The organism is Aurantimonas sp. 22II-16-19i (assembly GCF_002088275.1).
Lineage (GTDB): Bacteria > Pseudomonadota > Alphaproteobacteria > Rhizobiales > Rhizobiaceae > Jiella.
In genome coordinates, this window is the sequence record NZ_AQQS01000044.1 from 1 (window position 1) to 44,735 (window position 44,735).

Annotated in this window: 48 protein-coding genes; 10 read left to right on the plus strand and 38 right to left on the minus strand. The window is 64.7% G+C overall.

Annotation, left to right across the window (positions count from 1 at the left end; genetic code table 11):
* Nucleotides 1-669 (plus strand): Hint domain-containing protein (locus tag ATO4_RS23735; protein ID WP_210191134.1); only part of this gene is annotated, 669 nt, incomplete at its 5' end.
* Here ATO4_RS23735 and ATO4_RS23740 read toward each other — a convergent pair.
* The 16 genes from ATO4_RS23740 to ATO4_RS23815 all read right to left on the minus strand — a co-directional run bounded on the left by ATO4_RS23740 (nt 670) and on the right by ATO4_RS23815 (nt 18,036).
* The gene (locus ATO4_RS23740) at nt 670-1,089 is read right to left on the minus strand and encodes a hypothetical protein (protein WP_083594258.1); all 420 of its coding nucleotides are present in this window, start codon (nt 1,087-1,089) and stop codon (nt 670-672) included.
* 117 nt (nt 1,090-1,206) lie between these two features.
* A complete protein-coding gene (locus ATO4_RS23745; RefSeq protein ID WP_083594259.1) occupies nt 1,207-1,605 on the minus strand; it encodes a hypothetical protein in 399 nt (132 codons plus the stop codon).
* A gap of 3 nt (nt 1,606-1,608) precedes the next feature.
* Entirely contained in the window at nt 1,609-2,340 is a 732-nt protein-coding gene (locus ATO4_RS23750; protein ID WP_083594260.1) for a peptidoglycan-binding protein, read from the minus strand.
* 98 nt (nt 2,341-2,438) lie between these two features.
* Nucleotides 2,439-2,822 (minus strand): hypothetical protein, encoded by a 384-nt coding sequence (locus tag ATO4_RS23755; RefSeq protein ID WP_083594261.1) that lies wholly within the window; start codon nt 2,820-2,822, stop codon nt 2,439-2,441.
* Between the two features lie 14 nt (nt 2,823-2,836).
* The gene (locus ATO4_RS23760) at nt 2,837-3,919 is read right to left on the minus strand and encodes a hypothetical protein (protein WP_083594262.1); all 1,083 of its coding nucleotides are present in this window, start codon (nt 3,917-3,919) and stop codon (nt 2,837-2,839) included.
* Nucleotides 3,909-4,124, minus strand: coding sequence for a hypothetical protein (locus ATO4_RS23765; RefSeq protein WP_083594263.1), 216 nt, complete (start codon nt 4,122-4,124; stop codon nt 3,909-3,911). The genes ATO4_RS23760 and ATO4_RS23765 overlap by 11 nt, the downstream gene beginning before the upstream one ends.
* The gene (locus ATO4_RS23770; protein ID WP_083594264.1) at nt 4,121-4,492 is read right to left on the minus strand and encodes a hypothetical protein; all 372 of its coding nucleotides are present in this window, start codon (nt 4,490-4,492) and stop codon (nt 4,121-4,123) included. The genes ATO4_RS23765 and ATO4_RS23770 overlap by 4 nt, the downstream gene beginning before the upstream one ends.
* On the minus strand, nt 4,489-4,920 hold the full coding sequence (locus tag ATO4_RS23775; RefSeq protein WP_083594265.1) for a hypothetical protein: 432 nt from the start codon (nt 4,918-4,920) through the stop codon (nt 4,489-4,491). Before ATO4_RS23775 ends, ATO4_RS23770 begins: the two co-directional genes overlap by 4 nt.
* On the minus strand, nt 4,920-5,288 hold the full coding sequence (locus ATO4_RS28155) for a hypothetical protein (RefSeq protein ID WP_083594266.1): 369 nt from the start codon (nt 5,286-5,288) through the stop codon (nt 4,920-4,922). The genes ATO4_RS23775 and ATO4_RS28155 overlap by 1 nt, the downstream gene beginning before the upstream one ends.
* A gap of 3 nt (nt 5,289-5,291) precedes the next feature.
* A complete protein-coding gene (locus tag ATO4_RS27435) occupies nt 5,292-5,759 on the minus strand; it encodes a hypothetical protein (RefSeq protein WP_139802655.1) in 468 nt (155 codons plus the stop codon).
* Nucleotides 5,756-6,157, minus strand: a complete 402-nt coding sequence (locus tag ATO4_RS23790; RefSeq protein WP_139802656.1) for a hypothetical protein — start codon at nt 6,155-6,157, stop codon at nt 5,756-5,758. The genes ATO4_RS27435 and ATO4_RS23790 overlap by 4 nt, the downstream gene beginning before the upstream one ends.
* 25 nt (nt 6,158-6,182) lie before the next feature.
* Nucleotides 6,183-12,863 (minus strand): DUF1983 domain-containing protein, encoded by a 6,681-nt coding sequence (locus ATO4_RS23795; RefSeq protein WP_083594269.1) that lies wholly within the window; start codon nt 12,861-12,863, stop codon nt 6,183-6,185.
* Between the two features lie 2 nt (nt 12,864-12,865).
* On the minus strand, nt 12,866-13,282 hold the full coding sequence (locus ATO4_RS23800; protein WP_083594270.1) for a hypothetical protein: 417 nt from the start codon (nt 13,280-13,282) through the stop codon (nt 12,866-12,868).
* Nucleotides 13,282-13,917 carry a hypothetical protein gene (locus ATO4_RS23805; RefSeq protein ID WP_083594271.1) on the minus strand — a complete coding sequence of 212 codons (636 nt, stop codon included), beginning with the start codon at nt 13,915-13,917 and terminating at the stop codon, nt 13,282-13,284. The genes ATO4_RS23800 and ATO4_RS23805 overlap by 1 nt, the downstream gene beginning before the upstream one ends.
* A gap of 1 nt (nt 13,918) precedes the next feature.
* Nucleotides 13,919-14,563: a hypothetical protein gene (locus ATO4_RS23810; protein ID WP_083594272.1), complete on the minus strand. Its 645-nt coding sequence runs from the start codon at nt 14,561-14,563 to the stop codon at nt 13,919-13,921.
* The gene (locus ATO4_RS23815; protein ID WP_176223138.1) at nt 14,563-18,036 is read right to left on the minus strand and encodes a tape measure protein; all 3,474 of its coding nucleotides are present in this window, start codon (nt 18,034-18,036) and stop codon (nt 14,563-14,565) included. Before ATO4_RS23815 ends, ATO4_RS23810 begins: the two co-directional genes overlap by 1 nt.
* A 53-nt stretch (nt 18,037-18,089) precedes the next feature.
* On the opposite strand from ATO4_RS23815, the gene ATO4_RS23820 reads away from it, so the two are divergent.
* Complete coding sequence (locus tag ATO4_RS23820) at nt 18,090-18,500, plus strand: hypothetical protein (protein WP_139802657.1); 411 nt, start codon at nt 18,090-18,092, stop codon at nt 18,498-18,500.
* A gap of 46 nt (nt 18,501-18,546) precedes the next feature.
* Here the strand turns inward: ATO4_RS23820 and ATO4_RS27905 are convergent, their stop codons facing one another.
* The 18 genes from ATO4_RS27905 to ATO4_RS23905 all read right to left on the minus strand — a co-directional run bounded on the left by ATO4_RS27905 (nt 18,547) and on the right by ATO4_RS23905 (nt 32,466).
* Complete coding sequence (locus ATO4_RS27905; RefSeq protein WP_176223139.1) at nt 18,547-18,684, minus strand: hypothetical protein; 138 nt, start codon at nt 18,682-18,684, stop codon at nt 18,547-18,549.
* Between the two features lie 29 nt (nt 18,685-18,713).
* Complete coding sequence (locus ATO4_RS23825; RefSeq protein ID WP_083594275.1) at nt 18,714-19,124, minus strand: gene transfer agent family protein; 411 nt, start codon at nt 19,122-19,124, stop codon at nt 18,714-18,716.
* A complete protein-coding gene (locus ATO4_RS23830) occupies nt 19,121-19,561 on the minus strand; it encodes a phage tail tube protein (protein WP_083594276.1) in 441 nt (146 codons plus the stop codon). The genes ATO4_RS23825 and ATO4_RS23830 overlap by 4 nt, the downstream gene beginning before the upstream one ends.
* A 94-nt stretch (nt 19,562-19,655) precedes the next feature.
* Nucleotides 19,656-19,856, minus strand: a complete 201-nt coding sequence (locus ATO4_RS23835; RefSeq protein ID WP_083594277.1) for a hypothetical protein — start codon at nt 19,854-19,856, stop codon at nt 19,656-19,658.
* A gap of 25 nt (nt 19,857-19,881) precedes the next feature.
* Nucleotides 19,882-20,280 (minus strand): DUF3168 domain-containing protein, encoded by a 399-nt coding sequence (locus ATO4_RS23840; protein WP_176223140.1) that lies wholly within the window; start codon nt 20,278-20,280, stop codon nt 19,882-19,884.
* Entirely contained in the window at nt 20,277-20,672 is a 396-nt protein-coding gene (locus tag ATO4_RS23845; protein WP_083594279.1) for an HK97 gp10 family phage protein, read from the minus strand. The genes ATO4_RS23840 and ATO4_RS23845 overlap by 4 nt, the downstream gene beginning before the upstream one ends.
* Nucleotides 20,673-20,683: 11 nt before the next feature.
* Complete coding sequence (locus ATO4_RS23850; RefSeq protein WP_139802658.1) at nt 20,684-21,013, minus strand: hypothetical protein; 330 nt, start codon at nt 21,011-21,013, stop codon at nt 20,684-20,686.
* 4 nt (nt 21,014-21,017) lie between these two features.
* Complete coding sequence (locus tag ATO4_RS23855) at nt 21,018-21,293, minus strand: hypothetical protein (RefSeq protein WP_083594281.1); 276 nt, start codon at nt 21,291-21,293, stop codon at nt 21,018-21,020.
* A complete protein-coding gene (locus ATO4_RS23860; RefSeq protein WP_083594282.1) occupies nt 21,293-21,592 on the minus strand; it encodes a hypothetical protein in 300 nt (99 codons plus the stop codon). The genes ATO4_RS23855 and ATO4_RS23860 overlap by 1 nt, the downstream gene beginning before the upstream one ends.
* Entirely contained in the window at nt 21,592-22,650 is a 1,059-nt protein-coding gene (locus tag ATO4_RS23865) for a major capsid protein (protein WP_083594283.1), read from the minus strand. Before ATO4_RS23865 ends, ATO4_RS23860 begins: the two co-directional genes overlap by 1 nt.
* Nucleotides 22,651-22,662: 12 nt before the next feature.
* Nucleotides 22,663-23,025 carry a hypothetical protein gene (locus tag ATO4_RS23870; protein ID WP_083594284.1) on the minus strand — a complete coding sequence of 121 codons (363 nt, stop codon included), beginning with the start codon at nt 23,023-23,025 and terminating at the stop codon, nt 22,663-22,665.
* Between the two features lie 12 nt (nt 23,026-23,037).
* A complete protein-coding gene (locus tag ATO4_RS23875; RefSeq protein ID WP_083594285.1) occupies nt 23,038-24,345 on the minus strand; it encodes a S49 family peptidase in 1,308 nt (435 codons plus the stop codon).
* A complete protein-coding gene (locus tag ATO4_RS23880; RefSeq protein ID WP_176223141.1) occupies nt 24,342-25,823 on the minus strand; it encodes a phage portal protein in 1,482 nt (493 codons plus the stop codon). The genes ATO4_RS23875 and ATO4_RS23880 overlap by 4 nt, the downstream gene beginning before the upstream one ends.
* A 122-nt stretch (nt 25,824-25,945) precedes the next feature.
* Nucleotides 25,946-28,033, minus strand: a complete 2,088-nt coding sequence (locus ATO4_RS23885) for a terminase gpA endonuclease subunit (protein ID WP_083594287.1) — start codon at nt 28,031-28,033, stop codon at nt 25,946-25,948.
* Nucleotides 28,034-28,039: 6 nt separating this feature from the next.
* A complete protein-coding gene (locus ATO4_RS23890; protein WP_083594288.1) occupies nt 28,040-28,693 on the minus strand; it encodes a hypothetical protein in 654 nt (217 codons plus the stop codon).
* Between the two features lie 385 nt (nt 28,694-29,078).
* Complete coding sequence (locus ATO4_RS23895) at nt 29,079-29,630, minus strand: transcription termination/antitermination NusG family protein (RefSeq protein ID WP_176223142.1); 552 nt, start codon at nt 29,628-29,630, stop codon at nt 29,079-29,081.
* A gap of 458 nt (nt 29,631-30,088) precedes the next feature.
* Nucleotides 30,089-31,855: a phage/plasmid primase, P4 family gene (locus tag ATO4_RS23900; RefSeq protein ID WP_176223143.1), complete on the minus strand. Its 1,767-nt coding sequence runs from the start codon at nt 31,853-31,855 to the stop codon at nt 30,089-30,091.
* Between the two features lie 20 nt (nt 31,856-31,875).
* Nucleotides 31,876-32,466 (minus strand): MT-A70 family methyltransferase, encoded by a 591-nt coding sequence (locus ATO4_RS23905; protein ID WP_083594291.1) that lies wholly within the window; start codon nt 32,464-32,466, stop codon nt 31,876-31,878.
* A 29-nt stretch (nt 32,467-32,495) separates the two neighbouring features.
* Here ATO4_RS23905 and ATO4_RS23910 point away from each other — a divergent pair, with 29 nt between their 5' ends.
* The gene (locus ATO4_RS23910) at nt 32,496-33,188 is read left to right on the plus strand and encodes a hypothetical protein (protein WP_139802660.1); all 693 of its coding nucleotides are present in this window, start codon (nt 32,496-32,498) and stop codon (nt 33,186-33,188) included.
* 5 nt (nt 33,189-33,193) lie between these two features.
* Here the strand turns inward: ATO4_RS23910 and ATO4_RS23915 are convergent, their stop codons facing one another.
* Nucleotides 33,194-34,450 (minus strand): primase-helicase zinc-binding domain-containing protein, encoded by a 1,257-nt coding sequence (locus tag ATO4_RS23915; RefSeq protein ID WP_083594293.1) that lies wholly within the window; start codon nt 34,448-34,450, stop codon nt 33,194-33,196.
* 128 nt (nt 34,451-34,578) lie between these two features.
* On the opposite strand from ATO4_RS23915, the gene ATO4_RS23920 reads away from it, so the two are divergent.
* The 3 genes from ATO4_RS23920 (at nt 34,579) to ATO4_RS23930 (ending at nt 36,063) form a co-directional block, all read left to right on the plus strand.
* Nucleotides 34,579-34,773 carry a hypothetical protein gene (locus tag ATO4_RS23920; RefSeq protein WP_083594303.1) on the plus strand — a complete coding sequence of 65 codons (195 nt, stop codon included), beginning with the start codon at nt 34,579-34,581 and terminating at the stop codon, nt 34,771-34,773.
* Between the two features lie 78 nt (nt 34,774-34,851).
* Nucleotides 34,852-35,298 carry a hypothetical protein gene (locus ATO4_RS23925; protein ID WP_083594294.1) on the plus strand — a complete coding sequence of 149 codons (447 nt, stop codon included), beginning with the start codon at nt 34,852-34,854 and terminating at the stop codon, nt 35,296-35,298.
* Nucleotides 35,299-35,523: 225 nt separating this feature from the next.
* The gene (locus ATO4_RS23930; protein ID WP_139802661.1) at nt 35,524-36,063 is read left to right on the plus strand and encodes a hypothetical protein; all 540 of its coding nucleotides are present in this window, start codon (nt 35,524-35,526) and stop codon (nt 36,061-36,063) included.
* A gap of 8 nt (nt 36,064-36,071) precedes the next feature.
* On the opposite strand, the gene ATO4_RS23935 is transcribed toward ATO4_RS23930, so the two are convergent.
* Nucleotides 36,072-36,389 (minus strand): hypothetical protein, encoded by a 318-nt coding sequence (locus tag ATO4_RS23935; RefSeq protein ID WP_083594296.1) that lies wholly within the window; start codon nt 36,387-36,389, stop codon nt 36,072-36,074.
* Nucleotides 36,386-36,883, minus strand: a complete 498-nt coding sequence (locus ATO4_RS23940; RefSeq protein ID WP_083594297.1) for a phage regulatory CII family protein — start codon at nt 36,881-36,883, stop codon at nt 36,386-36,388. The genes ATO4_RS23935 and ATO4_RS23940 overlap by 4 nt, the downstream gene beginning before the upstream one ends.
* 432 nt (nt 36,884-37,315) lie before the next feature.
* Here ATO4_RS23940 and ATO4_RS23950 point away from each other — a divergent pair, with 432 nt between their 5' ends.
* Nucleotides 37,316-37,924 (plus strand): S24 family peptidase, encoded by a 609-nt coding sequence (locus ATO4_RS23950; protein WP_139802662.1) that lies wholly within the window; start codon nt 37,316-37,318, stop codon nt 37,922-37,924.
* 276 nt (nt 37,925-38,200) lie between these two features.
* Here ATO4_RS23950 and ATO4_RS23955 read toward each other — a convergent pair whose 3' ends face one another.
* Nucleotides 38,201-39,385, minus strand: a complete 1,185-nt coding sequence (locus tag ATO4_RS23955; RefSeq protein WP_083594299.1) for a hypothetical protein — start codon at nt 39,383-39,385, stop codon at nt 38,201-38,203.
* A gap of 1,090 nt (nt 39,386-40,475) precedes the next feature.
* On the opposite strand from ATO4_RS23955, the gene ATO4_RS27910 reads away from it, so the two are divergent.
* From ATO4_RS27910 to ATO4_RS23970, 3 genes are read left to right on the plus strand one after another with little or no spacing between them, the layout of a single operon-like run.
* On the plus strand, nt 40,476-40,835 hold the full coding sequence (locus ATO4_RS27910) for a hypothetical protein (RefSeq protein WP_176223144.1): 360 nt from the start codon (nt 40,476-40,478) through the stop codon (nt 40,833-40,835).
* Nucleotides 40,832-43,156 carry an ATP-binding protein gene (locus tag ATO4_RS23965; RefSeq protein ID WP_083594301.1) on the plus strand — a complete coding sequence of 775 codons (2,325 nt, stop codon included), beginning with the start codon at nt 40,832-40,834 and terminating at the stop codon, nt 43,154-43,156. The genes ATO4_RS27910 and ATO4_RS23965 overlap by 4 nt, the downstream gene beginning before the upstream one ends.
* Complete coding sequence (locus ATO4_RS23970) at nt 43,153-44,397, plus strand: hypothetical protein (protein ID WP_083594302.1); 1,245 nt, start codon at nt 43,153-43,155, stop codon at nt 44,395-44,397. The genes ATO4_RS23965 and ATO4_RS23970 overlap by 4 nt, the downstream gene beginning before the upstream one ends.
* Nucleotides 44,398-44,735 lie beyond the last annotated feature (338 nt).

The following is a 44,735-nucleotide window of genomic DNA, read 5'->3' on the forward strand; positions in this document are numbered from 1 at the left end:
GCTGATCGGCTGAGGCGAGCGGCGCGCCTTTTCAAACAAGGAGGGGCGGCGATCTGCTTTACCTCGGGCACTCGGATTGCCGTGCCCGGTGGCGCCGCCGCCATCGAGGATCTGCAGCTCGGCATGAAGGCGATCACTGCGTCTGGCGCCGAGCGTGAGATCATCTGGATCGGCAAGCGCAGGATCGATTGTGCGGGCGAGCGTGCGCATATGGCGCCGGTCAAAGTGCGAGCCAATGCCTTCGGTCTGGGCATTCCCGAGCGCGACGTCCTCCTGTCGCCTGGCCATCCGGTGCTGGTGAGAAAGGACGGCGTCGAGGCCCTCGTCCCGATCATGAACCTGATCAACGGCACGACGATTGAGCGCACGCAGGCGGAGGCGGTGACCTACTGGCACATCGAACTCGACCCGCACGACATCCTTCGAGCCGACGGGCTGCCCGCGGAGAGCTTCTTCGACATGGGCACGCGCGACTGGTTCGACAACGATCTCGACGACGTCCTCGCCAATCCGGACCTCATCCCCGCCGGTCAGCATGGCCGCTGCCGTGAGTTTCAGATCGACGGCCCGTTGGTCGAGGTCGAGCGCAAGCGTCTTGCCGATCTGTTCTACGCCGATCTTTCCGCGCAGTGCGCGTGGCCGAGCGCCGGGGAATACCGCGCAGGCTGATCAACCCGAACGAGGGGATGATCGCCGATCCAGCTTCTCCTCGATCCGCTGGAAGCCGGCGGTCATTTCCACCCGCATGCGCTCCAGCTGCTCGGAGGTGACGAACTTCTCCGCGGCCTCGACCCGGTAATTGTGGAACCGCTCCTCGTGGACCTCGAGACGAGCCGCGACGGCGCCGGCCTTCAGGTCGGCGCTTTCGACCCGCCGGCCCATCGCCGCCATTTCCTTGTCGAGTTCGGTCTGCAGGGCGGCGCGCTGCTTTTCGAGGTCGATCTCGAGTTCCGTGATCTGGCGGCTGTTCGAAAGCGATCGCGCCCTCAGATCGTACCAGGCCCCCAGGACCGCGGCCAACGTCCCGCCAAAGCCGAGGAGCAGCGGCAAAGAGACGGTCAAGCCGGCGATGTCGGCAGTGTTCGCCATGATGGTATCCTATGCTGCGGCATGCTCACGGCACCGCCTGAAGGCCTTGATCCAAGGCGATGAGGACGATCGCCGTGCCGGCGACGGCGAGAAGGAAGAATGCCGCCGTCCAGCGCATCAGCCTTCCCTCCGCGTCGCCAGCACCCGCGAGGGAACCGCCGGCGCCTCGCCCGCCTTGGCCGCCGCCTCCAGTTTCGGCGCGGCAAGCTTCAGGATCGTCGCGTCGGTGATCGGCGTGCCCTTGCCCAGCCGGCGCACGGCGTCCGGCACGGAGTCCCGGACGTAGTTGACGATCGTGTCCTCGGCCATGGAGGTGAGCGCCGCCGTGCCCTGCTTGCGCAGGACGCTGAGGGCCGCGTTCTGCAGCGCCGACTGCAGCGCCTCGCGGTCCTTCGCCTCGATCTCGATGCCGGTCTTGTCCCGGAGGAGCTTTAGCGCATAGGCCAACGCGATCGGCACCAGGATGGCGATGACGGCGCCGTAGATCGGCGCGATGATGTCCCAGAAGGTTTCCATGGCTCAGACCTCGTTGGTCGAGATGGCGCCGCCGGCATTCGTGGCGACGCCGCCGGTCTGTGTGGCGTCACCCTTCGGCCACCGGGCACCGAGGAAGCGATCCTTGGCGATGCGGGTGATCGAGATCTTGTTCGACTGGTTGCCGCCGAGGATGTGATAGGTCGTCGCGTCCTCGCCGACATAGAAGGCGACATGACCGGAGACGCCGCTGCGCGAGCCCCGCCAGAAGACCATGACAGCGCCGACGCGGGGCTTCGTCTCGACGCCGAACTTCAGCCAGTTGCGGGCGAGATAGGGGTTGGCCGGCAGCGGCTCGTCCGGCAGCGCCAGTTTGATCGCGGTGGCGACCAGATCGCCGCACCAGGGCAGCTTGCGCGGGTCGCCGAGCGTCGCGCCATCCGATCGAAGATACTTCGACAGCTCCGTATAGTTGTTGACCTCGTGCAGCCCCAGCCTGGAGCGCACGTCGATCATCCATGCCGGCTCCTTCGACCCGTCCTGCGTCGCGATCGGCGCCTTCGCGGCGGCTGGCTTGGCATCCTCGTCGAAGAGGAGATGCAGGGTCGAGATGACCGGATACGGGCGGGCCGTCAGCCCATGCGTCCGCTTGAACTCGGTCATCGCGTCTTCGGTCTTCGCGCCGGCGTCGCCGTCGATTCCGCCGTCATAGTAGCGAAGCTCCTGCAGACGGGTCTGCACAGACTTCACGATGGCCTCGGCCATTGCACTGCTCATGGCTTGTCCTCACGAAAACGCCCGGCGCGTCGCTGCGGCCGGGCACAAAAAAGCCGCCTGTGAGGGCGGCGGGCGGATGTTTGCGTTGGTGGCTTGGCTCAGCTGGCCGGCGCGTCCTCGATGGCCAGCGCCCCGCCGGCGAGCGCACTCATCTGGTTCTGCATGCCGATCAGCTGCTGCTGCAGGTTGGCGATGATGCCGGCCTGGTCGGCGACGGTGCCCTCGAGCTCCGCCACCTCGGCGCGCAGCCGGGCGATCTCGTCGAGATTGGCCGCGTTCATCGTGCCGAGGATCTCGGGGAGGTTCTCGACGTCCTCGATCGGCCGAGGATCCTGGATGACGTCGGGCCCGTACTGGACGTGCGGTTCCGGCGTGTCGAGATCGACGACCTTCTGGATCTCGGTGTATTGCCCCGCCCAAGAGCCGCCCGGCTGCGCGCGCATCAGGATCTCGTAGGGCACCTTGATCGGCTGAATGTTCATGGGGAAATCTCCTGTCAGGCTGCGACGCCAACGGCATCGAACCACGCGGTGCCGTTGGACTGGTTGAGTTTGCCGGTGGTGGCGTTGCGGATGATCGCGCCGTTGCCGGCGGCCGAGGCCGATGGTCGCGCGGCCGTCGTATAGACCCCGACCGTGACCGGCCCGGTGAAGACGGCCGAGCCGTCGCCCATGACGCGGAACACCTCGGATCCACCGGCAACACCGGCGAACAGCCGCTGGCCGGTCGTGGCCCCGGCCTTCGCCTCGACTGCCGCGTAGGCTGAGGCGCTGAGATTGAGCGCTTCGCCGCGAAGGATCGGCCCGTTGACACCGCTGGCGTTGTTGCCTCTCGCCTCGGCTATCGCGGTCGTCGGCAGAAAGCCGGTCAGACCGACGCGCAGAGTGCCGCCCGAGTCCTTGGCGACGAGGAAGCCGACGCCGCCGGTGCCGAAGCCGGCTCCCGACGTCTGAACGTTCAGCTGATTGCCGCCGCTGCCGTCATAGGAGGCATTGATGTTCCAGCGCCCGTTCGCATCCGGTGCGTCCGTGTCGTAGACGGAGATGCTCGGCGAAGAGTTCTGGACGAGGAGATTGCCGGTCATCGTGTCGCCGGTCTTGGCGACCTTACCGGCAAGGTCCGTAGCCCCCACCGCGCCGAGCGTCGTCCGCGCCGTCGCCGCATCCGCATCGTCGAGGAGCGTCCGGGCGAAGTTGGTGAAGGTGGTCACCCCGAAGGTGCCGGCGCCGGTGAAATAGGGCAGCCGATCGGCCGCCGCCGCGACCCCCGCCAGCGCCTGCACGATGCCGTTGCCGAGAAGTGCGATCAGCGTGTTCAGGGCCGCGGTCACGCGCGAGGACGAAGGCGTATAACGGATCTCGTAGTTGACCGCGGCCAGCGCCGCGCCCGGCCAGCCGGCGGCCAGCGTGATCGAGGTGTTCGAATTGACCGACGCGATCCGCATCGCGAGGCCGTTGGCGGCGAAGTAGTCGCCCGCCTGGACGCCGTTCGCCACAAAGGACGTGCCCGCTCCCGTCACGGCCGTCGATCCCGCGCCGACGGAGGCCGTCCCCGTGGCGTAGTAGGTTTCACCCGCCATTGTTCTCATCCTTCTGCGGTTGATTGAGCTTCAGCGCTTCGATGGTCTGGAGGGCCTCGGCGAGCCGCGCCTCGGTCGCCTTGAGGTCGCCCTGCAGGGACCGGCATTGCGCCGCGAGTTGCAGGCAGAGGCCCTCGGCCTCCGTCGCGCGGCGCTGGAACACCGCGCCGACCATGTCGATGTCGATGGAAGGCGCCGCGCTCATGAGAGCACCTCACCGCCGCCTGCGGCGGCCAGGATCTCATCGATCTCCGCCGGCGTCCTCGCCACGTCGATCGCACCCTGCAGCGACTGGCGGGCCGCCTCAATCGCCGCGAGCCTCTCGCGCGACTGCCGCTGCCGGGCGAGCACCAGCGTCGCCTGCTCCTGGAGCATGACGCCTCGATTGGCGGCCTCGGCCGCCAGCAGCGGAGCATCGAGATCACCCGCGAGGATCCGCCGCGCCTCGTCCGCCTTGGCATCGCGCACCGTCTGGATCCGGGGATCCGGCTGAAGCGAAGCGAAGATGCGGTCGAGCTGGTCCCGCCCACTCTGGCGATGCAGCCCCATGTCGGTCGTCAGACGGAGTTTCATGACGCGATCACCTCGGCGCTCCAGGGCAGATAAGGCCAGCGCGCGGCCGAGATGCGATAGGTCGCCGCGACGTCGGCGGTCAGCACGATCTCGCCATCCTTGACCGTCACGGTCTCGCGACCGTCCGGTCCCTCGATCGTCACATCGCACGGCACCGGCAGCCCGGTTAGCCGGGCCTCGTCCTGCCCGTCGGCCGCGATGGCGAGGCGATCGACGATCGCCTCCATCTGTGGGCGGTCGAGGAGCTCGGTCGTGACCTTCACGTATTGCCGATTCAGGATGGCGACCGGGTCGTGCGCGTCGCCGAGCGTACCTTCGACATGGTAGCGCGTCCCTTTCTCATCGAGTATCGCCAGATAGTCCGAGGGGATCGGTTCATGCAGCATCTGTTTGATGCGACCATGAGTGTCGTGCAGGAGGACGATCATCAGAGGCGGTTCCTGTAGATCAGATAGTGGTTGATTGAGGTGCTGGATCGAGTGAGGGTGAAGACCAGCTGGTTGTTCACGTCGTCAAATCTCGCCGGGAGGCCAGGACCTGGTGTGCCGTCCACCGTGTCGAAGCTCCAGCTCCAGTAGACCGGGGCCCCCGAGCCGAGCGGCAAATCGATAGCGACGGTGCCTTGATTGTCACCCACGTCCTGGCTTTGCGAGGCAACGAAGCTACCTCGCAAAGCACCCGAGAGGGCGTATCTCTCGGATGAAAACAGGAGCGAGTAAGGCGGGACAACATCGACATCCCCCCCGGGCCCGCTCACCTTCACCCCTGTCGCCCCTGCGACAAACCGCTTCGACATCGCTCACCTCGCGGGGATGTTGAGGATCAGAAAGTAATGCGTGGGCGTGTCTTGATAGGCAGGTTCGCTAGTTCCGGCGAACCGTTCAGTCATAAACGAATAGCAGTCGATGTTGCTGCACTGCGCTCCGCCGAATTGCTGAAACTCATCCCTGTAATAGGTACTGTCGCCTGTCCGATATCGTTTGAAGATCCTGACGAAGGGGACAAACGGAAGAGGATTGGGAAAGACAAACGTCGCCCAGCTGCGCAAAGTGGTGGTACTGCTTGCGGGGAATCCTGGCAATCCTCCCGTTTCAACAGTGCGGGATGTCCCCTCGGCAGGCATGGAGCCTTTGAACAGCACGCTTGCTGGAGTAACGTCGCTGTCGAACAGCAACGGCGCGTTAGGGTTTGTGACGTCGAAGCCGGGTCGCGAAATGCGAAGGCCGTAGCCGCCACCCGTCAGTGCACCCAATTCGATTCGCTTCATGAGGCGAGCACCATGAAGCGCACATCGTTTCCGGAATAATCAGCGAATCTCCAATAGATGTCGTTGAGGTATCTCTGCCTTTTAATGCGCAATGTCGCATCATCCAGATATTGGGCTTCCAGCAAAAACCCCACGCTGATGCCCTGCCTGCCGTCCGCCGTATCCGGGGCCGTGTAGGTCAAAAACAGGAAGGTGCCGTACCCCGCACGCAGATTGGGGCACGACAGGTCGAACGTGGTTTCATAGGTTCGGCCAATGTTATCTTGCGCGATAGAGGATGTATCGACGACAATACCTCTAGCCAGCACCAGCCCACCGAGCGGCGTGTCGCTGTCGAAGCTGACGCCTTCGAGGGGCGTGTTGGGGCCGGCCTCGTAGCCGGGCAGGCTGATGACCATGCGGTTCTGAGCGAGGAAGAGGCGCCTAGTCATAGACCGAAATCGTCCCTGCGACGCCGTCGATGACCAGCTTGCCATTGAACGACGCCAGTTGCTGAAACCGCGCCAGCGCCAGCGCGACCTGGCCGTTCTGGACGGCGAAGGGCACCGTCTCGCCGGTATTGTTGGTGACGGCGAACCGGTCGGCCGAGACGATCACATCCGCCGACCCGTCGCTCGCCGCCCGCAGGTAGATCCCGGCTTCTCGCCAGGCGCTCGCGTCGCCGGCCCGCACCTGCATCGCCATCGTCGCCTCCGATCCGGAGGGCTGCGACTTGACCGTGGTGCGGAACCGGGCGTCTGCCGAGATGTCGCCGACGCTCGTCGCGAGCGCTGTCAGCTGCGTCGCTTGGGCGCTGATGGCCCCGCCTTGCTCCGCTACTGTGGTCGAGAGCGTCGAGACGGCGGACGCATCGGCTTTTCCGTCGAGAGCGGTGTTCAAAGACGTGATGGCGTCGGCGTTCGCCGTGATGTCGCCGTCCTGATCGCTGACGGTCTGCGACAGCGACGAGAGGGCCGAGGCGTCAGCCTTGTTGTCGAGCGCGCCCTGCAGAGACGTGATCGCCGTGGCGTTCGATGCGATCGCCGTGCCCTGTTCCGAGACCGTCGTCGTCAGCGTCGAGACAGCGGACGCGTCAGCCTTGTCGTCGATCGCGTTGTCGAGCGCCGTGATCGCCGCGGCGTTCGATGCAATCGCCGTGCCCTGCTCGGTGACCGCCGTCTGCAGTGACGAGACCGCCGATGCGTCGGCCTTGTCGGGCAAGGCCGCAGCGACGGCGTCGACTGCGTCTGCGGTGGCCGATATTGCCTGCCCCTGCTGCACAACCGTGGTCGAAAGCGAGTTCAGCGCCGAGACGTCCGCTTTGCCGGCGACGGTCGTCGAGAGCGACGTGATCGCGCTCGTGTTTGAGGTGATCGAATTGCCCTGCTGGATGACCGTCACCCGCAGCGCATTCAGCGCATTCGCGTCGACCTTCGCTCCGAGCGTCACCTGCAGACCGTCGATCCGGCTGGCCTGCGTCTCTACCTTGCCGTCGACGAGCCGGGTGTAAGCGTCAAGCTGCTGATAGGCGGTCGCAACAGCCTGCCGGGTCGCCGTGTCGCCAGCGATCCCGAGCGCCTCCTGCTCGGCGAGGTCCATCTCCAGATCCTGAAGGCGGGCCGTGACACTTCGGATCGCCGACGCCTGACTCTGCAGATTTTCGCCGCCGAGCGTTTCGACGACTTGCGACAGCTGATCGACCGCCGAGGCGTCCGCCTTGTCGTCGATCGCCCCCTGCAGCGACGTGATCGCCGAGGTGTTGACGGAGATGGCGCTGCCCTGTTGAATGATCGTCGCGCTCAGCGCATCGACAAGGCTGGTGGAAGCTTTGCCGCTCACCTCGATCGACAGGGACGCGATCTGCTCGCCCTGCGCCGTCAGCCGCACGCCCTGCTCGATCAGACTGGCCCGCGCCGCGTTGACCATGGTGACGTCGGCCTTATCCGGCAGCGACGCCTGCAGCGCGGTGATCGCAGCCGCGTTTACCTCGATCCGCCCCTCGACCTGGCGCGTATAGGCGTCGAGCTGCTGCGACGCTGTCGCGATCGCCTGCCGGGTCGCCGTATCGCCCGCGATCCCCAGGGCACCCTGCTCGGCGAGGCCCATCTCGAGGTCGAGCAGTTGCGCCGAGACGCTGCGGATGGCGGATGCCTGGCTCTGCAGGCCCTCGCCGCCGAGGAGCGTGATCTCCTGCTGCAGGGCATCCACGGCGGACGTGCTCGCCTTACCGTCGAGCGCGCCCTGCAGCGATGTGATCGCCGTGGCGTTCGATGTGATCGCCGTGCCATGCTCAGTGACGGTCGTCTGCAGGGTCGAGACAGCGGACGCGTCAGCCTTGCCGGAAATCGCGCTGCCGAGCGCCGTGATGGCGTCGGCGTTCGCCGTGATGTCGCCGTCCTGATCGCTGACGGTCTGCGACAGCGACGAGAGCGCCGAGGCGTCGGCCTTGTTGTCGAGCGAGCCCTGCAGCGACGTGATCGCCGAGGAGTTCGACGCGATCGCCGTGCCCTGTTCCGAGACTGTCGTCTGCAGGGACGATACCGCCGAAGCGTCGGCTTTGCCCGGCAGTGCTGTTTCGAGGGCCGTCACCGACGTCACGAGCGTCTCGATATCCTCGCCCTGGCTCGTGACCACCACGGCCAGATCGTTCACGGCGGAGGCATCGGCCTTTCCTGCGACGGACGTCTCAAGGCTGGTGATCGCCGAGGTGTTGACAGCGATATCCTCGCCCTGCCCCGTTACCGTCGCCGACAGGCTGCTCAGCGCCGCGGTCGACGCTTTGCCGTCGATCGCGGTCGAGAGCGCGGTAATCGCCTCGGCGTTGGCCGTGATATCCTCGCCCTGGCTCGTGACCGTCTGGCCCAGCGTATCGACCGCGCTGGCGTTCGCCTTGTCGTCAAGGGAGCCCTGCAGCGAGGTAATTGCGAGGCCTTGGGTCGACAGGGCGGCGCCCTGTTGCGTGACGGTCGTCGACAGCGAGTTCAGCGCCGAAACGTCCGCCTTGCCGGCCACCGTTGAGGCCAGAGCCGTGACGGAGGCCGTGCTCGTGGTGATCGCATTACCCTGCTGGAGGACGCGGACCGTGAGGCTGTTCAGCGCCGACGCATCGACCTTGCCGGCCAGCGTGACCTGCAGGCCGTCGATGCGGCTGGCCTCGGTCTCGACCCGGCCTTCCACCCGTCGCGTATAGGCGTCGAGTTGCTGGTAGGCCGTGGCGACCGCCTCCCGGGTCGCCGTATCGCCGGCGAGGCCGAGCGCCTCCTGCTCGGCGAGATCCAGCTCCAGATCCTGCAGCCGGGCGGACAGGCTGCGGATCGAGGTCGCCTGGCTCTGCAGCCCGTCGCCGCCGAGGAGCGCGATCTCCTGCGACAGCTGGTCGATCGCCGAGGTGTCGGCCTTCCCGGCAAGCTGGCCGGACAGCGCCGTCAGCGCCTCGGTGTTCGAAACGATGGCGGTGCCCTGCGTCCCGATCGTCTCCTCAGCGGTCGAGACCCGCGTCGTGATCGACTGGAGCGCACTCGCAGTGGCGGTGATCGCGCCACTCGCATCCGAGATCGAGGACTCGAGCCCGAGGATGCTTTCCGACAGGGCGGAATCGGCAGTCGTCCTGGCGGTCCGCTCCTCGTAGAGGAGGCCGGAGGAGAGGCTCTCCAGCTCGACGCCCGTCGGATCGGCAAAGCCCGTCATCTGGCTCGATAGCTGCTCGCGCGCCGTCGCCTCGCTGGCCAGGCCGTTGACCACCGTCTGCCGGAGCGCCTCCTGCGACGCGATGGATGCGCCGGGCGACGGGCGGCCGATGGCGACCCAGTCGATCTCGAAATAGTCCGTCGCCGTCTGCGCGGCCGATAGGTCGAGCCGCAGCCGCTCGATCGTGCCGGTGGCACCGGTCTCGAAGGAGATGACCGCCGTGCCGTTGTCGCTGAAGGTCGGCTCGGTGATCGTGGCACTCCGGCCTGCCGACCAGGCCTGTCCGACGACGTCGTTCCAATAGAGCCGCCCCTCCCACACCGGCGCGCCGGTGCGACGGATGCGGGCCCGCACCTGACCATAGCGATCGGCGTCGATGTCGAGGTCGTCGGCAGAGACGACATAGGGATCGCTCGCCTGATTGGCCGGGCGCAGCCACCCGCCGGTCGCCCAGGTCGGCGTGCCGTTGCCAATCCAGCCCTCGGCATCGTCGTCGAAGGGCCAGAACCGCAGGAAGTCGAACTGCTCGTCGACGCCGGCCTCCAGCGAAACGAGGCTCTCGGTGATCGCCTCATATTGCGAGGCGAAGGTCGACCGCAGGCTGCCGATCATCCCGCCGGCGAGCGCAGCATCGGAACCCGTGTAGCCGCCGCGGATCTGGGTCGACAGGATCTCGCGGGCCGACGCCTGCGCCGCGTCTCCCGTGACGATCGCCTGGTCGAGCCGGGTGATCTCGGCGGTGCGCAACGATTCCTCGTCCTCGATCCCGACTTCGAGGCTGTCGAGCCGCTGGGCCAGCGCGGACGTTGGCCCGGTGGCAACGGTGATCGCCCGGGTGTAGGCGGCCGTGATCTCGTCGCGGGTCACATCGATGCGGGTGCGAACCTCGCGCAGCTGGTCGAGGCCGAGTGACGCCGATTCCGCCAGCACCGTGTCGATGTCGAGGAGCCGGTCGGACAAAGCGCGCAGGCTCACCGCCTGGATGCGGATCTCGGCGAGCCGCTGCTCGGCCTCGGCATTCAACGCCCCCGCCTGGTCGGCGATTGCATCGATCCGGGCCTGCGCCTCGGCGGCGATCCCGTCGGCGCGCGCCACGCTCTCGGCGGCGATGTCCTGCGCAAGCGCGGCGTCCGTCGCGGCCAGCGCGGTGGCCGCGCTGGCGCGGGTGCTTGCCTCCGCTGCCAGCGCATCCGCTAGATCCGCGTCTTCCGCCGCCAGAGCCGCAATAGCGTCGGCCCGCGCCTGCGCCTCTGCGGCGATCGCATCAGCATTGGCGCCGGCGCTCGCGATCCGCGCCTGCACTTCGGCCGCGATCTCTTGCGCCAGCGCCGCAGCCTCGGCCGCGCGCGTCTGCGTCTCGGCCGCAAGGGCGTCCGCCTGCCCCTCGAGTTCGCTCGCCATCTCGCCCGCCTCGACGACGGCGGCATCGAGATCCTCGCGCAGCCCGTCGAGGATGGCGCGCGCCTCCTGCGCCAGCTGGTCGAGCCCCAGCTGCAGGTCCTCGACGCCCGTCGTGACTGGCAGCCATTCGGACCAAACGAAGCGACGCCCCGAGACCGAGCGGTAGATCCCCCTCGCCTCATAGGCGGTCTCCGGCAGGAAGGTGCCGTTGAGGACGCGGGAATACTGCGTCTCGAGCGGCGCGTCATAGGCCATCGTCGCGTCGAAGACCACGTCGCCCGTCGCGGCATTGCGCACCTGGACGCGGATGTCCGTGACGTCGATCTGCCCGCCGGCATAGAAGATCGCGATGGACGGCCGCCGGCGGCCCGTCGCCGGATCGGCGATCGCCGCCGCCGCCACCTGCCACCCGGAAAACGCCTGCGGCCCCGGCCGGATCGTGCCGAGAAAGCCGACAGAATAGGGCCGCTCGTCGCTCGCCGGCGACCACGAATAGTCCGACGGGTCGATCTCCTTCAGCGTCACCGTCTGCAAGAGATTGCTGCCGCCCGACATGCCGGTGACCAGAAACCGCTTCTCCTCATAGCCGTTGCGGTCCGACGACCAGGCGAAGACATCCAGCGGCTCGAAGGCCCATGCTTCCGGCGGCAGGGTGATCTGGTGCTGGCGAAAGCGCCGCGCATCCTCCACCGCGGCGCGGATCAGCCGCTGCACCTGCGTGTTGAACGGCACATAGGGGAACTTCAGGTCGGCGAGCAGCCGCCGCCCGTCATCCGCCGTCTCGAGGTCCGGCCGGATGTAGGGCGGCGCATCCTTGTTCACCCATTTCTCTTCCGGTTCGGGATAGGAGGCCCGCGCCCCATTGGTGGTATTCTGCAGACCCGGGAACGGGTCGAGCTGCTGCGGCTGGGTGACGACGATGGACGCATCGGTGAAGGAATAGACCGGCGCCGCGGGAGCGCCGACGGAGACCTTGTAGACCCCGCCGACCTCCGCGATATAGCCGTTGCAGCCTTTTAGAAGTTCCTCCACGACATCCGCCGGCTCCTGGTCGGTACTGACCTCGAGGCCGGATCGGAACTGCGGCTCGCTGCCGCCGCCCTGCAGCGCGATCGCCGCGTCGCAGGCATTCATGGCGGCGAACCAGTTGGCCAGCGGCAGCTGATGGGCGCCGATCGACTGCCCGCCCCAGATCCATTCGCCCTGATAGCGGATGCCGCGCAGGACGTTGTAGACTTGGACGATATTGTTGCTCGACGGCGCCCATGTCGACGGGTCGGACCAGCGCTGCGAGCCATTGCCGCCGACGGAGGAATCCTGCCGCGGGTCATAGAGCGGAATGCCGTCGGTCTCGACGAGCACCTGCGGGATGCCGGAGAAGATCTCCGGATCGTAGGCGGCCGTCAGGATGATGTAGGGCGTGCCGCGCCCGACCATGTCGGCGGTGAAGGGATAGTCCGGATCGGCACCGAACTCGTCGACGAGATAGGCATCGGCCTCCGTCTGCGTCCCATCGTAATAGCGGAACCACAGGGCCCGCCCGGTCTCGTCCGAGGCGAATTCCTCGATCAGGAAGCCGCGATAGTGGTTGTAGGACTCCGGCCCGGTGAAGCCGCTGATGTCGACCTTCTCGTCATAGATCCACAGGCCGGTGATCCCCTGCCCAGGAAGATCCCCCAGCGAGATCACCTGGTAGACATAGCCGTTCTCGGCGTCGTTGTTGCTGCCGTTGGTGTTGACGTAGACCAGCTGCCCGGCCGTCGCGTAGCGCCCCATGACGAAGGAGATCGGATTGTCGCCGCCGACGTCGATCTCGGTCTTGGTGCCGGCGACCGCCGCCTTTTCCTGCTTCTTCAGCAGCGACAGCCCGATCTTGATCGCCGTGCCGATCGCGAACAGCGCCACCTGCGCCAGCACGCTGCCGCTGGCGAGGAAGCTCGCAATCGCCGCGATGGCACTGAACGGGTCGGCGCGCGCGGCGTCTGTCCCCGCCAGCGTCAGCCAGGCGGCGATGAAAAGGAGGGTGATGATCTGCATGACTATCCGACGCGGAAGGCTCTGGTGGCAGCGGTAAAGTCGGTCGTCCCGAGCCCGTCCTCGCGCATGACAAGCAGCCGCTCGCCATTGACGATCCCGAGCGCAAAGCCGAACGGGCTGCCATCGGGGATCGCGGCGAGATCGCCGAGCCTCGCCCGGCTGACGTGGATTTCCGGCAGGTGCGATGCGACGAGGTCGGCGAGATTGGCATGGCCGGCCTCCCGCATGACGCGGAGCGCCCCCTTGGCCGTGTCATAGCGCCCGCGATAGAGAGCCGCGGGATCCTCGCCGGTCAGGGCCGTGACGGCGCCGAAGGCAAAGCCGACGAGGCAGTCCTGCGTGCCGTACCGATGGGATGAGCGCTTCACCTGGTCGATGAAGGCGTGAAGGCGCGCCGGCCAGTCGCAAAGACGTTGCATCAGTCCTTCTTCCGCGATTTCTCGACGCCCCAGAAGACCGGCACATTCGCCGTGCCGGTGTAGCGGTAGAACCGATCCCCGCTCCGCGCCTTCAGCCATTCGTCGCTCTTCTTCGCCGGGTTGGTCCGCGTCAGCTCGCGCGTGTCCGACACGCACTCGAGGTCGATGCCGCCCTCCTCCGACACCGACGGCGTTCCGAGCGGGGCCCGGTCGACCTTGCCGAGGAAGTGGCATTTGGCGCTGACGAGCAGGCGACTGGCAGGATCGAAGACTGCCCGGTGGACCTGCACCTCGGCAAAGCGGATGTCGGCACCCCGCACCATCGCCTGCACCGCCGGATGGATCTGCGACAGCGAGATCCGGATCGTGCGGATCGAGAGATCCGACGTCAGCGGGATGTCGGGCACGCTGATCAGCGCACCGTCGCCGATATAGTCGCGCCCGACCGTGCCGCCGGTCTTCGGATCCTCGACGAGGATGCTCACCGTGTCGAGGTCGTTCCAGAAGGCGAATTGCGGCCGCACCGCCGGATCGGCGAGCGAGCGCCCGCGAAACCAGACGAGGTCGCGGGCGACGAGCCCACTGTCCGGCGCCTTTGCCAGCGCCGTTGCCGTCGCCGTATCGATTGCACGCATGTCAGAGCTTCTGGACGACGGAGAAGGAGAGCTTCGACCGCACCCGGTTGACGGTGCCATGGCCGAGCGAGGCGGGCTTGCGGATGCACTTCATCGCCGGCTTGATCAGCGTGACGGAAATCCCCGGCGCCGCCCCGGTGCGGACCATCGGCCGCACCTCGAAGGGCGGCGTCGCGCCGGTACCGGAAGCCGTCGCCGTCTCGACGACGCGGTGAAACGCCCGCCGCGGCGGAGAGCCATAGTCGAAAGCGAGATAGTCGCCGGCGGTGAGGACGTAGCCGGCGGGCAGGCCCGACAGCGACAGCGCGCGCCCGCCGGCGGTGAGCGAGCCGATCACCGGCGCGGCCGCGCCGAGCCGCGATCCATCCGGATCGCCCTGCGGATATTTGCGGAACGGATCGCACAGGTAGAAGGCCCGCGTCGCGCCGTCCAAGGCCTCGAGCCGCGCCTGGATCTGGCTGCTCCGCCCGTGCTTCAGGTCGCCGAGCGTCACGTCGGCCTCCCACAGCGCCGGGCCGAGTTCGGCGGCGAGGATCTGCCCTGATCCCAGCCCCGACAGCTCCTGGTTCTCGGCCAGCCGCCATCGCACCTCGGCGACCGGGAGGAGGTCGGCGAGATCGGCCAGCGCCAGTGGAAAGGTCAGCATCAGCCGATCGCCCTCGGGTCGTCGTTGATTTCCTTGACGCGCCCCGGCAGGGCCACCCGCGAGAACGCCGTCACCGCCTGCGACGAGGCCGTGGCCGCCTCGCCCCGCGCGACGGACTTCACATAGGCCTGCAGCGCGCCCTCATCGTCCACCGATACCCCGACAGTCACATGCGCCCCGCCCGCCTGCCGGGCGCCCGGCGCCCGCAACTCCGGCGCCGAGAACATCGGGTTGAAGGCCGATAGCGCATGGTTGGGGATGATCGTCCCGGATTGTCCGGATTGGAAGATTTCCGGGCCGTTCTCGCCGACCACATAGGTCTTGCCGGCGGCGACAGGGCCACCCGCCGCCCGGAAGCCGCCCCATGCATCGCCGCCGCCACCGCCGCCGCCACTGAAGATGCTCAGGATGTCGCCGAACAGGCCGCCCCCGCCGGATCCCGACTGGCCGAAGATGCTGTCGAGCAGGCTGTCGAGGCCGCTCTCGATGATCCGGTCCGCGACCCTCTGCAGCGCGTCGCCCAACGCCTCGGCCGCGCTCTTGCCCTCCATCAGGTCGGAGACAAAACCGCCGATGACGTCCCGCGACGCGTCCCGGATCTCGTCCATCCGGTCGATCGCCGCCTGCTGCGCCTCCGCCGTCGCCTCCTGGGCGAGCCGCGCCTGCTCCTGCACGCCGGCCTGAACGCCATAGGCGGCCGACAGGCGCTCCACGGCGGCCCTGAGGTTCTCGATGACGACGACGCCCTCGGCATTCACGCCGTTGCCATTCTCGTCGATCGTGATCCCCTCGCGCTTCAAGGCATTGAGGATCTCCGCCTGTTTCGTCGCCCGCTCGCGCTCGCTCGTCGAGGCGTTCATCAGCGAGGTTTCGAGGACGAGCTGCTTGGTCTCCTCGTCGACCGAGCCGAGCAGGCTGTCGATCGTCGACTTCAACTCCCTCCGCCGCTCTGTGGCATCGGCCAGGGCCTTTTCCTGCGGCGTCAGATCACCCGCGGCGATGCGCGTATCACCGGCCCTCTTGTTTGCATAGGCGACCGCATCGTCCACCGTCCGCCCGCCGCCGAGAATGTTGGGATTGGCGTCGATCGACGCCTGGCTGATGAGGCCGGCCAGCGGTGTTCCCGGCGCCGCCGACAGCACCTTGGCCGCATCCGACGCGCCGAGGAAATGCGACAGATGCAGCGCCGCCTCGGTGACCGCGACGCCGGCCTTCTGCAGGACCGCCGCATTCTCATCGGCATAGGCCCGGATCAGGGTTTTCGAGATATCGGCATCGGCGCGCAAGGCAAGCATCGCCTCCCGGCTGAGGCCTGCGGCACGATCTGGAAAATACCGCTTGAACAGGTCGAGCCATGTCCGTTCGATGAAGCCGCCGAGACCTGCGGCGCTGGAGCTCGAATTCCTGGCGTTCGGATCCCCGCCTGACTCCGCGCCGATCGTGCGATCGACATAACGATCGGTCGCTGCTTTGGTGTTGCTACCGATCAGCGCCTGGCGCCGCTCGCGGGTAATTTCCTCCGTCGCACGAATGCGTGCGGCCGCTTCCGAGATAGCCTCTCCCATCTCCTTGCCGGCCTTCACGATCTCTTCCGTCCGCTTATCGACGTCCTTCGCGAAATCGTCCTTCGCCAGCTCCGCGTCTCGTTTCGTGAAGAAATCTGCCCTGTTCTGCCGGGAGAGCTGGTTCTGCTCGAACGGCGTCGCAACCTCGACGGCTGGCGGAACCGATCGGCTGATGCGCTGCATCAGGTTGGCGGCGTCGAGCAGCTTGGCATTCATCGCCTCAAGCCGCTTGATCATCGCATCCACCGGCGACGTGATGTCCGTGGCGGCAATCGCGTCGAGGCGCTTCTTGGCATCCTCCGCCTCGATCGACCCGTCCTGCAGGCCCAGCGCGATCTTGCTGATCTCCTCGACGGCCGCGGTGTCGGCCGCACTGTCGAACAGGCTTCCGATCCTCATCCGATACTTCCCGAGGTCCTCGATCAGGCCAGCCAGACCCGCGCGAGCGTCACCGAGGAACAGGTCGTTGCCGAGGCTGGACAGGAACGAACCGCCACCGCGAATTTCCTCGATCTGCGCATTGATCTCCCGCAGCGCCCGCGCCCGCTGCCCGGCGGTCAGCTTGTCCAGCGCGTCGTTGAGATCGGCAACGCCGCCCTCGGCGCCGCCCGCCGCGCGGCGCGTCTTGTCGAGCAACCCGTTGATGTCGAGGAGGCTGTCGGACGCATCCTCTACCCCGCCGGAGAAGTCGATGAAGGTCAGGGCCAGGGCTGCGATGATGCCGCCGATCGGACCGAGCAGAAGACCCGCGATCTGGAACTTGAAGACCCGCGCCGCCGCCGAGGCAAGGCCGATGCCCCGCGCGGCAGCCGCAGCGCCCCGCGCGGTGTTGCCGAAGGCCGCACCCATCAGGTTCGCCGCAGTGCCGGACCCCGTCGCCGCCGACGTAAAGAACTGCGAGGCAGCCCCCGCCCCTGTCAGCCCGAGCTGCAACAGGCGGATCGTTGCGATGGCAATCGGAATGCTGGTGATCAGTCCGCCCACCGCCCGGCCCACCAGCGCTCCGGAGATGACCGCCGCCACCTTCAGCACGACGTCGGCGATCTCGTCGAAATTGTTGGCTAAGGCGTTGAGCCCCGCGATCAGCCGCGCCGAGGCCGACAGGCTGTCATCGGTCTGGCCGATATAGCGCGTCAGGGCATTCTCGATCTTGGTGAAGGCGCCCTCGAACGTGTCGGCCGAGGCATCGACGCGCCTCTTCAGCTCGTCCGATCCCGCGATGACGCCGGCGAAGAACTCCTTCGACGCCAGCCCACCGCTCTTCGCCGCCTTGATCAGCGCGCCGACATCGCCGTTGAAGCGCTTGATGCCCTTGGCAGCCGCCTCGAGCAGCGCCGGCGCCCCGTCGATCAGAGAGTTGAACTCCTCCGCCTGGACGTTCGTCCCGCGCAGCAACTGGCCGAGCTGCGTCAGGGCGCCGCTCGCCTCGCCCGCGCTCTTGCCGTCGACCTTGAGCGCCGCCGCCACCGCCTCTGTGAACCGGAACAGATCCTCCTGATCGTCCGTCAGCTGCTTCGCCGCCCGGCTCGTCGCGCCATAGAGCTGCGTCTGGGCTCCGAGCGCGATCGAATAGGTCTGGGCTTGCGTGTAGAGCCGTTCCAGCGTCGCCGCCTGGCGCTCTGCCGGGACGTTGGCAGAGACCAGCGCATTGCCGGCCTTTTTCCAGGCATCCGCATACTGGATCGCCTCGCGACCGCCGAGCAGCCCCGCCGCCGAAGCGACGAGCCCCTTGATCGAGATCGCCGACCGCTTCGACGCTCGCTCGATCTCGGAGTCCATCTTCCGGAAGCGGTTCTCGATCGCCTGCGTCGAACGATTGAAGACGGCCGCCGCGCCCTGCATCTCGTCCTCGAACGGGCCGACCTTGGCGACAAGCTCATAGACGAGTTGCTCGGCGGTGATTGCCATGGGAAATGCGTTCCATCTACGATTATGCAGAGCGGACCAAAAAGGATTGAAGCTTGCGATTTTCAGGTGTTTTCTTCGCCGCGGGGCTGATGATTGGCCCATCTGCCTCAGCCCAGGGCCTCGGCCTCATCACGGAAGACATCGTTGCCTACTGCGAAAGCCAGTGGCCCGGCGACTATGTCATGTTCAACGATTGCTTCGATCGTCAGGTAGAAGCGAAGCAGGCTTTCATCGCCGGCTTGGAACACGTAAAAACCGGCAGTCAAGTCGACGGCATCATGTCGAAATGCAGCAAACAATGGACCGGTGCCAATGGCACCGATTTTGTCATGGTCGTCGATTGCGCGACGCGACAGATGGACGCTCTGACACTATATCGTCAGAGAAAGGCACCCCCCCTCGCCGGCGTTGAACTTTGTGACACGCCAAATACTCAATGTGAGGACCGCATCCTGAATAAGTAACGATCAGCCTAGATATGTATTGCGGAGCCCCGTTTCCTTCAGTGCATCAGCCGCCTGGAAACGCATCGAGCATCGCGCCGATCGCGTCGAATTCGTCTTCCGACATTTCCTTGGCCCGCTCGGCCTCACTCATGTGCGCCTTACGGAATCCGTCGTGGCAGGCCTGGAACTGCCAGAGCGACATGCCGTCGATCTCAGCAGGTCCGAGCCCCATCACGATCCCGGCGCCGTAGAAGCCGGCGAAGCGGAGCTTTCCCCTGGGGAGTGGGGGAGGTCCGTCTCCTTCGCCGGCGCCGATTTTCCCAGCTTCTCGTCCTCGACGCCGACGAGCACGGCGAGGATCACTGCCCGCGCCGCCTCGACGTTCTCCAGAAGCGGCACGGTGTCGACGTGACGCTTGATCAGATCGAGCGCCGTTTGCTGTTCCAGGCCGGCCCCGATCAGCCCCAGCCGCAGCGTCTCGCGAATATCGTCGAGGCGCCAGGTCCCGTCACCGAGCCGGGTGAAGATGTGCTGAGGACCGGCGTCGCACTTTTCCTGCAGCAGCCGAAGCTCGCCAATGCGGAGCTGGAACGTGTGCTCGCCGTCCCAGCAGGAGATCTCCGCGCGCGCCGTCCGGCTCACGGAATCACAGTCTCGGCGAAGGCGCCGTCACTCTCGAGCTGAACGTTGACCGCCGCCCGCGACCCCTTTTCGGCAGTCACTTCGAACGACGCGAGATGGTACTTCTGCGTCACCGTCACCTCGGTGGCGCTCTCGGGGAAGATGATCTTGACGGTCTTCGAGTTGTTCGACGCATAGAATTCGCGCCACATGGGTAGGCTCTCCTGCGCCATCACGCCCGAGCCTGAGATCGAGGCCGTCAGCGCGGTGATGTCCCGCTCCACATGCGACGGCGCGTCCGGATCGTCGCAATCCGGCACCTCGGTCTCGTTCATGTTCTTGGTGCGGGTCCAGCTTTTCGACGTGAACCCGCAGGGCGCCGAGAAGACCTCAGGCTCGGCGCCGTCGCCGATCATGACGACGAAGCTGCCGAAGCGGGTCGTGGATGCGAGTGCCATGGTGGCCTCCATGAAAAAGGCCGCTCAGGGCGGCCACGTTGCAGTTTGGGGCCCGCTGGCATGCGGGACGGTTGTTCAGCCGTGGATGGCTACGTCATCCATCGTCGGCACCCCTGCCATCAGCATTGGCAACCGCCCCGCTTTTGGCGCCCGGCTTCGCGAGGGCCCCTGCCGAACCCGCGGCCTTGGCGTGGGCTGCCGGAACCTTGCCTGACCATCCGCGGCGGTAGGCGACGATCGCCTGCTTGCCAGGCACGCGGTAGTCGTAGTCGCGCGTAAATGTCACGTCCGTCATCTCTGCTTCCTTCAGTAGAGGCCTTTCAGACCGCATCCATCAGCGCCCGAATCGTCAGGACGCCGTGAGCCGTCAACGCGTCGCTGTCGGTCAGAATGCGGATGCGCGTGACGCGGAGGTCGACGAGCCGGGCGCCGTCGAGCGGAACGTCTGCACCGTGAATTGCCCTACCCACCGCAGCCGAGACCTGTTCCGCCTCCCCCTGGCCGGCAATTCCGGCAGACCAGACGTCGATCTGTAGCGTCACCTCGGCACCCGCAACGCAGTCGGCGTCGAGCGGAACGATCTCCGACGGCCCGTAGCTCGCATAGGGCTTTTTCTGGCCGATGGCGGGTCCGTCCAGCAGCGGCCGCCCTTCGAGTGCCTCCGTGACAGCCGCGCGAAGACCCTCCTTGAGAAGGCCTGCCCAGTCGTGGACGGTCACCGTTTGGCCTCTGCGACGGATCGGGCGAGCAACGCCTTGACGCGACCATTGATGCGGCGCTGCCCCGCGCGCACTGCCGGCCCAAGAAAGGGCTGCGCGGCAACGTCCGTGTCTCCGGCAGTGAAGCCATACTCAATCAGATGCGCGTAGGGCATGTCGGTGGAGACCGTCCTGACGATGTCGTCGGCATTGACATGTCCCCGGATGCCGCGCGCCTCGGATCGTTCGCTCTTGCGAATTGACCGCTTCAACGCACCGGTCCGCACCGGTACAATCTGTTTCGCCTCGCGGACGATCTCGTCGGTCTCCTCGTCGATGATGGCATCGAGATTGGCCCTGACGCGGCGCGCAATCTTGTCGGGAGACGCCCCGCGGCGGCGGATGATCGGCATGACTGTCTCCCTCAGGCCTCGTCGACCCAGAAGCAGGGTCGCGCTTCGCCGGCACCGTCGACGGTCGCGACCACGAGGATCGCGCCGTTCGACCGGACGAACCTGTCGCCACGATCCGGCTGCCACGGCCAATTGATCGCCGCTGCAGTCACGGCGATGCGGGTGAGGTTCAGTCGGTTCGCCCCGCCCTGTCCCTGAAAATGCGGAACACGGTCGATCGAGACTTTCGCCGGAAAATTCGGACGTTCCGGATCGATCTGCCCCGCGACGACCGTCACCTCCGTCTCGTCGAAGATATCGGCCAAACGATCGGCCATGGCCGCAACGGTGTGTTGAAACATCGCCTCACCTCCCGATTGAGAAGGCGCGGCGTCGCCGGGGACAGGCTTCACCACGCTGCCGGGCGCAGGCGTCGGAGAGCGTGCCGATCTCCCGGTCGAGCGCCGCCACCGACATGCCGGCGAAGAACCGCATGCGCTGGGACGTGACGGGGGAAGAGACGGAGACCTCCTCCACCGCCTCGCCCGCCATGAGTTTCAGCCGATAGGCCCGCAGAGCATCCTCGACCTGGCACGGATCGGCCGGGTCGACCGTGAGCCCTGCGATGTTGATGGTCGCCATCAGCCGTTGAGGTCGAACAAGGTCTTGCGGGCGGCTTCCAGACGCTTCTGCGCGTCCGCCTTGTCCGCCTCGCTCCTTGCCTGCTCGACAGACGCCTCCGCCGCCTTCAGTTCGCCGACGGCTGCGGCGTAGATGGCCGAGCGGTCCTCGTCGGTGCGCACCCTCGCTGGCAGAAGGGCGAAGCCGCCGGCATCCCCGATCGCCTTCATCTCCTTCTTCGGCAGCCTGTCCGGGATCGGTTCTCCCGGACGGACGACGCCCTCCGAGGTGTAAAGCGTCTTTGACGCGATCTCGCTCATCACACCACCTGCGCCTTGAGGGTTGCGTTCGGGCGTCCGGGCACCATCAGAGGCGCGGACTGCGACATCAGCTGCTCGCCGGAAGGATCGTCCTCCTCCCAGCTCTTCGGGAAGATGTCGAGCGGCTGCATCATCGCCCCCTTGTCCTGGATCGCGCCGAAGCACCGGATGCCATGGACACCGCCCGTCCCGTCTTCCTGCGAGGGAGCAGCGGTCATGACGATATCCGTCGCGGCGAGCGCCCGGCTCAACGTGCCGTCCTGCTCCTTGAAGCGACCCGCATAGACCCAGAGGGTGAACTCGCCCCACTGGCCGACGAGACGTGCGCCCTCGACCGCCGCCTGCGGCTGGAGGTTGGGCGTGTTCTGAACGCCCCGGCGCAGGTCCGCCTCCTTCAGCAGCTGCGTGTTCTGGCGCAGGTACTTCCAGACTTCCGGCGCCATGATGACATCGGTTCCGGCATAGCCGGTCTTGCCGAGAATGACGTCCGACCAGTCCTCCAGCATGCCGCCGATGTCGGCCGCCGCGTTGGACCACAAGTTGCCGGCTCCGGTGACGACGATCTCGTTATCGCCGGATCGGCCGAAGTCGACCTCGCGCTCCGGATAGTCCTCGCCCTTCACGGTGACTTTTCCGTCGACGACGGCCTTCGCCGCCATCCATTCCCACCGCTCCTCGATCTGGCGCTTCTGCAGCGCCAGGGTGTCGAGCCGTGCGGCGTCGTAGCGGGATGCCTGGTCGAGGCTGCCGAGCAAAGCCTCGCCCGGATTTCGGCGGATGAAGTCGCCGGGCTTGATGAAGTGCTTCGGCTTGACGTAGGCCGGCACGAAGCTCTTCGCCTGGAAGCCGCGCCGCTTCTGCGGCTTCGCCTGCACGACCGGAGAGACGAAGGGCGCCATGACGGGCAGGTCCTCGAGGACCTCGTCGAAGACGATCTCCTCGCGGGTCGAAAGATAGGGCGTCGCCCGGAAGAACCGGTCGAGGAAGAAGCGTCTCGGCGTGCGGATGGTCCGGATGACTTCGACGAGTTCCGCGGTGGAGTAGTAGGGGCTGTCCATGTCGAAATATCCTCAAGCGGACGCGGGAGCCGCGCCCCACTTGCGGAGCAGGATGCTCCGGCTGCGGAGTGCGGTCTTGACGGGAGCGAGGGTGACGCCATTCAGTTTCACGGCGTCCTCGTTGAAGTCGCCCTCGACATAGACGGCGAGATCCTGCTCGGCAGCGAGCGTGACGTCGTACGGCATGACGGCGAAGGCATTCGCGGCGGTCGCGAGCTTGCCGAGCTTGTTCGTCGCCGCGGTCATCTCGAGCACTTCGCCGCGCTCATAGGATCCGGCGACGATGGTCAGCGGCTGCGTCCGGACCGAGCCGGAGTGAAGGTCGTCGGGACCCGGCACTTCGATGCCGAGCGTGCTTCCCGCGAGTCGTGACATGACGGTGGTTCCTCAGTTGGCGGAAGCGCCGTAGCGCTGTTCCGCGAGGGTCAGGAGCTTGCTCTTCTGCGGCTCGCTCGCGCCATTCGCGGCGTTCATGGCCGCAGCCGCCAGGCTGTCGGGCTTCTCGCTGCGCCGGTCGAGCGACGCCTCCGGCATGGCCCGCGCGGCGGTGGCCTCGGCGACATGCTTCGTCGCGAACGCCGTTGCCTTCTCCGCCGACATGCCCTCGGCGAGGCATTCGAGCGCCGCCGTCATCCGGGACGGCTGGCCTGCGATGCCCTCGGCCGAAAGCACCGATGCCACCGTGGCAAGCGCTTCCGATCGACCCTCGGCCTTCGCATCTGCCTTGGCGCGCTCGAGCTCGGCCTGGCTGATACCCGGAGTTTCGGCGACGGGCGCGCCGCTGTTCTCGCTCATGGACGGACTCCTTCTCGGCGAGTTCTGCGACCGCCCGCCGGGCGTCCGCTTGGATAGTTCGGACAGGACGTCCTCGAAGAGGCCGACGCGATCGGCGAGTCCCGCAGCGACCGCCTTTGCCCCGATGAATGTCCGGGCTTCCGTCGCGCGGGCTTCCGAAGCTGTCAGGCGCTGCCCGCGCCCCTTGCCGACGGTGCTGGTGAAGCTGTCGTAGAAGGCGTTCACCTCCGCCTGGAGATCCTGTCGCACGCTGTCGGACAGCGGCTCGAACGGGTTGCCGTCGACCTTGTGGGCGCCAGCAAAGATCAGCGTCGGCGTGATTCCTTCCTCGTCGAGATTTCGGCTGAAGTCGGCGTGAAGGAGAACGACACCGATCGACCCGGAGACGCCCGTCTCCGTCGTCACGATCTCACTCGCCCCGCTCGCGATGGCATAGCCAGCCGAGCACGCCATTCCGTTCACCAGGGCGACGGTCCGTTTGGCCTTTGCAAGCGTCCGGACATGCGCGGCCGTCTCCATCGCGCCGATCGCCTCGCCACCCGGCGTGGAGAGGTCGACGATGACGGAATGGACGTCGGGATCGGCGAGCGCCGTCTTCAGCTGATGCTGGACGCCTTCATAGGAGGTCAGTCCCGACGATGCCCCGATCCACGCGCCGCGATTGACCAGGGATCCCGTGATCGAGATGATCGCGACGCCGCCGGCGACGCGATATGGCTTCACCGCGACGGCGCGTCCGTCGGCATCTCGTGCAAAAGGCTCGCCTTCGAACCGGCTGGCGTCGGGACCGTCGACGCCGATCCGGCCTGCCAGCACAGACAAGATGACCTGCGCCTTGTCGGGCGTGATCAGGAGCGGCCGGTTCAGCACGCGATCCGCGATCTGGGCAAGGAACATCATTCCACCTCCGTCTGTTTCACCGAGGCCTCGGCGTCGTCGATGTCCGTTCCGCCGTTGGTGATGCCGCCGTGGACGTTGAGTTCCTCGCGGGTCTGCTGCTCGAAGGCGCGCTGGTAGTAGACGTCTTCCCAGTCGGTGCCGAGGTCGGAGCAGATCTGCTCGTCCGTCAGGACACCCATGTTGCGGTACATCTCGTGGGCCTTCGCCGCCTTGACCTCGTCCGCCTGCGGCTTCGCGGGCCCGCGCCACTCCGCCCGGCAGATCGCGGCGCGATGGCGGACGAAGGCGTCGATCCCGCCGGGCACGATCAGTGCGCCGCTGTCGACTTCCTCTTCGAGAAACGCCTCCAGCGCCGCCTGGCTGACCGGCACGGGAACGTGACGGCGGCGGAACAGGAGCAGCGGCCACTGCTTGGCGATCCCCATCCTCACCGAGGAATAGGTCGCCCCCCGATAGTCGCCGGTCAGGTCCTCGAACACGCCGCCGGCGCAACGGGCGATCTCGCGCAGAAGAAAGTTCGCGAAAGGCTCGTAGGTTGAGTTCGGGTGTTCGGATGCGTGCAGCTTCAGGTGTTCGCCGGTGAAGAGATGGGCGAGCCGCGCCCCCTTGCCGACGTCGATGTCGACATTCTCGTACCAGCCTGCCTTTTCCCCGAGATAGGTCGAAAAGGCCGTCGCGTTGTTGCTCGGCGTGCCGCTCGGCCCGGTGTCTGGCGTCAGGGCGTCGAGCACCTCGGCCGACGGCGCGTCGCTCTCGATCGTCGCGGCGAAGACGGCGTGGATCATGGCGGCCGACAGCGTCGCATTGGACAGTTGATCGTAGTCGCGCAACACCCTCAGGATCGGTGCGAAGGGCGTGATGCCGCGCACCTGGCCCGGTTGACCGTCGAAGACATGCAGCAGCATCGGCCGTCCGTACCCGTCCCGCGCCGCCTTGCGCACTTCGATGCGCTCACCATAGGGGCCACGCATCTCAAACAGGTAGCCAGCCGGCGCGCCGTGATGGTCGTGATAGACGCCGTGGTCGAGCCGATCGGCCGGGCTCGACTTCTGCGACAGCCAGTGCGACGGGACGAGCCTCAGTTTCGTGCGCCATTCGATGCCGGGGCGCTCGATCGAAGGCAGCTCCGCAACGCCCTCACCCGTCCCGAACCAGGAGCGCACCGAGGCCGCCTGCATCTGCGCCAGTGTATAGCGACCGCCCGCATCGCAGGCCCATTTGTCTCCGGCCCAGGCCTGGAAGCGCCGTTCGGCAAGGCGACCCCAGTCGCCCTCCTGTTTCGCGTTCCATCCGGCCCACGAGAAGTCGGGCTTCAGATTGGGGCGAAGGCCGTCGCCGATCATCAGCGAGACCATCTGCTCCACGACGCCAGCAATCCAGCCGTTGTTATGCATCGCATCGATGGTGCGCGCCGCCGCCCGCCCCCAGGCGATCCGCACGTCATCCTTGGCGTCCCGCAGCACCGGGACCGGCATCATGATGGGTCCGCCCTGCAGGCCGCGCAGATAGCCGGCCTGTGGCGCCGGCGCGGACGGCAAGGCAGCCGGGAGCGGGCCCCCGCGCAGTGCGGCAGCCGCTTGCCTGATACGCGAAAGGACCATCAGCCGTTCAGCTTCTTGGAAATGTCGGAAAGCCGCGGCCGAGGCGCGGCCGGGGACGTTAAAGGGCGGGCGAACGGGCTTTCGTCGGCCGCGGAGAAGAGATCGTCGTCTGCGGTGACGCCGTGGACGGAGACCAGAAGGTCGGCCCAGCGGTCGATCGTCAGCGCCCGCTTCTTTTCGAGATATGACGCGATGGCCAGAGCATAGACCGTCGCGTCGAACCAATCGTTCTTGCGACCCGGGATCTGCTTCCACTGCCGCTGCGCACTGGCGCTGACGAGCCGGGAGCGCCGGCCCTTGGCATTCTTGACGGTTTCGTCCGGATCGACGAGCCGTTCGGCCGTCAGCTCCTGCGCAAAACCTTCGTCGCAGAGTTCGGCAGGCATCATGATGGTGTTGCGAGGATAGGCGCCATCGGCGCCCGGACCCTGGACGAAATTGGCAAGACCCGCGACGAGTTCGGTCTTCACGTCGTAGAGGCCGATGGGGTAGCCGAGAACGCTCGCGACGATGCGTCCGCGGTGATCCTTGATCTCGCGCTTCTTCGGCGTGCCAACCCAGGGGCGGCCGGGTTGATGCAGTCCGTCGACGGGCAGAATGCCGGGGCGGCTCGCGCAGAAGCGATAGACCCTGTCGGTCGCAAAACCGCTGTCGATTGCGGACAGATCGATGCCCTTGCGACCACTGCCCGCCGTCGGGTAGTCGCGCTGCAAGGCGTCGGCAAGTGCGATCCACGGTTCGTCGCTGCGGGTCGGATCGCCTTCGAAGACATGGCGGTCGATCAGCCATCGCTGGCCTCGTGCGCCGATGGCATAGACGAGCCATTTGATCCCGTAGCCCTGCACGTCGGCGGCCGATACGACGATGCCGGCCTGGGACGGGACGCGTCGCGCTTCGAAGGGCTTGAGCCGCGTCGCCTCGACGATCGCTTCCCAGTCGATCGTCAACCCGCCCGGATCGTAGGGCTCGGCGAGATCCTGCTGCATGAAGACGCGCAGCTTGGTCGTGTCGCCCTCGGCGGCTTCGGCGCGATCCGCGATATCGCCGAAGCGCTCCTTCGGTGCGTAGGCTGCCCAAAGATGGTAGCTCGGCTGCCATCCGCGGCAGCGCCCCTCGCACGGTTCGCACCGGAAGCGGAGGATCTCGTTCGCCGCGATCACCTGGGGAACCGGTGCTTCGCCTGCCCTGACCCGCGTCGCGATCCAGTGACCGCCCGCCAGCATCTCGGCCTTGTGCCCGTCGACGATCTTGCCATCGCATGAGAGGCATCGCAGATGCGCCGGCCCATCCTCATCCGCGTTGCGCAGCTGCTCGAAGACGAGCGGCTGGTAGGTTCCGCAATGCGGGCATGGCACATAGAAGTACCGGCGATCGCCGGCCTCGAAGTCCGAAGTGATCGCGCAATCACCGGCGAGGCCGGGCGTCGAGCCCTGCCATTCCTTGGCCAGATCACCATACATCTTCTGCCGCGCCCGCGCCTGGTCGCGCGGCGAACCTCGACCGTCGACGTCCAGCGGATAGCCAGTCACCTCGTCCATCGCCAGATACTTGATCGAGACCATCTGCAGGCCCTTCGATGAGCCGGCATTGACGATCTGGGCAAAGCCGCCGGCGAACCGTTTGAAGGCTGTCGTTGATCCTTCCTCATCCCGGCTGTTGGCCGGCTTGACCTTGTGGCGAATGCGCGGGCTGGCGTCGATGGTCGGCTGCAGCTTGATCCGGTTGAACTTCGTCGCTTCCTCGAGCGTCGGAAGGACGATCATCATCGAGCCAGGGGACTGGTCGACGATGTAGCCGAACCAGTTTTCGATCGCCGTCGACTTGCCGAGCTGCGCCGCCCAGCGGCAGGTGACGCGCCGGGCCGGATGATCCGGATGCAGGCAATCCTGCGGCTCGCGCAGATACGGGACGCGCGCCGTTCGAAACGGTCCTGGCCAGGGGGAGCCTGACTCCGGAGACACGACACGATGCCGGTCTGCCCATTCCGAGATCGTCAGCTCGTCCACCGGCCGCGAGGCCGAGGCGAGCGCATCCAGCAGCACGGCCGCGCCATGTGGCAGATCCGGGAAGGTCTCGCGAATTCCCACAGTGGCCTACTGCAGCAACCCGGCCGACGCCGCCGGCCCATCCGAAGCCCCGTCCGCCTGGTCGGCCGCCGTCGCATCGACCTCGCGCCGGAAGCGATCAAGGCCGTCGAGGACGTCTCGATGGAACGAATCCAGCCCCTTGCGCGCAAAGGATTTCAACGCGCTGCGGACAGTCCGCTCGTCCCAGCCGTATCGCAGCGACAGGTCGCTCGCCTCGCTCTCGACGGACCTGTCGAAAGCGTTCCGCATGCGGCCGATCGCGTCCCTGCCCATTTCGTCGACCTCGGCCGTCGGGGTCAGTTCACGCTTGCGGCGGGCGAGGTTCAGCTCGCGATCCTGTGCCTGCGCTGCGATGTTGCGCGCCGCCCAGTCCGCTTGGCTGCCGCCGAAGCGCTTGTCGGCGGTCGGCGTGGCCGACGGTTTGCCTCCGTCGCGCCCGCGCCCCTCGTCGACGAGCCTGATGTTTTCGCTGCGATGGGCGCGGACGGCCTCGAAGTCGACGAGTGTCGACTTCCCCGATTCCCGCTTCTGAAGCGCATCGCCATGTTGATCGAGATATCGCGACAATGTCGACCGATCGACGCCCAGACGCCGAGATGCCTCTGTGATCGAGACCCAGTCGCCGGCATTCGGCGCACTGAAGCGCTCATGATCCGTCACTGTCGCCTCCCTCGCACCATGTGCCGCCAACCTGTGATCATGAAGTGCCGCGGCCGCAGTGAGACCGGTTTCGTGCATGCATGCGTGCGTCACGTGTGGTACGTGTACCGCTTTCCGCCCCGCCCACTACCGAACCTGTACGGCTAAAGCCGACTGTCCGGCTTCATTTGCTGCAGGAGGAACCTTACCCGGGGGGAGCCCCAGCAAGCCGGCGTTGAGGCGAGCCGCAGCTTCAGGCGGGCAAGACGCCCCATACCCCTTAAACGCAGAAGGGCCCGCCAAAGCGAGCCCATAAACCTCCCTAGCGCCGGGTGACGATCTCCCGACTATTGCCCCGGCGAGTCACATGGCCGCTCAGAACAGGCATTCTCCGTCGCGAGTGAAGCTAGGCGACGCGATCGAGCGCGTCAACAGGCACACTCACCTCGTTCATGCCGCCGAAGACGGATATCAACAGGCGGATCGCCTTGCGGCTGTCCGCATCCACCACCTGCCCCACGAAACCGGAGAACGGCCCGGTCGCGATCCGTGCGTCGTCGCCTTCCTTGAAACCATGCCGTCCGCTCGCCCGCTGCCGCCGCGCGCTCTCGAAACGCAGCCGGTTCTCCGTTTCGGCCAGCTGCAATGCCTCCACCTCGTCAAACGGTAGAGCCTTCGGCGTGCCGTCGACGCCGAGCACGCCCTTCACCCCATGGCACTCGCGCACCAGGCCCCAATGTCGGCGCGCCGGATCGGAAGGCATCATCAGGAAGACATAGCCGACGAGCAGAGGAAATGTCCGCTCGATCGTCTTCTTCGTGCGATGATGGACGATCAGCTTGCGCCCCTTCGGCAGATAGGCCTCAAAGCCCCTCGCCCCGAGCGTGACGATCGCCCGGTCCTCGCAGCGCGGATTGGTCCGCACCGCGAACCACTCCGCACCGGCGCCATAGATCACCGCCGGAGCGGCCTTTGCCGGCGCCGACCACGCCCCATTGCCCTGCAGAAACGCCTCTTGGGCAGCTAGGGAAGGAAGCTTTGCCCGGTTCGTGCTTGCTGCCCATCGTTCCAGTTTTCTAATCCTTTGTTTTATATCAGATATTTCTGTTCTTGGGTCGCTAGGGCGGCTAGGGAGGCAAGTCTCACCCTACGTATGAGAGACGATTATCCTCTCTCGTCGCCGGCCTCTTTCCTCACGCGCGCATATGCGTGACGCGAGACCTTGCCTCCCTAGCCGCCCTAGCGACCCAATCCCCTGCGCCGCAGGCCCTCCCGAACCCTCCGCATTGGGCAGCAAGCGGCATGGCCACCTCGCTTGCGTCCCTAGCTGCCCATTTTGGCGCCGGGGCGGGCAGCCAGGTCCGCGCCATCTCTCGGCGGCCAAGCGTTTTTCGGGAGGTGCGGAGGCGCGCATGATCAATCCCGCGGCGCAAATTCGCGGCCTATCGGCGCGCCGAGGTCCGGCCCGCCGCGAAAGGCGTCCTTGATCCGGATGCCGGCATAGACGGTGCCACCGCTCTTCATCCGCACGAATTGCCGCATGCGCCCGTCCGGGCTCTTCCAGGCCTGCTTGGCCTTGTCCGGCAGCCGCCGGTTGAAGGTGGCCGCGCCATAGGGCGTCAGTCCCTCGCGCTGGGAAAAGCGGATATAGGCCTCGTGCATTTCGCCGGGCGTCACCCGGTCGCCCGGCTCGCCGGTCACCTCGCAGCCACCGCGCACGAACGCCCCGACCGGGTCGGAATCCTCCCGGTGCTCCTGCACAGCGGTCAAAAGCTCGTCGGGCGGATGCAGCCCGTCGAGGGTCAGATATTCCAGCGCGCCGGCGATCATCCAGGCGAGAATGCCGTTGCGTTCGGCGAGCAGCTTGTCGGGCAGCGAGCGGTCCCGCTCGGCGGCGGGGATCTGCACCGGCCATTCGAACAGATGGACGCGCCGCCAGATCCCGTCGTCGTCGCCCCGGATGATCGGCTTGTGATTGCCGGTGATGACGAATTTCGCCTTGATGGTGATCTCGACGAAGTCCTGATGCAGCTTGCGCACGGCGATCTTGTCGTCGCCGGTGAGAAGCTTGATCAGCCCTTCCTTCAGCCGCGCCGTCTCGTCGCCTTCCGAGGCGAAACAGGCATAGGCGCCGTTCAGCCGGGCGAGATCGGGCGTCGCGTCCGCCCCGCCCCGCCGCACATCGCCGGTAAAGCTCTCGATGCCGAGCGTCACGGCATAGTCGGACAGGATCTTGCCGACGACGTCGGTGAAGGTCGATTTGCCGTTGGCGCCGATGCCGTAGAAGAAGGCGATCACCTGCTCGCCGGTCAGACCGGTCAGCATGTAGCCGGCGAGCCGTCTGAGATAGGCCCGCATGCGAAGGTCCGGCTGCACCCGGTGCAGAAATTCGATGAAGGTCGGCGCCAGCTGGTGCGCCATCACGTCGAGCTCGGCCTCGCTGAGGAGCGCTGGCCCCGGCGTCGCCGCCTCCGGTCCCGAAGGTCCGGAAGTCGGCGCGAAGAACTCCGCCTCGCAGAGCTTGGTGATGAAGTCTTGGCGCCGGTGCGCGTCGAGTCGCGCCGCCCAGCGATAGCGCGGATCCTCCGGGCAGCTCTCCTCGTCCTCGACCTTGACGAAGCGCACCGTCCCGTTCCGGCAGTTCAGAGCCATCGCGTCGCTGTTCATCGTGTCGACGGTGCGCGAGAGATAGGGCTGCGCTTCCTTCAGCATGTTGTCGAGCTTGGCCGAGTTGCAGGAGGATTTGGCGAATTGCCGCCGCGCCTGCCGGCGCTTTTCCAGCCGCTCGGCGATGTCGTCGCGGGTCTTCACCGCCGCTTCCAGCTTTGCCCAGGCGCGCTTGGCCTCCGGCCCGGCGTCCGGTCCCGGCCTGCCCCGCTTTCCCATTTCCGCTTCGGCGTCGTCGCCGGCCTCGATGAGCAGCGCCTCGCCCTCTTCCACCATGATTTCGGTGCATTCAAAGCGGATCTGCTCGGCCGTCTTGTGCGCCAGCGGGCGCACCACGCTGCCGTCCTCGTCCTCGCGCCAGCGCAGGCCGTCAAAGCCGTGCCAGCCGATCTTGGCGATCGACAGGATGTCCGCGCCGAAGCGATGGCGCAGCCGCCGCCCGTTGCCGATGTCCGTCTCCGCCTCCCGCGCGCACAAAGCGAGCAGCGACACGCCCTCTTCGCTCTTGTCTGTCATGATGTCCGTGCCTGCGATCGTCATGAGGCCAGCGCCTCGAACTTGTCGGCCTCGTTGCCGAAGGCGTCCCAGCCCGGCCGTCTCTGGCGGGCGAAGAGGTCCGCCCGCCGCCCGTCGGGGACGAGCCTTTCCACCAGCTGGTAGAATTCCTCCGGCTTGCGGGAGTGTTCGCGGGCCAGCCCGTCGAGGGCGGCGTCGGCGAGTGTCTCGACGAGGTTCGGCACCTTGCCCCGCGCTATGCGCGATTCGGTGAGGCGGCCGATCAGAAAGGGCTCGCAGACCGAGCGCAGCACGTGCCCGGTGCCCCAGCGCAGCTTGCCGTTCACCGTCCGCTTGGCCCAGACCCCGCCGGTGACGACGCGCAATCCCCAGCCGGCGAGGATTGCCGCTTGGCGGTCGATGAGCGGCCAGGTCGCCCACATCACCACGACGCCCGCCGGCGTCAGCAGATCGCCCACGCGCAGAGCCGCGATCTCCGCCAACGTCATCGTCTGATATTGCGCCTCGGGGCTCTTCTCGAGGCCCTTGTCCGAATAGGCTTCCCACGGCCATGGTGGATCGATCACCACCAGGTCATAGACGAAGAGCGGCAGGCCGAAGTCGAGGGCCATCACGCCACGCCCCCTTGGAGATTGACGGAATGCCCAAGCCCACGCCGGAGATCGGCTTTTACGCCAAGCATGCCGCGCTCATCGCGGCCTTCGGCTTCGGCGGCTTCGTTGCGATGTGGATCTTGGACTATGCAGTGGTCCGCGCGGATTGGTGCCCCGGTGCGCCGAGCCAGTGCTTCCGCGAATGGGTTGGCGCGCTCAGCGGCTGGGCTGCCGCAGCCGGCGCGCTGTTGGCGGCGTTTCTCACCCTTCCAGAACTTCGTAGGCAGGCGGCCGAAGCGCGCAGGCAAACGGATTTCGTCGTCGGCGATGCCACACCAGAAATCACCGCGATTGCCGGTTTGGGCGCGGAAGAAAGCATCGCGCTGAAAATTACAAACTGGAACCGGCGCGCTATCAAAATGGAGACATTGAAGATACGCTTTACAACCAACGCCTGGAAGCTTCATAGCTTCAAATACCCCGCAGACGAGGCAATTGGAGGGGAAAATTACATTTCCTACGTGCCAGAAGATTGGTTTTTTCGTCTCTTCCTTGATGGTTGGACCGATCGATCGAGATCGCCCCCATCGGTTACAGTTGAAATATTTCTGACAATGGATGATCCAGAAGAAGAAGATGCTGGAGAATCGTATATTTCCGTTACATATACTACAGCTGGTAACCCAAACTCGATTCGAGAAATAGTGACGGCCGTCGAGGAATTCCCTCAAATCTGGTAAGTTGATCACGCCGCCACCTCCCCAAAATCCGTCCCCGCCGGCGCCATGACCACCGCCACCGTCCGTCCGCCCCGCTCGTGCCGTCTCGCCCCGCGCTTCATCGCCGCGCGCGTCGCCACCGGTTCCGAGTCCCCGTCCCCGAGCAGCACCAGCTCGGTGATGTGACCCGGCACCGGCATCGCCACGCTGTCCGGGTCCGGCTCCTGCCCCTGCACCCACACCGGCCGCTTGCGCCCGGCCGTGTCGCGACGCACCGCGTTCGGATGCCGAAACCGGCTCTCCCGCGTCGCCCCGCCGCACAGATTCCCGAGGTCGCCGGCGGCGCAATAGAAGGTATTTTCGTCGAACCCCTCGCGCTGGCCGAAGCCGAGAACCGTCTCGATCCCCTCGCCTGCCACCATCCGCCGCGCGGTCGAGAGCCGCCCGACGAGCGGGATCACCCCGCCAGCCTTTGACCCCCGCATCTTCTTCGTCGGCAGGAACGCGCCCGGCTCCTGGCGGTCGGCGATCGCCGGGCGGAACTTCGCGGGCGCGTCGAGATCGATCCAGGTCTGATGCAGACCGACAATCCGCCAGCTTCCGGTCTCCGGCACGACGAAGACGGCGACCATCGCCGGCCCCTCATGCAGCGCCGCGTTCCGCCCCTCGGCATCGCGGCCCCAATAGGTGAGTCTTGGCACGCAGCGCAGATAGGCCGGGTTCACCTGCGAGGGATCGAGGCCCCGCGCGACGAGATAGCGCTCGGCCTCCGAGCCGAAAAACGCCCCCGCCGCGCTCCAGATATCGAGGCACCGGTCGAGCTCGCGCCGGCGATAGAACGCCGCCTCGCTCTCCCGCTGTCGCTCCCGCTCCGCCGCCTCTTCGCGCAGCTGTGCCGCCCGCGCCTCCGCCGCCCGCCGCCGCCGTGCCGCCTCGGCCAGATCCGCCGCGCTCCTCGCCGGCCCCGGCCGATCCCGCCCGAGCAGCACCTCGCAGGCGTCGAGAAAATCGGCCCCCGTCATCTTCTGATAGAGCCCGATGGCGTCGCCGCCGCCGCAGCCCCGGCAGTTATAGACGTTCTTGCCCCGATCCATGGAAAACCGGTCGCGACCGCCACAGGCCGGGCACGGCCCGACATACTTCGCCCCGCCGGGACCCTGCGCCCGGACGCTCTGCCGCGCCGTGCCGATCACCCCGCCGCCGCGCTGGAAGGCCTCGACCACGGAGATCGCCCGCGCCTCGGCGACGAAGGCGTCCATCTCGCCTGTCCGATCTCCGCTCATGCCGCCGCCCGTGCGAAGGTCATCGGGCCGGACGCTCGACGATCACCCGGATTCGCACTTTTTTGTGCGAAAACAATTGCCAGTCGCACAGGAATGTGCGAAACAAGATGCATCGAAAGGAGGTCGAAATGAAGCGCGAAGCCCTGATCAGAGAGCTTCGCAAACGGGCCAGAAAGGAAGACGTCGCATTCGAAGTCTTCGAGGTGGCCGGCAAGGGGTCCCACTACCGCATTCGCTACGGCGACAGGGTAACGACCCTCAAATCCGGTGAACTGCCGCCCGGTTACGTCGCTCTGATCAAGAAGCAGCTCGGGATCGACTGATCCCGGGCTTCTCACCCGGCAACGCGCAACATTCCGGCCGTAGATGGCCCCCAGGACAGGACAGGACAGGAGAACTCGATGTTCGCAACCACCTATCTCGCAAAGCTCGAACCCGCCGACGACGGCAACGTCTATGTCGCATTCCCGGACATCCCCGAGGCCCTGACCTTCGGCGAGGATCGCGCCGACGCTAAGGTCCAGGCCGCCGATGCTCTCGCCGTTGCCCTTCTGGCCCGGGCCAAGGACGGGACGCCTTTGCCCCCGGCCGCTGCCAGTCCTGCCGCGGATCTGACGGCGATCGCCCTGCCGCTGGAAGCCGCGCTGAAGCTGGCGGTGATCACCGCCTTTGCAGACGCCGGCCTTTCCAAGACCGAACTCGCCCGCCGTCTCGGCCGCCGCGAGACCGAGGCCCGCCGTATTCTCGACCCGGCCCACCCGACGAAGCTCGCCACCCTCGAGGCGGCGCTTGCCGCGCTCGGCCAGCGGGCGCGGCTGACGGTCGAGCCGATGGAGGAAGCCGCCTGAGGCGAGCGCCTTCGCGCTTGCGCAGATCTGAAATACAAGAGGGGCGAGACTTCTGCTATGATAGGATGTTGGAGTAAGACACTGAAGGCGATATGCCAAGGATACTGGCCGTACGCTGCCGTCCTGTTCATTGGGTGGCTGATCGGCCAATTCTTCCAGTTCTACCCCCAAAGACCCCTTGATACGCTGGGCGCTTTGAGCGGCTGGGCCGCAGGAGTAGGTGCGTTGGCAGCTGCCCTGATAACTCTTCAGCCACTGCGAAAGCAGCTGCATGAAATGCGGCTGCAGACACAATTCATGACAGGCGGAGATGAGCCCACCGTTGATGCCTACCAAGCTTGGTCGGACGGCTCCGAAGGATTGGCGTCGGGATCTGCAGAGGTTTTCGTTCGCATCGTCAATTGGAATAGAAAAAGTCTGTTCATTGAACGGCTTGAAGCAGACTTGTCCGCCGATGAGCACCAACTTCAACCGAACTATTTCTCGGTCCGGAACTCTGGCGCCAAACAGAAGTACGAAGGCGAGGAGTTGGACAAGCGGCTGTTGTCTCGGACACCCATCGTTTTCCGAAAGCCCCTCTACCTTTATGGGTGGGAGGACCGTTCTGCCGGACCGAATGCAATCCATCTGAACTTCTGGCTGCACACAGACATCGCGACCGTTACAGAGCGAGAGGTGAAGATCCGCGTGATCGGGTTTCACATCAACGAAGAACCAGGCACGTTTCAGCGCGAACCGATCATTCGCCTTCGATCGAAAAACTGACGGGGACCTCATGACGACCCCATGTTGTCACGGGCCCTCGTCCCTCCGGTTTTCTGAGACGTTACACGCCCGCCACTTATCAGCAGCGCCGCGTTCTCCCGCCACAAGAGCCCCGTGACGGCATCCCCATCCCGCCCGCCGCCAACGCTCTCCGCCATTCGCGTCAGCGCTGCCCCGAAGCTGACGCGCGACAGCGCTACCCCACCCCGCCAGCGCTGGAACGCGTCGAAACTCTCGAAGGCATTGCCGACATGCACCCGGCCGCCCGGGCGCGCGATCATGTGGGCGTGCACGAAGGCGCGCACACTCTCCGGATACGTGGTCATTTCGCCCCCTCGGCGATGGCTTTGAGATGAAGATCGTGGGCGACGAGATCGGTGATCGCCCGCGCCAGATGCTCGCGCATCCTCAAGCTGACGACTTCGTCGGCCGAGACGTCGTTGTCGGTCTCGAGCGCGATCGAGAGATCGGCGATCACCGTCTGCATGTCGCAAAGGATCTCGCGGATCGTCCGCTGCCACGCCTCGCCCCCGGCGCTCGTCTCCGGCAGCCGCGTGAACACGCCGCCGGCGGCCTGCGCCATGTCTTCGGCCAGCGCGATGCAGCCATAGCGCTCGGTGATCTGCCGCGCCCGCACATAGGAGAATTCGCCGGCCTGGTCGGGATCGAGCGCCTTGTAGAGCGTGCCCTCGGAGACCGAGAGAAACGCCGCCACCTCGGCCATGCCGAGCTGCGGCTCGCCGCGGGCGCCCTGCCCGATTTCGGCAAAGGCGGCGGCAAGGGCCGCATGGGCGCCGCGGCGGGGCTTTTGCGGCCTCATTGGTCGGCCTCCGCGTCCTCGGCAAAACCGGTGGGACGTTGCCGTTGCTCGGCTGGGGCCCATGCGGAATTCTGGCAGCCATGATTACGGACGCACTCACCACTGACAGGCTCGCTTGCGACCTCGTCGGGCTTTCCGATCCACTGTCGGGCGAGCCATTCGACTGTGACCTGAGGGATGCCGCAGGCAGCACTGGCCGCGACCACGCTCGGCCAGTGCTGGGGAGCAATCCGCTCCCGTCGGCGCATTTGGCGCGCAGCCTCATACCCACAGCCTACGGACGCTGCGAAATCACCGATTGTCGGCCACAAGCCTATGAGGGCTGATACGGAAGCTGGTTCGTCGTTCATGAAGGAAACGTACATATCGTACGGCGATAGAACAAGAGAAAATCGTACACATTGGACGACAAATTTCGTCCAGAATGTACGCATGCATCCGTCATCCCAAAGATTGCGGCAGGCCCGCATTGCCGCTGGCTTCGCGACCGCAAAGGACGCCGCGGCGTCTTTACGCGTCAATCAGAACACTTGGACGAGCAACGAAAACGGCAATCGGCCGGTCTCGAAAAAGATGGCGCCGGTCTACGCCGAAAAGCTCGGAATCGACCCAGGATGGCTTCTGTACGGCGAGGAACAGCGCGAGCGTCAGCCGATCGACGTGCCGCTGGTTTCTTGGGTGAGCGCCGGAAAACTTCAGCAAAGCGAGGGCGTCACGCCGGCCCAGATCGAGACTTTCGTCCCTGTCTCCAATCTGCCACGGGGCGATTGGATTGCTTTGACGGTGGCAGGCGACTCAATGAACCGCATCGCGCCGGAAGGCTCGATTATCATCGTCAACAGGGCTGACGACGCGCTCCTCAACGATCGCTTTTATGTCTTCGCTGCAGCGGGGGGAGAAGCCACATTTAAGCAGTGGCGGTCTGACCCGCGTCCGATGCTGCGGCCGTATTCAACCAACCTTGACCACCTCGCGATCCCGGCAGCGGCCGACGAATACTATGTGGTTGGCCGCGTTCGCAGGATCATCACTGATGTGTAAGTCAGTGAAGGAGTGGTAGTCCGGCAAACCATTTTGCCGCCTGGTGGGCAGAAAAGGCGTCGATCCGTAAACGTTTGTACCTGCCAGTAAGCCGTCGCCCTATATTGCCTTTGCCGGAGCCGAAAAGCGATCGTTGGCTCTGGCCAAGGTGCAGGCCTCAGCCTGACCGAATTGGCAGAGAGAAATACGGATCGGCTTATTCCCGGACGTCGACGCAACCATGGTCTGGCGCATTCGCGCGCCCCGCGAGGCAAGACCACCCAGTATGCCCGCCCATCAAGCTGCACGGCAAGATAGGACAGTCTCCGTCCGCATACGCTTCGAAAGTGCATCCCCGAAAACAGGAAGGTAGCGGCTCGCAGTGGGTAAGTCCCGCTCGCGTTTTCCAACTACTGACATTCCGGCCAATTCCACCGCTCTGGCGACGCCGTTGGAGTTGTCGATAAAGCGCCCCTTCACGCAGCTGTTGCCCACGACGAACGTTGCAAGCCCACCAGGCTTCAGCACGCGCGCAATTTCACCTGTCATACGCAACACATCGACTGCGTATCTTTCCATGATACCCTCTAGTCGTGGGCCAAGCCGCTCGGAGCCGCGCATCGCGGCTAGAACAGAGGCAGATGAAGCCTGCAACGTATGGCCGTCGGAACGGCGCTCTGCTCCAATCGACTCCGAGCGGATCCTGCGAAGAGTTGGGATCGAATGACCAAGCCAGACGAGCGACATCCTGTGGCCACGCATGTAATCGATGGCGTTGAGGTAGGGTGGCGAGGTGATTACGCCATCGACGCTGTTGTTTGGCAGATTTAGCGCCCTTGCGTCCCCCACGTTTAGATCGGCGGGGGCTCGGGGTGGATCCTTTGCGAGGCGATTGCGCAGTTGGTTAACCGACCGCACAAAGTTTGGAATCACCCTGTAGTCGGAGCTGGTAGCGACGCGGTGTGGCCGACTGTGGGATGTGTCTCGAGCAAGCGAGGCGGCCTGCTCCTTTGTAATTATGATGCGGCTAAAGCCGACTTTTAGGACGTCGAGCGCTGCCCTTTGACCTGCAGTGAGCAGCTGTCGTCCAAGACGGTCGATTTCGATCGCAAGGCAGGAGAGATCACGGCGCTGGTCGACGTGGAACCAATACTCAATAAAGCGGATCGTCTCTTCGTCCTGCCACTGCGGCGGAACAGGCGTCGCTGCTGATCCGGAAATCCGCGTTAGCACCTCTTCCAGCAGAGTTCCGACATCATCGTCCGTGACTGGCGTTGTCCACACCTTACTCATCAGAACGGCGAGTGGATCAAGGTCATAGCCAACGGCGCGATGACCAGATTCGAGCGCCTGCCGAATCACGGTACCGGAACCCATCATGGGATCGAGCACGAGACTCCCTGCAGGCAAATCGTCCATTGCGACGAGAGCGAGATCTGGCGCCATCCTTGCTGGGAAGGGATGGATCGACTTTACTTTCATTTCCGCGCTCTCACCTGTGCCGAATCACCTACGGTTCATGACCGTTAAACCTTCCAAGCCAGCCCTCCTACCGGCATCTGATTCATTGTACGACCCTTGGAAGGTTGTTAATGTCGCAGTGGTATCTCTACGGACGAAATGAATGACGCAGTGACTGGCCGTATCTGATATGAATCTGACCCGCACCACAATTTCTGGTAGATGGGACGACATAGGCGGTGAAGCTGCCCCGATCTCTGAGGCATGGTCCGCGCGGACAGCGAAAGAGCTTCCCGTTCATCGGATGCACTCGTATCCAGCTCGCTTCCCGGCGTCGATTGTTCACAATGCGCTCGACCATGCGCGTCGCTCTGGAGTCATGGTTCGACAGGTGGCGGATCCATTTTGTGGAAGCGGGACTGTAACCTACGAGGCGTCGCGCTACGGGCTCGACGCATGGGGTTGTGACATTAACCCGGTAGCGACCCTAATCGCGCGCATGAAGAGCGCGCAATTCGATGCCGCGGGTTTCGCGGCGTCCGCTATAAGAGTTGTGGAGCGGTCCGCTACCGCCTCGGATGCACTGACTGTGTCGTCAAATGCTGCAAGGGATCTCTCGCGCTGGTATACGGACGAGCAGTTCTCGGCTCTCGCAAGACTGCGCAATGCGATTCGAGCAGAGGTTGACGAGGGGGGAGATAGCGACGCGCTCGACTTCGCATTCTCTGCGATCACGAAATCTGCTTCACAGTGGCGATCCAGGTCAACAAAGCCAGCCTATGATCCTGAAAAAAAACCGACAAGCGCTGTCGCGGCCTTCTCAACGCGTTGCAATGCTATGGCAAAGGCATGGTCCAGCCGGGACCCCCGTCCATCCGCAGATATTCGAACGTTCACAGGCTGCGCGATAAATTTCAGCGAAGATGTACCGGCAGTCGATCTCATCATCACCAGCCCGCCCTATGCCACGTCCTACGAGTACGCAGACCTTCACCAGCTGTCAGCGCTTTGGTTAGGTTTAGCGGACAGTCGGCAGGATCTACGTCGCGGGGTCATTGGAACGGCGTGCAGGCGAGTCAACCTCAGCATAGCAATGAGGGAGTTGAACCCGGTGGGTATCCGGATCGTTTTCAGCCTATTCAATCGTGATCGTGCGTTGGCGGAGGCGGTCGCTGCATATCTGCTCGACATGCAGAGGGTTGCCGCGCGCTGCCGCCAGTTGCTCCGTCCAGGGGGCATAGCCGTATTCGTGATCGGGAACGCCCAACTACGGGGGATGCAGGTGGACAACGCTGGCCATCTTGCCCGAAGTCTGCTCGAAACGGGATTTGACGGACTGAAGATCGTCAGGCGCAACCTGGCCAACAAGAGCAATACGCCTTACCGGACACCGACGGGCAGACTGTCTGCTTTACCAACGCCAACAACCGTCTATGGGGAGGAGCACATAATTATGGCCCAGTTATCGTGACCGACGAGCCTCTTCGCTTTAAACCGTATGCCCGGCTGCTGACCATGCTCGGTGACCAGCTGATCCGCAACGAGCAGGTTGCGCTAGCCGAGCTCATCAAGAACTCATACGATGCTGACGCCTCTTGGGTGAAAGTTTCGTTCAACGATTTCGATGAGAACTTTAGACCAGGGCCAGCTGCTTCAATTGTCATCGAGGACGATGGTTTGGGCATGTCGTCCGAGCTGATTAGAAACCACTGGGTCAATCCGGCTACGCCGGTGAAGCGACTAGGGAAGAAATCTAATCAGCGCACCACTCCGTCAGGGCGCATCATTCAAGGCGAAAAGGGGATAGGGCGCTTCGCCCTACTCAAACTTGGTCGGGACATACGGATGACGACGCGCCCAACTGGCGCGGCTGACGAGAATGTGGTCGGTCTAAAGCTGGCCGCTTTCGATGAGGATTTCCTCAAGGACGATAGGGCGATGTTCCTCGACGAGCTGGAAATCTCGCTCAATAGCGTTTCACCTGCTGTAACGATAGTCGAAGGCGACGTCGATCTCGGCGGCCGCAAACGTGTTAGGCGTCCTCACGGCACTCGCATCGAGGTATCTCCTCCAATCGGCTCATGGAGCAGGGCCAAGGTTGAGAAGGTTTTTGAAGACCTCGCTCGACTGCAGACTATATTCGGGTCGGATTTTACGCAGGGAGCTATAGACGCCTCTGACGACGTCGATACTGCTGAACTGTCAGATCCGGTCGAGGATGTAGGGCGCGACGCAAGCGCCGAGGAAGCGTCTGAAGACTTTATAATTTACATCTACCGCAACGGCCTACATGAGCCGTTTGGAACCGAGATGCGCGGTCGATTAGCGACGCTGATCGCGGAAAACAGCGTATTTAGAATCGAAGGCAACTACATAGAGGCTACGAGAACTTTCGAATTCAATATTAACGGCAGGTTCCGGATACTTCACCTCGATGACGCAGCGATCACTGGGATGGCCGTCTTTCGAGATTTCCTGAAGCGAAATGAACTCAAGCCAGAAGACGTTTCTGATTTGCGCACCAACTGCGGCCCGTTCGGCTTCTCTTTCTCCGTCTTTGACTTCAGCACAGACGCGAAGGGCCCGCTCCTGCTGGAAAAGGACGACAAAGAATTTATCAAGAAGCACCGAATCTACCTCTACCGCGACGGCGTACGAGTCTACCCGTATGGCGATCCCGACGACGACTGGCTGCTCATCGACGTCCGTCGTGGCACTGTGCGGGCGAGTGAATTTCTCAGCAACGACCAAGTCGTCGGATACGTCAGCATTTCGCAGGAGGACAATGAGGAGCTGCGCGATAAAACTAGCCGGGAGGGCCTCGTCGATACCGGCAAGGCAGTGGACGACTTCCGCTCACTCTTGCAAGTTTTCCTGGCTTGGGTCCGCAAGGACCCTTACCAGCACTATCAGATCGCTCGTAAGCAATCCGGCGACGTCGAGGTATTCAAATCCGGTCGAGTCCAAGATCTTATGGATGCGGCTGTAGAGGCCTCCTCGGCAGAAGGCGTTCCCGCAAGCGTTCGAAACACTATCGCACAGGCGAGCCGCGACTACCGAACAGAGCGACGATATCTCGTGCAACGCGCAGAGAACACTGAGCACCTCGCTGGCGTCGGTCTATCTGTTGAAGCCGCCTCACACGATCTGATGATCGCTTTGCACCGAGCTCTATCCAATCTGGATCGTCTCTCTGCATACGTTGGATCGGACGCTACGATGAACAGAGAGGTATTGACTGCTGAACTCCTGTCCCTGCGTGGCCTGCTCAGCTTCGTCCAGACCCAAATGTCGGACGTGCAACTTCTGTTCCGATCTTCGAAGCAGCGCCGGAAAAATGTGCGGGTCCTCGATCTCGTGGAAAAGGTTGCCAACATTTTCCGTGGACTACTCGAACGCAACCATATTGTGGTCACCGTTGAGACGATTGGCTCGCCGTTGGTGGCCAAGACAACAGACGCTGTGTTGCTCCAGCTGATGCTCAACCTGTTCGACAATGCTGTCTATTGGTTGCAAGGTTCGCCTCCGCCAAGGGAAATAGAGATCTTGCTGGATAGCGAATCGGGGACAATGACTTTCGCCGATAGTGGTCCGGGATTTCGCGATGAGGATCTGCCTTACCTCTTCGAGCCATTCTACTCTGGTAAGGGCGAAGAGGGACGCGGTCTTGGGCTCTACATCGCGCGACAGCTGTTGGAGCGACACGGATATACCCTCGCAGTGGCCGAAAAGGAGCAACGTGTGTTGAAGGGGGCGAACCTTATTGTCTCTTTCGTTAAGGAGGAGAAATGAGCGTCGTCGTACCGAATGTCTTCAAAGGCATCGCTATGGTTATCGACAATGACATCGGCCGTGAGCCCGACGGTATTGATAAAATCATCAAGTCAATCCGCGACAGTGGAGGCCACTTCATTAAAATGGATAGACTCCCTGATATAGCGTATGATCTTGATCATCTGTCCGGCGTTTCCTTTTTCATCATGGACTGGAACCTTGAGGGTGACACCGAAAGCGAGAACTTAGAACTCGGCATTACCAAGCCGGCAGGTCTCAAGGATGCTATGGTTGCAGAAAACATCGCGTTCCTAAAGCGGCTCAGCCGAAGCCGTCACGCGCCCGTTTTCGTCTTCACGAATGAGACGCCGGAGGACGTGCAAGAATTGCTCATGGAGGATGAGGACCTTCGGCCGGACGTTCAAGCGCGGGCGATCACTGTCCAGTCCAAAACCGTAGTTGGCGACCGACTATACGAGGTCTTAGAGAACTGGGCGAATGAAACTCCTTCAGTACTAACATTGAAGTCGTGGGAGAGAAGCCATCGAAAGGCTGCCAACGAGCTTTTCGTCGACCTACACAACCGGACAACCTATTGGCCTGTGATGATGTGGCAGACTTTCCAAGCAGATGGCGTTTTCCCGAAGCTCGAAATGGCGCGGTTGCTTAACCGTCTGGTGGAATCACGCATGGGCGAGCTCGACCTCGACTTAGACCCATTCGTGGGCACGGTTGAAGAGAAGAAAAGCGCAGACGAGGACGATTACCGTCGTTCTATGTTCCGCGTTCTGGAGGGGGAGCGTTTCGTCAGGAACGCGCGTCTGGATGCTGGGTTTTATGCTACCGGGGACGTATTCTCGTTTAGAGTTCCTGACTCTAATCAGGTGACTTACTGGATCAACGTGAGAGCAGAATGTGACTGCTTGCGTGGTGGGGACAGCCACGAGCTCTATCTGCTCCGAACGAAGGAGATTGTTGACGCAGACAACCTCATCGACCCTGACTACGGCGCCATCCTTAAGGAGAAAGACAGCGAGGCTATCGTTTACGCAATGTTTGACGGCCGCACATTTGCGGCCCAGTTTCGAGATTTAAAGCCGGTTAAATTCAAGACATTGAGGAAAGACTACGTACGCGTCGGCAGGTTGCTACCTCCATTCGTGACGCGTTTACAACAACGTTACGCTGCCTATATTCAAAGGCCAGGTTTGCCTCGGATCCCACCGGCTCTTAAGCGCACGGGCGGCGCAGGAGGATAGCAGAAATTCCATCGAGACTTCTCGCGCCGAACCCCACTATACCGAAGGTGAGACTAAAATTCTGGCCGGCTCTGAAGCGATTGTACTCTAGCAACTGACGCGCCACGATCCAGTGGAGGGACCGGCTTAGGCCTCTGGAAAATGAAGGGAGGACGTGCGTTCCGCTGGGCCAGACTGTTCAACGCGCTATAGGGTCGATGGCATAATACCCACCCGGCCTGGACCGCGGCGGCGGGTATCGGCTAGGCGGCTGCCCGCTCATTCCGGTGACTGGCCGACCAGTTCCAGTGAACCGCCCCGGGTTTGCCGGAGGCTCCAACTTCCAAATAGGATGGAGC

Bases quoted from the DNA above. Each gene is read 5' to 3' on its own strand.
- ATO4_RS23740 (WP_083594258.1), bottom strand. From the start codon at position 1,089: ATGGCGAACACTGCCGACATCGCCGGCTTGACCGTCTCTTTGCCGCTG.
- ATO4_RS23745 (WP_083594259.1), bottom strand. From the start codon at position 1,605: ATGGAAACCTTCTGGGACATCATCGCGCCGATCTACGGCGCCGTCATC.
- ATO4_RS23750 (WP_083594260.1), bottom strand. From the start codon at position 2,340: ATGAGCAGTGCAATGGCCGAGGCCATCGTGAAGTCTGTGCAGACCCGT.
- ATO4_RS23755 (WP_083594261.1), bottom strand. From the start codon at position 2,822: ATGAACATTCAGCCGATCAAGGTGCCCTACGAGATCCTGATGCGCGCG.
- ATO4_RS23760 (WP_083594262.1), bottom strand. From the start codon at position 3,919: ATGGCGGGTGAAACCTACTACGCCACGGGGACGGCCTCCGTCGGCGCG.
- ATO4_RS23765 (WP_083594263.1), bottom strand. From the start codon at position 4,124: ATGAGCGCGGCGCCTTCCATCGACATCGACATGGTCGGCGCGGTGTTC.
- ATO4_RS23770 (WP_083594264.1), bottom strand. From the start codon at position 4,492: ATGAAACTCCGTCTGACGACCGACATGGGGCTGCATCGCCAGAGTGGG.
- ATO4_RS23775 (WP_083594265.1), bottom strand. From the start codon at position 4,920: ATGATCGTCCTCCTGCACGACACTCATGGTCGCATCAAACAGATGCTG.
- ATO4_RS28155 (WP_083594266.1), bottom strand. From the start codon at position 5,288: ATGTCGAAGCGGTTTGTCGCAGGGGCGACAGGGGTGAAGGTGAGCGGG.
- ATO4_RS27435 (WP_139802655.1), bottom strand. From the start codon at position 5,759: ATGAAGCGAATCGAATTGGGTGCACTGACGGGTGGCGGCTACGGCCTT.
- ATO4_RS23790 (WP_139802656.1), bottom strand. From the start codon at position 6,157: ATGGTCATCAGCCTGCCCGGCTACGAGGCCGGCCCCAACACGCCCCTC.
- ATO4_RS23795 (WP_083594269.1), bottom strand. From the start codon at position 12,863: ATGCAGATCATCACCCTCCTTTTCATCGCCGCCTGGCTGACGCTGGCG.
- ATO4_RS23800 (WP_083594270.1), bottom strand. From the start codon at position 13,282: ATGCAACGTCTTTGCGACTGGCCGGCGCGCCTTCACGCCTTCATCGAC.
- ATO4_RS23805 (WP_083594271.1), bottom strand. From the start codon at position 13,917: ATGCGTGCAATCGATACGGCGACGGCAACGGCGCTGGCAAAGGCGCCG.
- ATO4_RS23810 (WP_083594272.1), bottom strand. From the start codon at position 14,563: ATGCTGACCTTTCCACTGGCGCTGGCCGATCTCGCCGACCTCCTCCCG.
- ATO4_RS23815 (WP_176223138.1), bottom strand. From the start codon at position 18,036: ATGGCAATCACCGCCGAGCAACTCGTCTATGAGCTTGTCGCCAAGGTC.
- ATO4_RS27905 (WP_176223139.1), bottom strand. From the start codon at position 18,684: ATGTCGCTCTGGCAGTTCCAGGCCTGCCACGACGGATTCCGTAAGGCG.
- ATO4_RS23830 (WP_083594276.1), bottom strand. From the start codon at position 19,561: ATGGCACTCGCATCCACGACCCGCTTCGGCAGCTTCGTCGTCATGATC.
- ATO4_RS23835 (WP_083594277.1), bottom strand. From the start codon at position 19,856: ATGACGGACGTGACATTTACGCGCGACTACGACTACCGCGTGCCTGGC.
- ATO4_RS23845 (WP_083594279.1), bottom strand. From the start codon at position 20,672: ATGCCGATCATCCGCCGCCGCGGGGCGTCTCCCGACAAGATTGCGCGC.
- ATO4_RS23850 (WP_139802658.1), bottom strand. From the start codon at position 21,013: ATGTTTCAACACACCGTTGCGGCCATGGCCGATCGTTTGGCCGATATC.
- ATO4_RS23855 (WP_083594281.1), bottom strand. From the start codon at position 21,293: ATGGCGACCATCAACATCGCAGGGCTCACGGTCGACCCGGCCGATCCG.
- ATO4_RS23860 (WP_083594282.1), bottom strand. From the start codon at position 21,592: ATGAGCGAGATCGCGTCAAAGACGCTTTACACCTCGGAGGGCGTCGTC.
- ATO4_RS23865 (WP_083594283.1), bottom strand. From the start codon at position 22,650: ATGGACAGCCCCTACTACTCCACCGCGGAACTCGTCGAAGTCATCCGG.
- ATO4_RS23870 (WP_083594284.1), bottom strand. From the start codon at position 23,025: ATGTCACGACTCGCGGGAAGCACGCTCGGCATCGAAGTGCCGGGTCCC.
- ATO4_RS23875 (WP_083594285.1), bottom strand. From the start codon at position 24,345: ATGATGTTCCTTGCCCAGATCGCGGATCGCGTGCTGAACCGGCCGCTC.
- ATO4_RS23880 (WP_176223141.1), bottom strand. From the start codon at position 25,823: ATGATGCCGGTCCCGGTGCTGCGGGACGCCAAGGATGACGTGCGGATC.
- ATO4_RS23900 (WP_176223143.1), bottom strand. From the start codon at position 31,855: ATGACAGACAAGAGCGAAGAGGGCGTGTCGCTGCTCGCTTTGTGCGCG.
- ATO4_RS23905 (WP_083594291.1), bottom strand. From the start codon at position 32,466: ATGGCCCTCGACTTCGGCCTGCCGCTCTTCGTCTATGACCTGGTGGTG.
- ATO4_RS23910 (WP_139802660.1), top strand. From the start codon at position 32,496: ATGCCCAAGCCCACGCCGGAGATCGGCTTTTACGCCAAGCATGCCGCG.
- ATO4_RS23915 (WP_083594293.1), bottom strand. From the start codon at position 34,450: ATGAGCGGAGATCGGACAGGCGAGATGGACGCCTTCGTCGCCGAGGCG.
- ATO4_RS23920 (WP_083594303.1), top strand. From the start codon at position 34,579: ATGAAGCGCGAAGCCCTGATCAGAGAGCTTCGCAAACGGGCCAGAAAG.
- ATO4_RS23925 (WP_083594294.1), top strand. From the start codon at position 34,852: ATGTTCGCAACCACCTATCTCGCAAAGCTCGAACCCGCCGACGACGGC.
- ATO4_RS23935 (WP_083594296.1), bottom strand. From the start codon at position 36,389: ATGACCACGTATCCGGAGAGTGTGCGCGCCTTCGTGCACGCCCACATG.
- ATO4_RS23940 (WP_083594297.1), bottom strand. From the start codon at position 36,883: ATGAGGCCGCAAAAGCCCCGCCGCGGCGCCCATGCGGCCCTTGCCGCC.
- ATO4_RS23950 (WP_139802662.1), top strand. From the start codon at position 37,316: ATGCATCCGTCATCCCAAAGATTGCGGCAGGCCCGCATTGCCGCTGGC.
- ATO4_RS23955 (WP_083594299.1), bottom strand. From the start codon at position 39,385: ATGAAAGTAAAGTCGATCCATCCCTTCCCAGCAAGGATGGCGCCAGAT.
- ATO4_RS23970 (WP_083594302.1), top strand. From the start codon at position 43,153: ATGAGCGTCGTCGTACCGAATGTCTTCAAAGGCATCGCTATGGTTATC.